Below are 57671 nucleotides of genomic sequence, written 5' to 3'. Positions count from 1 at the left end.
GTCTCGACCTGAGTACCGGACGGAGCCTGGTTCGGTGCAGGCTGCGCCGGGTCCGGCCCTCACGGTGCCGGCCTCCTGCTCATCATACCATGGCCCGGACGGGGCTGCCGGTCGGTGGCCCTCTCAGCCCGCCAGTCCCGGCACGCCGCCGGCGCCTCTGGCCAGGCGCACGGCGCGCTTGACCGCTTCGGCCACCGCCTCCACGGCGGCGGTGCCGAGGGAGAGCAGGTGGGACGGGGCCTCGCCGAGGGACAGCGCGAACACAGTGTCACCGTCGTAGAGGGTGTGCACAGGGGAGATCACGCGGGCCAGCCCGTCGTGGGCCACCCGCGCCAGCCAGTTCGTGGCCTCCTTCGACAGGCGCGCGGTGGTGGCAACGACGGCCAGCGTCGTATGCTCGCCGATCCCTCTTCCCGGGGGGAGTTCCATCTGCTGCAGGGTCTTCGCCGTGTCCACGAAACCTGCTCCTCCGGGATCGCGCGCGCCCGCCAGGATCCGGCCGGTGCGGTCGTCCACCACGTCGCCGAAGGCGTTGACCACGACCAGGGCGCCCACGACCGCCCCGCCCGACACCGCCACGCTCCACGTGCCCACCCCGCCTTTCATCGCCCACTCCACGCCGAACACCTTGCCCACCGTGGCGCCGGTTCCGGCCCCCACGCTGCCCTCTTCCACGACGGTGGAAGCCCGCCAGCAGGCCTCGTAGGCCATCTGCGGGGTGGGCCGGGCCCGTCGGTCGCCGATGCGGAGGTCGAAGAGAACGGCGGCGGGAACGATGGGGACGCGCGGCGCCCCCTCCACGCCGGTGTCGAACCCCACGTCTCGCTCCTCCAGGTAGCGCATCACGCCCTCGGCCGCCCCCAGGCCGAAGGCGCTGCCGCCAGTCAACAGGACGGCGTGGACCCGCTGCACCAGATTCATCGGGCGAAGGAGATCGGTTTCGCGCGTTCCCGGCGCAGAGCCGCGGACGTCCACGCCGCCCACGGCACCGGCTTCGGCCAGGACCACGGTGCACCCGGTCAGCGCGGCCTGGTCCGTGGCGTGCCCGACCGCAATCCCGGGGACGTCGGTGATCGCCGGCATCGTCTCACCTCATTCCTCGTCACGGATGGCAACATCGCCGGCGACGATTCGCCGTACGCCGGCAGGGGTCCGCACGATGAGCGCACCGTCTCCGTCGACATCCTCGGCCACCCCCTCCACCGCCTCGGTCCCGGCGATGCGGATACGGCGGCCGAGGGTAACACAACGCGCCCGCCACGGGGCCAGGATCCGGCGGGGGTCGGCGTAGGCGAGGTCCACGCTGCGCTCCACGTGCCACAGCACGGCCTGCACCAGCGGCGGCAGGGGGACGCCCAGGGCCGCGGCCCCGGGCGGCAGATCCGCCGCCGGTGGAGCGGCATTGATCCCGATGCCGGCGACGGCATGGTCTGGGCCCGCCTCGAGCAGGACACCTCCCACCTTACCCTCTTCGGTGACCAGGTCGTTGGGCCACTTCAGCTTCACGGCGATCCCGGAGGCCTCCTCCGCGCCCGCCGCCGCGCCGAGGGCCACGGCCAGCGCCAGCAGGGGCCAGCGTGCCGGCGGCAGCTCCGGGCGCAGTACGACGGAGAGGTACAGACCGCCGGGCGGGGAGGCCCAGGACCGCCCCAGCCGACCGCGGCCCCGCGTCTGCGTCAGCGCCAGAACGGCGGTGCCCTCCGCCGCGCCGTCTTCCGCCAGCCTGCGGGCGAGGTCATTGGTCGAAGGCGCGCTCTCGTAGATGTGCAGCGGTCGACCGAACCGGGCGGTGGGCAGGTCCGGGGCCAGCCGGCGCAGGTCGGCGGCGGTCATGCCCGCTCGCTCAGGGGGAACAGCGTGGGAAGCGCGGACCGCATCGCCATCACGAGCGCGTCCAGGTTGTGCAGGTCGAGGCGGTCGGCGTCGACGGTCAGCACCGGGCACAGCGTGAAGCGCCCGGTCCACTCCCGGTACCGCTCGTCCAGCTGAGCCAGGTACTCGGGACGGATGCCCTGTTCGTAGTCCCGCCCCCGCCGGCGGATCCGCTCCAGCAGCGTGGGGATGGAGGCCTTCAGGTAGATGATCAGGTCGGGCGGGCGGAGGAGCCCCACCATCGTGGTGAACAGCTCGTAGTAGGTGCGGTAGTCGCGCTCGTCCATCAGGCCCTGCAGGTAGAGGTTGCGCGCGAAGATCTCGGCATCCTCGTAGATCGTGCGATCCTGGATCACCGACCCCGGGGCCTCCAGGATCTGACGGTGGTGCTGGAAGCGCTTGCTCAGGAAGAACACCTGGAGTGGAAAGCTCCAGCGGGGCATCTCCCGGTAGAAGTCGGGCAGGTAGGGATTCTCTTCCACGATCTCGTAGTACGGGCGCCATCCCAGCTTCTCGCTGAGCAGCGTGGTGATCGTGGACTTCCCCGAGCCGATGTTGCCGCTCACAGCCACGAACCACTTCATGGAGGCGTCCTCTCCACCGCGTACCGGGCGATCTCTTGCAGGGCCTCCTCGGCGAAGATGTTCACCTGGTCGGTGTCCACCCGCAGCAGCGCCGTGTCGCCAACCTCGGCGAAGAACCGCTCGTACTCCTGGCACAATCGGTCGAGATAGGCCGGCGGAATGGCCCGCTCGAAGGAGCGGTCGCGCTGCAGGATCCGCTGCCGGAGCGTCTCGAGGCTGGCCGTGAGATAGATCACCAGGTCCGGCGGCACCGTCGTCGGCGCCAGGAGGGCGTAGAGCTGTTCGTAGAGGTCCAGTTCGTGTTCCTCCAGGTTCATCCGGGCGAAGAGGCGGTCCTTGGCGAAGAGGTAGTCGCTGACCACGGAGCGGCCGGCCTCACGCCAGGCCCGGATCGACTCCTGCTGCCGGTAGCGGCTGAGCAAAAAGAAGAGCTGCGTCTGAAAGGCGTAGCCCCGGATGTCCCCGTAGAAGTGGCGCAGGAAGGGATTGTCCTCCACGACCTCCAGCACCTCCGCGGCGTCGAGCCGGCCGGCCAGCCGCCGGACCAGCGTGGTCTTTCCCACGCCGATGGGCCCTTCCACCGCGATGTAGACGCCCGGCGGACGCCTCTCCTCCAGCAGCGGCCGCTGCCGGGTCTGGGGCGGGCGATACTGCAGACCTGAAACCATCACGGGATCCGGATCGCGTCCTGATCCGCCACCGCGTCCAGGAAGTCGCGCAACGGGCGGCCGTCGGGGAGCGTCGCCTCCGGGGCGATCTCCAGCAACGGCCGCAGAACGAAGGCCCGCTCCGTCATCCGCGGATGGGGAAGGATGAGCGACGGCGTGGCCCGGGTCACCCCCTCGTACAGGAGGAGATCGATGTCGATGGGACGCGGCCCCCAGCGCTCGGTGCGCACCCGGCCCAGCGAGCGCTCGATGCGCTGGCAGAGCTCCAGCAGCTCCTCCGGAGACAGCGCCGTGTCCACTTCCACGACGAGGTTGAGGAAGCGCGGCTGCCGGGTGTGTCCCACCGGCGCCGTATCGTAGAAGGCGGAGCGCCGGAGGACCGTCACCCCTCCCGCCTCCAGGGTGCGCAGCGCCTTGGCGATCGCCTCCCTGCGGTCTCCCAGATTGGCGCCCAGGGAGAGGAAGGCCCGACCGCTCATCGCCGGCGGGTAATCTCCACCGCGGAGAATGCCACCGGGCCGGCCAGTCTGACCGAAGGCTTGCGCAGCCGGACCGTGACCGCCTCCACACGGTCCAGGGCCAGGAGGCGTTCGGCGATCTCCTCGGCGAGGGTCTCCAGCAGCTGTCGCGGCGGCCCTTCCAGGACGGCCTTCGCCGCCTCATAGGCCCGGCGATAGTCCACCGTCTGGGCCGGATCGTCGGACCGGCCGGCGGCGCGCAGGTCCACCGCCATCTCGACGTCCACCAGGAACTCCTGCCCGCGCCGGCGCTCCTCGGGGAGGACGCCATGGTAGGCGAAGAACCGCATCCCGGCCAGCGTGATCCGATCCGTCATCGCCGCTCACGCAGCGCCCCGCAGACCTCGTCGCGCAGGCGCGCCGCCTCCCGGCCCAGGGCCTCCGCGTCGGCCTGGAGCCCCGCCGCCAGGGTCGCGTCCTTGATGGCGGCGGCGTTGATCCGGACGTTGTGGAGCGCCCCGTGCACGGCCGCGTAGGCCAGCAGGGCACCCACGGCCACGTCGCTCACCGCGTTGGGGTTGCCGGTGCGGGCCAGGTCGGGCAACAACCGAAACACCCGCATCGTCTCCTCCATGACCCGCAGAGGTACCTCCGCCGCCCGCGGCAGCGCGGCCTGCACGGCGGCCTGGCGGGCCTGCTTCTGCTCCTCGGTGGCGCGCGGCAGACGCAGCGCCCGCATCACCGCCTCGAAGGCCTCGGCATCCTGCGCGGTCAGATCGAGCAGGACATCGCGCGCCCGATCGGCGGTCTGGGCGGTGCGGAGGAAGGCGTCATCGTCCCCGCCCTTCCCCGCGGAGAGACGGGCCACCATGGCCCCCAGCGCGGCGGCCAGCGCCCCGGCCAGGGCCGCGGCCGCTCCGCCTCCCGGCGTGGGGTCGGCCGACGCCAGGCGCTCCAGGAACGCCCCGATCGTCATCTCCCGCATCACGTCACCACCCGGCCGCGCTTGATCACGGCGTAGACCGGATTCGTCCCGAAGGCCATGGCCAGCTCCCGGTAGTCGGTGAGGTCGAGGATGACGGCGTCGGCGGCCTTGCCCACCTCGAGACTCCCCACCTCTTCCGCCATCCTGATGGCGTGGGCGGCGTTGATGGTGGCGGCCACGATCGCCTCGGCGGGGTCCAGCTTCATCCCCACGCAGGCCAGGGCGATGACCGCGGGCATGGACCAGGTGGGGCTGGTGCCGGGGTTGAAGTCCGTGGCCAGCGCCACCGCCACGCCCAGCTCGATCATCCGTCTGGCCCGGGCGTAGGGCAGCCCCAGGAAGAACGCCGTTCCCGGCAACAGCACCGCCATCGTCCCCGTCGCGGCCATCGCGGACAGGCCGTCGTCCGAGGCGTAGAGCAGATGGTCGGCGGAGACCGCCCCCACCGACGCGGCGAGGGAGGCCCCGCCCAGATCCGACAGCTCGTCGGCATGGATCTTCAGGTCCAGCCCGGCGTCGGCCCCGGCCAGCAGGATGGCGCGGGCCTGCGCGGGCGCGAAGGCCCCCCGCTCGCAGAAAACGTCGCAGAAGTCGGCAAGGTCCTCGTCGACGACGGCGGGGATCATCTCCTCGATCACGAGGTACACGTACCCGTCGGGATCGGTCCGATACTCCGGCGGCACGGCATGGGCCCCCAGGAAGGTCGGGATGACGTCCACCTCGTGGAAGGCGGTCACCCGGTGGATCGCCCGCAGGATCTTCAGCTCGTCGTCCACGCTCAGCCCGTAGCCGCTCTTCGCCTCCACCGTCGTCGTCCCCAGGCGCAGCATCCGATCCAGCCGGCCCCGGGCCAGCGCCACCAGGTCGTCCTCGGAGGCCTGCCGCGTGGCCCGCATCGTGGCGAGGATGCCTCCGCCCTGCTCGACGATCTCCTGGTAACTGGCTCCGCGCAGACGCAGGACGAACTCATCGGCGCGGGAGCCGGCAAAGATCAGGTGCGTGTGGGGATCGACCCACCCGGGCAGGACGACCCGCCCCCCGGCGTCAATCCGCCGGCCCTCCGGGGTCAGCGCCACCTCGTCGAGGACGCGGGCCACCGGTCCGACGGAGACGATCTCCCCCTCACAGGCGGCGAGGGCGCCGTCCCGCACGAGACCCAGGTCGCGCAGCGTCGCCCCGGTGCGGGGCCATCCGTTGGGGCCGGCCAGGGTGAGCAGCTGCCCGGCGTTGACGATGAGGAGGTCGGCCGGCAGTTTCACTCCATCAGCTTGGCTTCCAGGATCTGCGCCCGGTCGAACCCGCGCAGGCGAAGGTAGTGACGGGCGACGTCGGCGACCGCATCGAGCGGGATGAGTCCGACGACCTCGCTCTCCAGGATGTCGGCGCCGTAGCGCGACGCCTCCACGCGCACCAGTTCGAAGGCCCGGTGGACGGGTGTCGTCGTGTGGTCGAGGAGATTCATGGACACCTGCGCCTGGCCGGACGCGGCCCGGACTCCCATGGCCTGCACGTTCACCAGCCCGCCGCTGCTCTCACGGACGGCCCGGGCGATCCGGCGGGCCACCTCGACGTCGGTGGTGGTCAGGTTGATGTTGTAGGCGATGAGGGGCCGGCGGGCTCCGACCACGGTCACCCCCGCGGTGGGGTGGGGTACCGGCTCCCCGACATCGGGCGCCCAGAGGGGGTCGGCGAGCTTCTCTTTCAGGCCCTCGTACTCCCCTTTGCGGATCTCCGGCAACCGCTTCCGCTCCGGCCGCAGGGCGGCCTCGGCGTAGAAGTAGACGGGAAGGCGCAGGCGCTCCCAGATCTCTCGGCCCAGCGCCCGCGCCGCGGCCACACACTCCTCCATGGAGACACCGGCGATCGGCACCAGCGGAATCACATCCACCGCCCCGATACGGGGATGCTCGCCCTGGTGCCGGTTCATGTCGATGAGCTCGACGGCGCGGGCCGCGGCGGCCAGCGCCGCGGCCCGCACCGCCTCCAGGTCGCCGACGAAGGAGAGCACACAGCGGTTGTGGCTGGGGTCGGCCTGGACGTCCAGCAGCCGCACCCCCGCCGTATCGCGGACCGCCCCGGCCAGCGCCTGGACGATCTCCTCCCGCCGGCCCTCGCTGAAATTCGGCACGCACTCCACGATCCGCGCCACGACCCACCTCGTCCCGACCGTTGCTTGTTCTTCGCTGCGCAGGGCTTCTCCTCGACAGGAGGGCGCCGGACGGGCACAGAAGGAGCGATGCCGTGTCCCCGATGCGATCGCCGGGCCGCCCGTCGAGCCAGGAGCGGGACGACCGGCTGAGCCGCTTCCTTGCGCTCATCCTCCGCCACAAGCCCGAGAGCGTGGGGATCACGCTCGATGCCGCAGGATTCGTCGAACTCGAGATGCTGGCCGCCGCGATCGCCGGTCAACCCGGGTGGGCCTGGGTCACCGCCGAAGCCATCCGCCGGCTGGCCGGGCGAGACGTCCGCCGCTACGAACTGGTCGAAGGACGCATCCGGGCCCGCTACGGGCACACCGTCCCCATCGAGACGCCGGGGACTCCCGTGGTACCGCCCGAGTGGCTGTACCACGGCGCGCCGGCGGCGCTGCTCGACCACCTGCGCACGGTGGGGCTGCATCCTCAGGACCGCCAGTTCGTGCACCTCTCGGCGACGCGGCAGGAGGCGCTGGTGGTCGCCCGCCGGCACAGCGCCGACGCCGTGGTCATCACGGTGCTGGCGCGCCGGGCCGCCGAGGCCGGCGTCACCTTCTACCAGGCCGGCCCCTCCCTCTACCTGACCCGCAGCGTGCCGCCGGAGTTCCTCCGTCTTCCCAACCCCGAGGAGAGCGCATAGACTGGTCTCATGCTGGCTGAGGCCCTGGTCGCCGACGTCCTGGCCCGCGCGCGGAGAGGCGGCGCCTCCTTCGCCGAACTCTACGTGGAGCGGTGGAAACGCCGCGCGCTGCGGGTGCTCAACGGCGAGGTCAAGGAGGCGACCAGCGGCCGCGAGTACGGCGCCGGCCTGCGTCTCTTCTACGGCACCGAGGTGGCCTACGCCTACACGAACGACCTCACGCCTCAGGGGCTGCATGATGCCGTGGAGTATCTTGTTCGGGCCAAGGGTACCGCCGGTCGGGTGGACCACCGCGGGGCCGGCGGGGTGGACTTCCGCAGGGCCGCGGCCGCGGGACTGCACCTGCCGCAGGTGCCGCATGACGACCAGCCCAGACGGTACCGTCTGGATCGGCTGCGCGAGGCCGACGCGGGGGCACGGGTGGCCCCGGAGATCGTCCAGGTCGAGGGCACCCTGCAGGAGTGGGAGCAGGATGTCCTGGTGGCCAACTCCGACGGCACCTGGACGGAAGACCATCGGGTCCGCACCCGCCTCTCCGTCACGGCCATCGCGCAGGATGGCCGGACCGTCCAGACGGGGGTGGCCTGGGAAGGGTTGAGCGTCGGGCTCGAGCTCTTCGACCACCATCCGCCCCGGGAGGTGGGACGACGTGCAGGGACGCAGGCCCTGACCAATCTGCGGGCGCACCCGGCGCCGGCCGGAACGATGCCGGTGGTCCTGGGCAACGGCTTCGGCGGCGTGATCTTCCACGAAGCCGTGGGGCACCTGCTGGAGACCACCTCCGTGGCCAAGAAGGCCTCGGTCCTTTCGGAGATGATCGGAGAGCAGGTGGCCAGCCCGGTCGTGACCTATGTCGACGACGGCACGATCCCCCACGGCTGGGGCAGCAGCGAGTTCGACGACGAGGGCGCCCCGACACAGCGGACGGTCCTGATCGAGCGCGGCGTGCTGAAGAGCTACATGGTGGACCGCTGGGGGTCGTTGCTCACCGGGTACGCCCCAACCGGGTCGGGGCGCCGCCAGGACTACACCTTCGCCCCCACCTCCCGGATGCGGAACACCTTCATCACCGCGGGCGACACGCCGCTGGAGGCGTTGTTCCGGCAGGTGGACGACGGGCTCTACGCCAGGGCCTTTCGCGGCGGTCAGGTGAGGCCCGGCTCCGGAGAGTACAACTTCGGCGTGCAGGAGGCGTATCGGATCCGCCGCGGACAGATCGCGGAGCCTGTGCGGGGCGCCATGCTGGTCGGGAAGGGTCCGGAGACACTGCGGCGGATCGTCGCCGTCTCCACGGATCTGCGGACCGGATCGGGGATGTGCGGCAGCCTCTCCGGGTCCATCCCCGCGGAGGTCGGGCAACCCCATGTGCTGGTCTCGGAGCTCGTGGTCGGAGGCGAGAGCACGTGACGCCGGAAGAGGCCCGCCGCTACGTCCTGGCCAGAGCCCGGGAACGCGGCGTGGCCGCGGAGGTGCTGGCTGAGCTCGGCCGGGAGCTCACCGCCCGCGCCCACCAGCGACGGCTGGAGCAGCTCACCCAGGCGGTGCGGGGCGGAGTCGGCGTGCGTGTCGTGGTCGCCGGCCGGACCGGATACGCCTACAGCGAGGAACTCACGCCCGAGGCCCTGGACTGGATGCTGCAGGAGGCCATCGACAACGCCGGCCTGCAGTCCGAGACGGGCGGGTTCCTCCCTGCTGGCCGGGCCACCCCGCACAGGAACCTGGTCGGCCAGGCCCTGCAGGGGTCGCTGGAGGCCAAGATCCAGATGGCGATCGGCCTGGAGAGCACGATCCGCGAGGACGCCCGGGTGAAGCAGGTCCTCTACGCCTCCTACGCCGAGCGAGAGTGGGAGGTCGCCGTCGCCTCGACGGAGGGCGCGGAGGGATCGTACCGGCGCGGCGTCGCCGGGCTGATTGCCTCCCTGGTGATGCAGGACGGCGCCAGCCGCAAGCAGGGGTTCGACGACGAGTGGGCCACGGGCGTCGCCGCGCTGGAGCCGGGCCGGACGGCCCTGGAGATGACGGAGCGCACCGGCCGGTTGCTCGGGGCGAAACCGCTGCCCACGGGGAAGTACCGGGCGTATCTGGAGCCGAAGGCCGCGGCGGCGCTGCTGGCCGCCTTCAGCCCGATGTGGAACGGCAAGCAGGTCGCGGAGGGCAAGAGCCCGCTGGCCGGACGGCTCGGCGAAGCGATCGCTTCGCCCCTGCTGACCCTGATCGACGATCCCCTGCTGCCGGACGGACTGGCCAGCCGCCCCGTGGATGCGGAGGGCACCCCGGCGCAGAAAACGGTGCTGGTCCAGAGCGGCGTGCTCACCTCCTACCTGACGAACTCGGAGACGGCCCGGACGCTCGGGCTGCAGAACACCGGCCACGCCTGGCGCACCTACCGCGGCATCCTGGGGGTGGCCCCGAGCAACCTGTACGTCGCACCGGGTCAGGGCGTGACCCTCGCCGACGGCGTTATCGTGTCCGAGGTGATGGGGGTGCACGCCGGCACGAATCCGATCACCGGCGAATTCTCCGTTCAGGCGCTCGGGCTGCGGGTGGAGGACGGTGCGATCGCCTATCCGGTCGAGAACTTCGCGATCGCCGGAAGCTTCCTCGCGCTCATGCGCCAGATCACCGCCCTGGGGTCGGAGCTGAAGTGGGAGTACGCCGGACGGATCGCCTACGGCGTGCCCATGATCGAGGTATCGGAGCTGACCTTCGCCGGGGCCTGACCGCATTCGCGGCCTGATGGACGAAAGGAGCGCGGGACCTCTTCGCTGCCGGCGTGGCCCCTGCTAATCTCGCGGACGGTCATCGGGCCGGCGCGCTCCACCGCGACTGCCGGATGACGTCCAGCACCCGCTGGACTGCGAGCCCGTCGGCGAAGGTGGCGGCCGGGGCGAGCGGCGAGTGGTCCAGGATCGCCGCAATCAGGTGGTCCGCAAACCGCACGAAGGACAGACCCCACAGTGACGGGTAGTCCATCCCGGGCGGGGCCGTCAGCGTCTCGGGCTCGGTGAGTTCCCGCCACTCCCCGCCTTTCCGCGCCCCCCACAGCCGCTCCTGGCCGTCCAGCCGCAGGCTCCCCTCGTCGCCCCACAGCTCAATGCGCGGACCCTCGGCATGCGCGGCCACGACGCTGAGCAGCACCGTGGCCACCGCGCCCGAGGCAAAGTGCAGGGCAAAGGTGGTGAAGTCTTCGGAGGTCACCGGGCGCGTGCCCCCGGGAACCGGACGCTCGCGGATGAAGGTCTCCGTCACCCCGGACACGCCGGTGATCTCGCCGAGATAGAACCGCAACAGGTCGATCTGATGCGAGGCCTGGGCGCCCAGCAGGCCTCCTCCCTGCGAGGCGTCCGCCCACCAGGTCCAGGGCCGGGCGGGATCGGCCCGGCCGCCGCTGACCACCGTGATCAACGCGTGGCGCGGCCGGCCCAGGAACCCGTCATCGATGAGCGTTTTGATCTTCCGGCGGTTGGGGTTGAAGCGCAGTTCGTGATCGATGGCGTGGATGATGCCGGCACGCTCCGCATGGGCCAGCATCTCCACCGCCTCCGCGGTGTTCATGGCCATCGGTTTCTCGCAGAGGACATGCCGGCCGCGGTCCATGGCGGCCAGCGACATGGGATAGTGCCAGACCGGCTGGGGGGTGACACTGACGAGATCGAGGTCCGCCTCGATCAGCTCCTCCCACCGGTCGAAGGCGTAGGGGATGTCGAACCGTCGGGCCACTGCGGCAGCCTTGCCCGGCGTGGCGCTGGCCACGGCGACGACCGCGGCCCGCGGATGCGCCCGGAAGGCCGGGATCTGGACCTGGCTGCCGAACCCCGTGCCGATGACGCCGATGCGCAGGCGGGTCATACGGCGGGGAACTCGTCAATCCGGGAGAAGTGAATGACCGTCACCGTGTCCTCCGCGGAAATCTTCCGGCCGTAGATCTTGGCCAGGAAGTCCACCAGCTCGTCGTGGCTGCGCAGCGACGGATTGTCCCGCTGGATCTCCCGCGGAGTCACCGAGTGCAGCGGTTTCACCTCGATGCGGTCGATCACCGCGGCGGCAATCTTCTTCCGCGTGCCGAACCGCTGGCCCACGGTGAGCCAGACAATCTGCCCTTCCTGGTACTTGTCCCGCTTGTCGCCCAGCCGAATCGTCGCGGACTTGCGCCCGTCGCGCAGCTGCTCGGCGAACACGGATGAATAGAAGTTGAGTGCGAACACCTCACGCCTCCCGTTATCGCCCGGCAGGGAACAATCAGAAAAAATTCGACACGGGAGCCGGTTTCCTGTCGCCTTCGAGGGTTAGTCCCCCAGCATGGGGATCCGCAGCCCGTGCCGCCGGGCGGCGGCGATGGCCTCCGGATAACCGGCGTCGGCATGCCGCATCACGCCGGACCCGGGATCAGTGGTCAGCACCCGCTCCAGCTTCTGCGCCCCCAGGGGGGTGCCGTCGGCGATGACCACCTGGCCGGCGTGGATGGAGTATCCGATGCCCACCCCGCCGCCGTGATGGACGGCCACCCAGGTGGCTCCGGCGCTGGTATTGAGGAGGGCGTTGAGGATCGGCCAGTCGGCCACGGCGTCGGAGCTGTCGCGCATGCCCTCGGTCTCGCGGTAGGGCGAGGCCACGGAGCCGCTGTCCAGGTGGTCCCGGCCGATGACGATGGGCGCCTGCAGCGCGCCCGACCGGACCAGATCGTTGAAGGCCAGTCCCGCCCGCGCCCGTTCGCCATACCCGAGCCAGCAGATCCGCGCCGGGAGCCCCTGGAACGGAACGCGCTGCTCCGCCAGCCGGATCCAGCGCGCCAGCGGTTCGTCCTGCGGGAAGAGCTCCAGGACGGCCTGATCCGTGCGGAGGATGTCCTTCGGGTCGCCGGAGAGCGCCACCCAGCGAAAGGGGCCCTTCCCCTCGCAGAACAACGGCCGGATGTACGCCTGCACGAACCCCGGGTAGGCGAAGGCGTCGGCGAAGCCCGCGGCTTTGGCCTGCCCGCGCAGGTTGTTTCCGTAGTCGAACACGACGCTCCCCCGGCGGCTCATCTGGACCATCGCCTCGCAGTGACGGACCATGGAGGCCCGGGAGCGGCGCACGTACTCCTCGGGATGATCGCGCCGCAGCTGCGGGGCCTCTTCCGCCGTCACCCCTTCCGGGATGTAGCCGCCGAGCGGATCGTGGGCCGAGGTCTGGTCGGTCACCACGTCAAATCGCACGCCGCGACGGACCAGTTCGGGGAACACCTCCGCAGCGTTCCCGAGCAGCCCGACAGACAGCGGGGTTCCGCTGCGGCGTGCTTCTGTGATCTGCCGCAACGCTTCGTCCAGGTTGTCGGTTGCATGATCCAGCCATCCCGCGGCCAGCCTGCGGTGGATCCGGGCCGGATCGACCTCCACGACCAGGGCGACGCCCTCGTTCATCGTCACGGCCATGGGCTGCGCCCCGCCCATCCCGCCCAATCCCGCCGTGAGCACGGTGCGCCCCCGAAGGCTGCCCCCGAAATGCCGGCGGGCCACCGCGGCAAAGGTCTCGTAGGTACCCTGGAGGATGCCCTGGGTGCCGATGTAGATCCACGACCCTGCGGTCATCTGACCGTACATCATCAGGCCCAAGGCCTCCAGCTCCCAGAACGTCTCCCAGGTGGCCCAGGCCGGCACCAGCATGGTGTTGCTGATCAGCACCCGCGGCGCCCACTCGTGGGTGCGGAAGATGCCCACCGGTTTGCCCGACTGCACCAGCAGCGTCTCGTCCCCGGCGAGTTCCTGCAGGCTGCGGACGATGGCGTCGAAGGCCGCCCAGTTGCGGGCGGCCCGCCCTGTCCCCCCGTAGACGATGAGCTCCTCCGGCTTCTCGGCCACCTCGGGGTCGAGGGTGTTCAGCAGCATCCGCAGCGCCGCCTCCTGGGGCCAGCCGCGACAGCTCAGGGCCGTCCCCCGGGGGGCGCGGAGGCGGCGGGGAGGACCGGCCAGGGTCATGCCAGCTCTCCGATCACGGCCTCGACACTGCGCCGCACCGTCCCCTCGGCCACGAGCCGCCGCACCGCCGCCAGGTCGGGGGCCAGGACGCGGTCGCCGGCCAGGGTCGGGACGAGCGCCCGCAGGGCCGCGCGGGCCGCCCCCGTGCCGGGGGCCGGGCGCAACGGGGCGCGCAGGTCCAGGGCCTGGGCGGCGCAGAGCAACTCAATGCCCAGCACCTGCTGGGCGTGACCGACCACGGCCCGCGCCTTGCGCGCGGCGATCGCCCCCATGCTGACGTGGTCTTCCTGGTTGGCCGAGGTCGGAATACTGTCCACGCTGGAGGGATGGCTCAGCACTTTGTTCTCCGAGACCAAGGCCGCGGCGGTGTACTGGGCCAGCATCAGCCCGGAGTGCAGCCCGCCGTCGCGGGTCAGGAAGGCGGGGAGGCCGCTGAGATGGGGATTGACCAGCCGCTCGATCCGCCGCTCGGCGATGCCGGCCAGGGCGCTGGCCGCGATGGCCAGCAGATCGAGGGCCAGGGCCACGGGCTGGCCGTGGAAGTTGCCGCCCGAGATCACGCGTTGGGCGGCGGCGAAGACCAGCGGGTTGTCCGTGGCCGAGTTGATCTCGATCTCCACCACCTGCGCGGCGTAGGTCATGGCGTCCCGGCAGGCGCCGTGTACCTGGGGCATGCAGCGCAGGGCGTAGGCGTCCTGCGCCTTGGCCCGGGCCGGGGCGGACGCCAGCACCTCGCTGCCTTCCAGCAGCCGGCGGAGATTGCCGGCGCTGGCCTGCTGGCCCGGATGCGGGCGCAGGGCATGGATCAGGGGGTCGAAGGCCTCCACCTGGGCGCCCAGCGCCTCGGCCGTCATGGCGCCGGCGATGTCGGCGCAGACCGCCAGCTCCAGGGCGTCGTGCACGGCCAGGGCTCCGCAGGCGGTCATGAGCTGCGTGCCGTTGATCAAGGCCATGCCTTCCTTGGGGGCGAGGGTCACCGGCTCGAGCCCGGCGGCCTGCAGCGCCCGGGCCGCCGGCACCACGCCGCCTTCGGAACGGATCTCGCCTTCCCCGATCAGGGCCAGGGCCAGGTGGGCCAGCGGGGCGAGGTCGCCGCTGGCGCCCACCGAGCCCTGGGCCGGAATGACGGGGTGCAGCCCGCGGTTCAGCAGTGCCAGGAGCAACGCCACCGGCTGCTCCCGCACCCCCGAATAGCCCTGCGCCAGGGCGTGCGCCCGCAGGAGCATCATCGCCCGGACGACCTCATCGGGAAGGGGCTCCCCGACCCCCGCGCTGTGGCTGCGGATGATGTTGACCTGCAACTGCGCCGACTGCGCCGGCGAGATCCGCACCCCGGCCAGTTCCCCGACACCGGTGGTGATGCCGTAGACGGTGTGCCCCTCCTCGACCAGCCGTTCCACGAGGGCCCGCGAAGCCGCCATGCGCTCCCGAGCGAGAGCAGAGAGGGCCACCTGTGCCCTCTCCCTCGCGACGGCCACGACGTCGGCGATCGTCAGGGGTTCGCCGACCGTAATCGTCCCCACGGATCCGCCTACTTCAGGCTCTCGTGAAAGGAGGCGCTCACCTTTTGCTGGCCGCGCTTGCCGACCACCGTGGCCAGGGTAATATCGCCGTAGACGATCTGCGAGGTCACGGTGTGGATCTGGCTGAGCTGGCCGATGATGGCCTGCCAGGCCAGCAACCCCTCGGTCTCCAGGTTCTGCCGGGCCTCCCGCTTGTCGTCGGGTTCAATGAGCACGACGGCGGTGTTCTCCTCAACCTTGTCTCCGGCCTTGACCAGGATCCGAACCAGCCGTCCGCTCACCTCCGCCTTCGCCGCCGGTACCTCCTGGCCGTCTTCGCGCCGCACGTAGACCAGAGTCTCCCCCGCGCTCACCCGCATCCCGGTCCGCAGGAGGTCCAGCCCGCGTGCCGCCACGGTGCCGGCCACAGTCGCCCGGACCGCCGGCGGGTAGGTGGCGGACTCGAAGGTCACCTCCACCGTACCGGCCTTCTCGTCCACCTTGACCGTCTTCACGGTGCCGGGGCCGATGATGTTCTCCACGAGGTTCTTCGCCACGACGTCGGTCGGAGGCGGCCGCCGGCTGGCCTCCTGGCCCCGCTGCCAGAGGAGATCCCAGACCAGCACTCCCCCCGTCGCCACCGCCACCACGGCCACGTAGACGAGGATGGGCACCAGGCTGAGCCCGGTCTTCCGCTGGATCCTATCCGTCCGCGCCACCGTGCACCTCCCGAGATCCTGCCATCACCCGTCCGCGACCGTGATCCCCTCTGAGGTCGTGATCACCCCGCGGTAGAGGAACGAGATCTGGCGGATGGCCGCCTGCAGGTCAAAGGGCGTGATCGCCGACACCGCATCCACCGGCAGGATGACCCCGTAGCCGCGCAGCGCCGCGCTGCCGGCGGTGTGCAGCACGCAGATGTTGGCCACCGTCCCGCAGACGATGACCCGGGCGATCTTCTTCAGCCGCAGTTCGTGATCCAGGCTCGTCCCGAAAAAGCCGTCGTAGCGCAGCTTCTCGATCACCCGCTCCCCCGGCTGGGGAGCCAGCTCGTCGATGATCCGCCACCCCCAGGAGCCGCGGAGGACGTGCTGTCCCCAGATGGGGAACTCGATATCCCCCGGCTCGTGGGTATCCTGGGTGTAGAAGACCGCCAACCCCCGGGCCCGGGCCAGGGCCAGCAGGCGCTGAATTGCAGGAACGGTCTGCTGGGCGGAGGCCACGACCAGCGCGCCGCCCGGCTTGACGAAGTCGTTCTGCATGTCCACGACGATCAGGGCCGTGCTCGCCGCGGGCACGACGACGCGCGGCTCGATGGGAACCTCCGGTGCCTCGACGAGAGCCATCTTCCCTTCAATTCTACGACGACCGGATCAGCGGGCGCAGCAGGGGCACGAGGATGCTGATCACCACCACGTCGATCACGATCTCCAGGAGCAATCCGACGGAGAACACCGTCGCGGTGACCTGGTTGGCCGGCAGGAGGCGGAGGATGACGAAGGCCAGGATGTTCAGGGCGTGTCCGACGATGATCGTCAGCGCGGCGAGGACCACCGGCGCTCCCCGCGCCCATCCGGCCGCGGCCCCCATGATGGTGTGGGGAATGATCGCGGCCCGCTCGAAGGGATTGCCGGCAGGGCTGATGGCGTTCAGCAGCGTCCCGACGAGCCCCACCAGCGCTCCCGGAACGGGACCGAGCAGGATCCCGGCCACCACGACCACCACCATATTCAGGGCGATGATCGCCCCCGGCACCATCGGGTTCGGGATGAAGCGCACCACCTGGCCGAGCACCACGTACAGGGCGGCGAGCAGCGCGATGTGGGCGATCTGGCGTGGGGACATCCCCGCCTCCTCCGCGGACAACCGGACGCGGGGGTGATTTCGCGCCCTGCGGGGACGGTCCTTCTTCTGGCCTGAGGGCACAAGCCCGATCCGGAGGACGCCTGGCGACCCGCTCCTCCCGACGCCGGCGCCCGGAGGACGCTACGAGGCTTCCGGCTTGGGCTTGAGGGTGGGGAGGGGCTTCTCCACCGGTTTCTCGGCCTTCAGGGCGGGCTGCCCGGGCGCGGGCTGCGGCTGGACCGCGACCGCGGGGGCCTCCAGCGCCTCGCCGGCCAGCACGCGTTCCAGCTCCTCTCCCTCGAGGCTCTCCCGCTCCAGCAGCGCTCTGGCCACGCGCTCCAGGCGATCGCGGTGTTCGGTGATCAGGGTGCGGGCACGGTCGTAGCACTCGTCGATGATGCGGCGCACCTCTTTATCGATCTCGTACGCGATCTCCTCGCTGTAGTTGCGCGTTTCGACCAGATCGCGGCCGAGGAAGACCGGGCCGTGGCGCTTGCCCAGGGACAGGGGGCCGAGCTTCTCACTCATCCCGAACTCGGTGACCATGCGCCGGGCCAGGTCGGTGGCCTGCTCGAAGTCGTTCTGCGCGCCGGTGGTCACCTCGCCGAAGACCAGCTCCTCGGCCACCCGGCCGCCCAGGGCCGCGGTGATCCGATCCAGCAACTCCCCACGCGTGTAGGTGTACTTGTCCTCCGGCGGGGCGGAGATGACGTAGCCCAGGGCCATCCCCCGCGGCAGGATGGTGACCTTGTGGGGCGGATCGGCGTTCGGCAGCAGCTTGCCCAGCAACGCGTGCCCGCCCTCGTGGTAGGCGGCGATCTCGCGTTCCCGCGGACTCAGGATGCGGCTGCGCCGCTGCGGACCGGCAATCACGCGCTCGATCGCCTCGTCCATCTCCGCCATGGTGATCTTCTTCTTGTTGCGGCGCGCGGCCAGCAGCGCCGCCTCGTTCACCAGGTTGGCCAGGTCGGCGCCGGAGAATCCCGGCGTGTGCTTGGCCAGGACCTCCAGGCTCACGTCGTCGCCGAGCGGCTTCCCGCGCACATGCACCTCGAGAATGGCCCGCCGCCCCTTGCTGTCGGGGTTGTCCACGACCACCCGGCGGTCGAAGCGGCCCGGCCGCAGGAGGGCCGGATCCAGGATGTCGGGACGGTTCGTGGCGGCGATGACGATGATGCCGGCGTTGGGGTCGAACCCGTCCATCTCCACCAGGAGCTGGTTCAACGTCTGCTCCCGTTCGTCGTGCCCGCCCCCCAGCCCCGCCCCACGCTGGCGGCCCACGGCGTCGATCTCGTCGATGAAGACCAGGCAGGGCGCGCTCTTCTTGGCCTGCTCGAAGAGGTCGCGGACCCGGGAGGCCCCCACCCCTACGAACATCTCCACGAACTCGGAGCCGGAGATGGAGAAGAAGGGCACACCGGCCTCGCCGGCCACGGCCTTGGCCAGCAGCGTTTTGCCGCTGCCCGGCGGACCGACCAGCAGGACGCCGCGCGGGATCTTCGCCCCCAGGGCCTGGAACTTCTTGGGGTGCTTGAGGAACTCGATGACCTCCTGCAGCTCTTCCTTGGCTTCGTCCACCCCGGCCACGTCATCGAAGGTGACCTTGGGACGGTTCTCCGTGTGCAATCGGGCCCGGCTCTTCCCGAAGGACATCGCCTGGTTGCTGCCCGACTGGGCCTGACGCAGCATGAGCAGCCAGAGCCCGATGAGCAGGAAGAAGGGCAGCATGGTGGACAGGAGGTTGGGCCACAGGGCGTTGCGGCTCTTCGGCTCCACCTTGATCGTGACGCCCTTGCTCTGCAGGAGGGAGAGGTACGAGGTGTCGTTGGGCGGGACAAAGGTCCGGAAGGGCTGCCCGTCGCGCAGCTTGCCGGTGACCGTGTCGTCGCCGATGGTCACGTCGGCGATGCGGTCCGCCTGGGCGTAGTTCAGGAACTGGCTGTAGGAGATCTCCTCGCGGGGCGTCTTCGACCGGTACAGGGGGAGGAAGAAGTAGACGACGACGGCCAGGATGATCGCCCAGACCACCAGGTTGCGCAGATACCGATTGACCACCGGACAGCCCCCTGCCTCTCAATTGGCCATACGATACGATGAATCCCTGGTCAAATCAAGCCGGCCGCGCCTGCAGGCGGACGACCGTGGTGGTCCGCTCCGTCACCGGATGGCACGCCGAGGTGCGGTATCCGACCACCCACAGGATGTGGTCGTGCCCGTCGACCACCAGCGCCACGCGCCGTCGTCGCCAGCGCGGCACCTTCGCGTCCACAAAGAGGTCCTGCACCTTCTTTTCCCCTCCCAGACCGGGCAGGACAATCCGGTCGCCGTCCCGCCAGGCCCTGATCCGCAGCGGCAGGGCCAGAGAGGCGGCATCGAAGACCGCCTCCACCCCGGCCTGCGGACCGTCGCCCGCCGGGGCGAGGGTGGCGCTGACGATCACCCCGAACTCCTCGGCCCTCACCTCGCCCGGCACCGGGAGCAGGTACGCCTCCGCAGGACGCGGCCGCTCGGCGGGGGCCACCTCAATCGTACCGTATCCGACGCGCACCACGACGCCGGCGGCGGACGTCTCGCTGCCCACCGCCCCCTGCTCCGCGCGCCGCAATCCCTCTGCAACAACGCGGAAGGGCGGCGGGGCTGTTCCAGACACCTCCGCCAGGGCGGCCGCCAGGACCCGCCGGCGCAGGGGTGCCGGGAGCGCCCGGAACGCCTCCCGGGGGAGCCGAACCGTGCGCTCTTCCCACCTTCGCAGGTACCCGTAGTGCACGGCGGCCAGTCGGTGCATCGCGATGTCGGTCCGGCGGGCCGCTTCGCCGACGTCCCAGAGCAGCGCCGCCGCATCCGGACAGGCGCGCAGCAACTCCGGCAGGACGACGTGCCGGATCCGGTTGCGTGGAATCCGCAGGTCGCGGTTGGTCGGATCCTCGCGCCAGGGAAGGTCACGAGCGCGCAGGAAGGCGACGATCTCTTCGCGGCTCACCTCACGCAGGGGCCGCACCACCGTGGCGGCGCCCAGCGGCCGGGTGGGGGGAATTCCCGCCAGCGCCTCCCAGCGGGCGCCCTGGACGAGCCGCATCAGGATCGTCTCAATCTGATCGTCCCGCGTGTGCGCGGTGGCCACGACTCGGGCGCCGACGGCGCGGGCCACGTCCGCGAGAAACGCATACCGCAGGGCCCGGCCGGCGTCCTCGACGGACCGGCGCTGGCGGAGGGCGAAGGCGCGGACGTCGGCCCCGCCCACCGTGACCGGAACCGCCAGGGAGACCGCCGCCTCACGGACGAAGGCCGCATCCTGCGCGCTGTCCGGCCGGAGGCCGTGATCCAGATGGGCCACGTGGAGGCGCAGGCGCCAGGCCTCCCGCAGGGAGAGGAACAGGTGCAGCAGCGCCATCGAGTCGGCCCCTCCGGAGACCGCCAGGACGACGGTGTCGCCGGGGGAGACCATGGCGTGGGCTTCGATTGTTCGCACCACCCGTTCCAGCATGCCGGTCCCGCTCCACCCGGAAGACGGGTCGGCGGCAGGCCCGGGCCTGCCGCCGACAACACTGGTGGCGGCGGGGAGAGTCGAACTCCCGACTCCGCGGGTATGAGCCGCGTGCTCTGACCAACTGAGCTACGCCGCCACGCCGGGTCCATTATACCGGATGGCGGGCGTCTTCGGCTGCCGGCGCTACCGCGGCGTGATGGTGATGCCGATGGGAGGCAGCGCGACCGAGGCCCGCCCGCCGACCTGACCGAGAAAGATCGCCACCACCTCGTAGCTGCCGGCGTCCACCCGTCGCCCCTGCAGGTCGCGCTGGTCCCAGGTTTCGCGGAAGGTCATCGTCTCTCCCGGACGCAGCTGGGCGGTCTCAATCGCCTGGGCGAAGGCTTTGTCGTGGGACCAGCGCCAGACTTCGTCGCCCCGGGCGCGGCGGACGACAAACTCGAAGCGCTGGGCGCTCATGAACGTCACCACCTGCGCCGTGCTGCCGGCGTTGCGCACGGTCAGGCGGATCTCCACCGCCTCTCCCGGAGCGAAAGCGGACTTGGGGACCGACGCGCCGAACACCAGCGCGCCTTCCGTCCGTTCCACGGCGGCGGGGGCGGCGCCCACGCTCGCCGCCATCAGTCCCACCAGCAGCAGGGCCAGGATGGTGGACATAATCCTTCCCAGAATACGCAGGAGACGGAGGATGCGGTTCCCCGGCCGGAGATCACTTGATGCCCACCTTCGGCATCTCGTAGCGAATCTTGCCGGCGGCAATCTCCTCCAGGGCGGCCGTCACCGGATTTCGCGTATCGAGGTCCACGACGGACAGCGCCCCTTCCTTGATCTGTCTCGCCCGTTTGGCGGCGATGATGACCAGGGCGTATTTGTTGTCCACACGCTCCAGCAGGGCCTCAAGCGGAGGCTTGATCACGTGCCACTCACCTCAACTCCAGCTAGGGGAACCCCTACAGGGGCAACTTCTTATATTAACAACCGTCCCTAATGTGTCAAGGTTAGGGCCGCCGTGGCGTCGCGACCCGGCCCTCCGCTGCGGCAGGCATCGTCCGTCTGTGCTATCGTAGGGGCCGTGCCGGCCGCGCTGCGCCTCCACGCCTTCGGGCTGATCGCCTTCGGCGCGTTGACCTCGATCCTGATGATCACCCCCGTCCTGCCGCTCGACCTGGACCGTCGGGGCCTCGCCCCGTTTCACATCGGCGGCGTGGTGGGAGCGATGTCGCTCGTCCTCGTGGTCTCCGAACTGCTGGCCCCGGCCGCCACCTCCCGGATCGGACGCCGCGCCGCGGCGGCGATCGCCCTGGCCGGGAGCGCCCTGGCCCTGGCCTGGTTCCCCCAGGTGGTGTCGCTGGGAGGTCTGTACCTGAACCGCATGCTCTTCGGGGCGCTGCGCGGGATGCTGTGGCCGGTGCTGTTCGCGGAGGTCGCCGATCTCGGTCCTCCCGAACGCCGCGCCGGCGCCTTCGCCGTGTTCTGGCTGTATTTCGGCGTCGGTCAGCTGGTCGGGCCGGCCCTGGGCGGGTGGCTGGCCGACCGCTTCTCCCTGGCCACCCCCTTCTACGGCGCGGCCATCCTCGCCGCGCTCACGATCCCGGCCACCGCCGCCATCCGACCCCGGTGCGACGACGCCGCCGCGGGGAACCCGGTGGCCGCCCTGCAGGAGCTCCTGCGCCGATCGCCCGCCGTGCTGCGGAACTGGACGCTGACCGTCTGCAACACCGCGGCCTTCAGCGTCTACACCACCTTCCTCCCGCTGCACGCGGCGTCCCGCGGGTTGAGCGCCGACGCCATCGGGTTGATCTACACCGGCGCGGCGGTCGCCTTCATCGCCGCGCAGGAAGGGCTGCGCCGCACCGCCCGCCGCCGGACCGCGGAGCGGTTGATCGTCCCGGCCTTCCTCGCCCGCGGGATCGGCGCCGCCCTCACCCCGTTCCTCCCCTCCTTCTGGTCCCTGCTTCTGGTCGGCGCGGCCGCCGGGGGGATGGGCGCCGCCGTGCCCACCGCGCTCAGCACCCGCATCGCCGGCCAGGCCCCATCGGGACTGCTGGTGGCGGCCATGGGCGGCTTCAACGCGGCGGCCGATCTGGGCTTCTTCCTCGGCCCTGCCGCCGGCGGGGCGCTGGCGGGATGGGGCCTGACCTGGGCTTTTCTGCTGGTCCTCCCGGTAACGGCGCTGGCGCTTTGCCTGCTGCTAACCGATCAGTCGGTCCGCGACCATGGCCGCAAAGAGGAGAGCCAGATAGACCACGGAGTACCCGAACAGGCGGACCGCTGAGCGCCGGCTCCGCTCGCGCCACAGCTGCACGGCGAGTGCCACGAACACCGCGCCCAGCAAGAGCGCGGAGGCGCCGTACACCCAGCCCATCGCGCCGAAGGGTTGCAGGAGCAACGTCGCCGCGACCAGCAGGACGGTGTAGAACACGATCTGCCGTCGCGTGGTCTCCTCTCCCGCCACCACGGGAAGCATGGGCACGCCGGCCCGCGCGTAGTCCTCGCGCCGGTGCAGGGCCAGGGCCCAGAAGTGCGGGGGCGTCCACAGGAAGACGATCAGGAACAGCAGGACGGCGGGCAGGTCGATCCGACCGGTGGCCGCGGCCCATCCCACCAGCGGCGGCATCGCGCCGGCAGCGCCGCCGATGACGATGTTCTGGGGAGTCGAGCGTTTCAGCCAGAGGGTGTAGACGACGACGTAGATCCCCAGGGCCAGCAGGGCCAGGAAGGCGCTGACCAGATTGACCAGCACGGCCAGTTCCACGAACGCCGCCGCCCCCAGCAGGATGGCGAAGGCCAGCGCGTAGGGCGTGCCGACCTGTCCGGAAGGGATGGGCCGCCGGCGCGTGCGGGACATCACCGCGTCGATATCGCGCTCCAGGACCTGATTGATGGCGTTCGCCGCCCCCGCCGACGCCGCGCCGCCGAGCATCGTGAACAGGATCACCCACGGCGAGACCCGGCCCGGGGCGGCGATCAGCATCGAGGCCAGGGCGGTGACCAGCAGGAGCACGAGGATGCGGGGCTTGGTCAGCGCGACGTAGGAGAGGATGCGGTGACTCAAGGGGCGGCCGGTCGGGGAGGGCCCGACTCCGGCGGCCGCCTCGCGGCGTGGGGGCACCTCGCGGGAGGAGAGGGCCGCCAGGACCACCAGCGTGGCGAAGAGCGCCGCGGCCGTGGCCAGATGCGCGGTGGTCGCCCCCGCGGCCAGCCGGTATTCGACGCTCATCGCGCCGAGGAGCACCTGGAGCACCAGCAGCCCGACCGCAATCGCCGAGGTCGCCTGCAGGTCCGCGCGTCCCGGTTCGGTGCGGTACGCCGAGGCGGCCGTGAGCACGATGAGTGCGCCCACGACGGCGGCGGCCAGCCGGTGGGTCATCTGGACGGCCGTCGCTCCGGCGCCGCCCGGCCAGATGCGCCCGTAGCACAGCGGCCAGTCCGGGCAGGCGATTCCTGCGGCGCTGGCGGTGACGTATCCGCCGATCAACACGAGGCCGAAGGTGGCCAGCACGGTGACCAACGCCTGCACCCGGAAGGCCGAGCGGCGCACAGGGGCTTCGGGGAGCCAGGCGAAGGTCGTCAGCGCCACCAGGGTGGCGAGAAAGACCATCGCCGTGCCCAGATGGGCCAGGACCAGCCAGCGGTAGAGTTGGCTCTGCACCGTGAGCCCGCCGAGGAGGATCTGCACGCCGACCAGCAGCAGCGCCGCCAGCGCCGGGCCGCGCTGCCACCGCCGTCGCCAGGCCGCCACGGCCAGGGCGAGGGTCAGGACACCTACCAGCGAGGCCACCAGCCGGTGGATGTATTCGATGATCACGGGACCCTGGAGCGGCGGGATCAGCCGTCCGTGGCACAGCGGCCAGTCCGGACAGGCCAGCCCGGCTCCGGCGGCGCGGACGAGCCCGCCTACCACCACCAGCACGTAGGTGGCGAGGGTCGTGACGGTGGCCAGCGTAGCGAACCGTTTCATAACCGGCAGGCGAAGATGTGCGCAGGAGGCGCACGGCCATAGGTTCGACGCCCCGGGAGGACGTCCCTCGGGCCCGCCGGAGGCCGCCGCAGGTGCCAGGAGGAGCGAGGATGCAGGGCGTTGCGCGATCCCGGCGACTCAGCGCCGCGCCGGAGGGCCGTCGCTCAGCGGGAGGTGCAGGGTCAGCTGCGCGCCTCGTCCCGGAACGGAGCTCAGGACGAGCCGGCCGCCCAGGGACGCGGCCCACTGGCGCATGATGGCCAGGCCGAGACGCCGCCGACCGTCCGACGCGGCCTCCACGGTCATCGGATCAAACCCGCAGCCGTCGTCCCGGACGCGGAGGAGCATCGAGCCGTGCTCCAGGACCAGGTCGATCTCGATGCTCCGGGGTCGCCCGTGACGGACCGCGTTCTCCAGCGCCTCCCGCAGGACGATCACCGTCGCCGCCGTCACCCTCCGGTCGACGCGGCTGCGACCCTGCGTCCGCAGGCGGACGTCGACGGAGGGGTGCGCTGCGGCGAAGGCCTGTACGCGCCGGCGGACCTCCGGCAAGAGGTGGCTCGGCAGCGCCGCAGAGGCCGCCATGGTGCGGGTGGCCTCCTCCAGGGCGTGGAGCATCTCCCGCAGTCGGACGACCTCGTTAAGGGAGGTGGGCCGCGCCTCCCGTACGGCCGCTTCGCAGACCTGGGACTGCGCGATCGCGGCGCCGATGGTGTTGAGCAGGTGGGCGTGAAGTTGGTGGGCCCAGAAGGCGCGTTCCTCGCGAAGGGTCGACACCGACGGATTCCGTAGGGTGTCCCCGGATCCCCCGCGGCCGCTCTTGGACAGGAGGGCGTGTCCTAAGAGCACCGGACCGACGTGTGTTCCGTGCCGGAGGGATCCGGGATTGTGCACCGTGTGGAGGCACGGTACCATCCGGAACTCTCACCGTCGTCACACCCCGGTGGAGGGCGGGCGCATTCAATAGGCGGCCTCGAACAGCGCGGCGATGTCGGCGGCGGTCGTCGTGCGCGGATTGACGAGGACGTTGCCGCTCTTCATGGCGTCCTCGGTCATCTTCGGGATGGCCTCGCGGGTCACGCCCAGATCACGCAGGCGCTCGGGAATCTGCACGTCGCGCGCCAGGCGGCGCACGGCCTCCACCGCGGCCTCCGACGCCTCGCGGGGAGACAGTCCCTCCACGCGCTCGCCCAGCGCCGCGGCCACCTGGGGGTAGGTGTCGTGGCAGGCCACCAGGTTCCAGGCCATCACGGTGGGCAGGAGCACCGCGTTGGCTACCCCGTGGGGCACGTCGAAGTGCGCCCCCAGGGGATGGGACATGGCGTGCACGTTGCCCAGCCTGGTGCGCGTGAAGGCCATCGCCGCCATCGTGCTGGCCAGCAGCATCTCGGTCCGCGCCCGGAGATCGGTCCCGTTGCTGAAGGCCGTGCGCAGGGATCGCCCGATGAGCCGGATCGCTTCCAGGGCCAGGGCGGAGGCGATGGGATTGTGGACGGTGTTGCTGTAGGACTCGATGGCGTGGGTGAGCGCGTCCATCCCCGTGGCCGCGGTGAGCGCGGGCGGCATGGAGACGGTCAGCGTCGGATCGCACAGCGCCACCTGGGGCACGGTGTGGAGGCTGCCGATGGTCATCTTGAACTTCCGCGCGCGGTCGGTGATGACGGAGAAGATCGTCACCTCGCTGCCGGTCCCGGCCGTGGTCGGGACGGCCACGCACGGGACGCCGGGGCCGGGGATCTTCCCGAGGCCTTCGTAGTCCTGGACCGCGCCGCCGTGGGCGACCAGGGCGGCCACCACCTTGGCCACATCCATCGCGCTGCCCCCGCCCACGCCGACCACGAACGCGCCGCGGGTGCGCCGGAACAGGTCGGCGGCGGCATGGACGGTCTCCACGCTGGGGTTGGGCTCGACGTGCGGGTACGGTTCGGCGGTGATGCCGGCGCCGTCCAGAAGCTGAAGGACGCGGTCGAGAATCCCCGCCCGGGCGATGCCGGGATCGGACACCACGACGGCGCGCCCACCGAATCCGGCCACCGCCTCGGGCAGCTTCGCCAGCACCCCCGGGCCGAAGGTCACCTGGGCCGGAGCGGCAAAGGTGAAGGTGTCGTGCCAGTCCGTCATCGGGCCCCCCTCTTCCGCTGGTCCTCGCTCTGCGCCGCCTTCAACCTGGCGATGTACAGGCGCGCGGCCGCTTCCATCGACTCGGCGCCCTCCGTCGGCGCCGGCTCCACCAGCCTCCAGCGGTCGGCCTCCTCATAGAACCGGTCGGCCTCCGCCTCCTGGGAGGAAGGCGGCGGGCGCAGCCGGGCCAGCAAAAGCGCCCCCGCGCTGCGCAGGGAGTCCCCGATCGCCGGGATGCGCCGCCAGGTGATCTCGGCGAGGAACAGAGCCGCCGCGGCGGCGGCGGTGTACGGCCAGGCGTCCGCCGCCTCCCGCGGAGAGCGGGTTGGGGCCACCGCCGCCCTGGGGTCGGAGAGCAGCCGGCCCCCGGTGGCCTCCGCGAGATGGGCCAGCACGGTCCGGTTCGCGACGAGGTCGCGCAGTTCGGGCGCATAGGGCACCACAAATCCCGTCGTCGTCCGCCGGACGCCCGAGGCGTGGCGGGCAACGACGGAGACGACATAGGCGCCGGCGCGCGCGGCGGGGATCCGCCCTTCGTAGCGCCCGGGCGCGGCCTGCACCAGCGTCAGGGTCTGCACCGCGCCCTCGGGGCCGGCCACGCGGGCCTCCACCTGCAGCCCGTCCACCGGCAGGCCCGCGGCGGTGAACGCGTCCACCGTGATCGCGGCCGTCCCACCCGCCGGGGCCCGCTGCCCCGAGGCGTCGACCTGCTCCACCGACACCTGAAGCCCGTCGCCGTCCTCGCGCGCCGCCCAGCGGACCAGCCGCGACCAGAACCGGGCCAGCCCGGGCCAGGCGATCCACTCCGCGGCCCAGCGGCCCGAGGCGTCTGCCGTGAAGGCCGCGGCGCGTCCCAGCCCGTACTGCCACGTGGCCAGGATGGGATCGTCCGCCGGGGAGACGAGATGCAGCGTCCCGGCCGGTTTGGGCGAGGTGGCGACGTAGCCGCGCAGCGGCCGCAGCGCCAGATCGTCGATAAGGCCGCGGTGGACCACCTCGGGGATGAACCGTTCTTCCACCAGGTAGGACCGGGAGGCGAGCAGCGCCTCCGCGGTGAGAATCTGCGGGATGGTGTAGAGGTCCTTGGCCAGATAGTACCGTCCCCCGCCCCACCGGGCGACGCTGCGCATGAGGGGCTCGTCGGCATCACCGCCGACGGCCACCGCCGAGGTGGTGATCTTGTCCCGGCTCATGCGGGTGATCAGACCCTGGAAGTCGCCGGGGTCGGTCTGGCCGTCCGAGATGACGATGACGTGCCGGACCTTCGCCGCCGAGGTGCGCAGGTAGTCGTAGGCCAGGCGCAGGGCGGGGTACATATTGGTGCCGCCGCCGGCCTGGATCCGCGCCACCTGCTCCATTACCTGCTCCCGGTGCCGGGCCTCGGTCGGCGGGGCCAGCCAGCGCGGCTCCTGATCGAAGGAGATCACGCCGATGACGTCGCGCTCGCCGAGCAGATCCACCACCGACTGGGCGGTCTCCTTGGCCAGTTCCACCTTGGCAATCTGCGTCCCGAAGGCGCCCATGCTGCCCGAGGTGTCCAGCACGAGGACGATGGCCATCGACGGAATGGCCAGGCGGTGCCGCACGTCCATCGTGACCGGCAGAACGTCCTCCAGCGGCGTCCCTGCGTACCCCCCGACGCCGAAGCTGTGGGGCCCCCCGACCGCGATCAGCCCGCCGCCCAGGTGGCCGACGAAATCCCGCAGCGAGGCCATCTGGGCCGCGGACAGCCACAGCGCGCTCACGTCGTCGAGCACCACGGCGGCGATCCCGCTGTAGCCATGTAGCGACGCGGGCAGCGATTCCGGCGCGGTGCTCCGGACGCGCATCCCCTGCGCCTCCAGCACCCGGGAGAGCACCCCGGGCGCGGTGCCGGCGTACCAGACCACCGGCGCTCCGCGCACCGTCACCAGCGCCTCCGCCCGGTTGTTCCCGGCCACCTCGTCCGGCGCCGCGAGGAGCGTGGCCGTGTACCGCAGCACGCCTTCTGCGGCGGCGACACGGGAGAGGGTCGTCGTGGTGCGGCCGGGGGCCACCCTGATGCGCCGCTCGGCGATGAGGCGATCGTCCTCCTTGATCTGCAGCGTCACCTGCGCCTCCGCCGTGGCCACGATGGGCACGCGCACCAGGAACCGCTCGCCCGCCCGCACCTCGGCAGGAGCGAGCACCTCCTCCACGAGCACGTCCCGTCCGGAGCCCGACTGCAGCGGCAGCACCGAGACTTCCACCCCCTGGCTGCGGGCCAGGGCCAGCGCCTGCTCCAGATCCCCCCGATTGGCATTGCCGTCGGTGGCGACGACAATGCGGCGGCCGCCGGAGGACGGCAGGGCGCTCAACGCGGTGCGGATGGCCTGGGCGATGTCGGTGGCCTCGGCGGCCGGATGGGAGGTCACGGCCAGCAGAGGGTCGGCGGTTGGAGCCTCCTCCAGCAGCGCGGTGGCGCCGAAGGTCACCAGCCCGATCCGATCGCCGGGACGCCGGTGACGCGCCGCCTCCCTGGCGAAGTCGATGGCCATCTGGCGCGACGCCGCCGAGATGCTCGCCGAAAGGTCGAGCGCGAAAATGACATACTCGCCGCCGCCCAGCCCGCCGAGGTTGGGTCCGGCCAGGCTCACCGCCAGCGCGGCGACCACCGCAAGACGCAGCACGAGACCGCCCCGAGGGACGATGCGGCGGCGGGCCAGCACGAGGATGGCCGGCACGAGCAGCAGCAGCAGGAAGGCCCGCGGGTACAGGAAGATCAGCTCAGCCATGGGTCTTCCGCGGGTGGAGCAGGCGCGGAGCCTGCCCCCAGGCCCCGGCCTTCGGAAGGGTGCGCAGCCACAGGAGCCATTCGCTACAGACAACGATCAGCGCGAGGAGGAGGACCGCCCGCCACGCCTCCCGCGACTGGCCGCTGCCGCCGGCGCGGTCCTCGGACCCGCTGCTCCTCGGGGCCAGCGGAGCAATCGCCACCTCCTCCGCAGCGGGGTTCACCACCACGCGCCGGTCGCGGTCGCCGATCCGCACCGTGTAGAGTCCGACGTGTTCGACGGTGGGCAGCACGACCCGACCGCCCGAGGCGGCCACCCGCCTGACCTCACCGTCGGGACCGGTCACCACGGCCTCGGCGACGGAACCGGAGGGGATGGTGACGGTGTCTCCCGCCTGCACCATCGGCTCGGCGCCGCCGAGCCAGCTCAGGGCGTTGCTGAGGAAGATCGGGAAGCCCACGCGCAGCGGCAGGTCGGACTGCTCGAGGGAGAAGGCGGTGACCAGCGCGCGCACGCCGTCACCTTCGTAGGCCCAGATGAGCGGCGTTGTCCCCTCGGCCAGGACCTCGCCTCCCCGCGGCTCCAGGCGCAGCGCCTCGCCGATCGTGACGTCTGTGAGGTCCACGTAGCGCATCACCGGGTGCCGGCCGGTCCAGCGCAGCACCGGACCGACGCGCACCCTCCCGGTGACGCCCAGGGGGAGGTTGGAGGCCACGGTCCCGAGCAGCAGGTAGTTTCCCGGCGGCAGGTCCACCGGCGGCGTGCGGTTCAGGATCACGACGTCGGCGACGGCCAGAGCCTCGGGGGTGATGCGCTGGGGCGGAAGGACCCGTACGGGAATGGCCGCGAGCGCCTCGGCCAACACGCGATCCGGCGCCCCGGCGACGATGACCCGCGGCGGCGGCGTCCCGACGACGGCATGGGCGACGTTGTCCACGGCCAGGTCTTCGTCCACGGCGAGTTCGATCCGCGCGACCCCGGCTCCCGAGAGGGACACCGCCGCCGACGCGGTGGCCTGCGGTCCCACCGTCACCGTCCGCGCCGGGAGGCGGCGGCCGTCGAGGGTGACCAGGATCGGCACCTGCGCCGCGGTCTCCCCGGCGTTGTGCACCTGCACGACGACCGCGGAGGCCTGCGCCTCCCGCTCCACGTTCACGGCGACGATCCCCACGTTCCGTGCGGCGCGCCCGACCGTGTGGTAGGTGACTCCGGGCAGCGCCGCGCCCGCGCGGTCGGTAAAGACCTCGACGCGGGGCCGGAGGCCGCCCACCCGCTGGCCGAGGGCCAGGGTGATGGCCTGGTCCAACCGCCCGGGCCCGTCGGTCGGCCGCAACCGGTCCAGCGCCCCGCGGGTCAGGAGCGGGTCGGCGAAGGGCACCACGATCGACGGTCGGGCGCCGGCGGCGATGAGCATGACCTGGCCGCGGGCGGCAGCGGCGGCCCGGCGCGCCCGCTCCACGGCCACGGCGAAGCGGGACGGCGATTCGTCGGTGGCCTGCATGCTCGCCGAGGTGTCGACGATGATGACGATCGGGATCTCCCCCGCTCCGGGCAGCGCCAGGCGCGGGCGGGCCAGAGCGGCCACGACGAGGGTGACGGCCACCAGCTGCAGCAACAGGAGCAGGCTCCGCTCGATCCGTCGGGCCGGCCGCCGGGCGGCGAGGTCGCGGCGGGCGCGCTGCCAGAGGATGAGCGTGCTCACCGGCACCTCCTGCCGCCGGGGCCGCAGCATGTACAGCAGGACGAGGAAGGGCAGCGCCAGCAGTCCCCAGAGGGCCTGCGGCGCGTCGAAGGTCACGCCAGCAGCCCCCCCATCCGCAGATAGCGCAGGACCAGGTCCTCGAAGGGAATCGTCGTGGAGGCGCGCAGGTAGTCGATCTGGTGGCGAAGGCAGAAGCGCTCGATCCCGGCGAAGTAGGCGTCGCGCGCCCGGGCATAGGCCTCGAGGGCCGTCCCGTCCACGCTGACCTCCGCGGCGGCCTGGGATTCCACGTCCACCAGCCGCACCTCACCCCGCACCGCCGGGCTCACCTCGTCGTCGCTGATGAGGTGCACGACGAAGGGCTCGAAGCGGTGATAGCGCGCCAGTTTCAACCCCTCCTCGTAGCCGCCCGGAAACCAGAGGTCGCTGATCAGAATGAGCAGGCCGCGGCGCTTCGTCCGGTACACGTACCGCCGCATGGTCGTGGTCAGGTCGGAGACGCCTTCGGGGCTGATCCGGCTGAGGAACTCGAAGAGCTGCAGGGTGTGGCCGCGGCCTCGGTGGAGGGGCAGCATCTGGCGCGGCCCGTCGCTGAACACCACCGCGCCGACGCGGTCGAGGTTGCGCAATCCCACGTAGCCGATGGCGGCGGCCAGCCGGACGGCGTACTCCAGCTTGCCCGGGAGCCCCCACCCCATGGAGCGGCTGCCGTCGACGAAGAGGTGGACGTTGATGTCCTCCTCCTCGCTGAACAACTTGATGAACAACCGGTCCAGTCGCGAGTAGATGTTCCAGTCCACGTACCGGAAATCGTCGCCGATCTGGTAGCTGCGGTAGTCGGCAAACTCCACGCCCCGCCCCTGCCGCGGGCTCCGCCGCTCGCCGCGCAGCAGTCCCCGCGTGGCGCGCCGGCTGCGCAGGCTGAGGCCGTCCAGCCGCCGCAGCAACGAGGGGTCGAGCAGCGCCGATCCCGTCATCTCCTCGCCTCTTCCAGTTCCGGCGTTTCGTCCAGCACGTTCCGGATCACCGCGTCGGGATCCACGCCTTCGGCTTCGCCCTCAAAGTTCAGGATGATCCGGTGGCGCAGGCTGGGCAAAGCCAGCGCCTGCAGGTCGCCCAGGCTGACGTTGACGCGGCCCGCCACCAGGGCTCGGACCTTGGCCGACAGGATGAGCGCCTGGACCCCGCGCGGGCTGGCGCCGTAGCGCACGAAGCGCCGGGCCATGGTCGCCGCATGGGGATCCTCCGGGTGGGTGGCGCGGACCAGCCGCGCGGCGTAGGCCTTGACGTGGGAGGCGACCTCGACCTCCCGCGCCAGACGGAGCATCTGTCTGACGGTCTCCTTGTCGGCGACCGTCCGGGCCTGGGGTTGCTCCGCCGTCGTCGTCCGATCGATGATCTCCACCAGGTCTCCCGCCGTGGGGAACTCGGCCTTGACCTTGAACAGGAAGCGGTCCAGCTGCGCCTCGGGCAGCGGGTAGGTCCCTTCCATCTCGATCGGATTCTGCGTGGCCAGCACGAAAAAGGGTTCGTCCAGCGCGTAGGAGGTCCCGGCGACGGTCACGGCGTGCTCCTGCATCGCCTCCAGCAGGGCGGACTGGGTCTTGGGGGTGGCCCGGTTGATCTCGTCGGCCAGCAGGACGTGGGTGAAGATCGGGCCCCGCTGGAACTCGAAGTAGCGCCGCCCTTCGGCGTCCTGCATCACGACATTGGTCCCGATGATGTCCGCCGGCATCAGGTCGGGGGTGAACTGGATGCGGGAAAAGGACAGTTCCACGGCCCGGGCCAGCGTCTTCACCAGGAGCGTCTTGCCCAGGCCGGGAACGCCCTCCAACAGCACGTGTCCGCCGGCCAGGAAGGCGATCAGGAGGTGATCGATCAGCGTTTCGTGTCCGACGATCACCCTGCGCACCTCGGCGCGGATGCGCTCAAAGGTGGTGGCGAACTCTTCCGGGGTCATCTCCGGTCACCTCAATCCGGCCAGCCGCTCAAAGTATCTGCGCACCAGAGCCCGATAGCGCCCCGGGGTGTGGGCCGACCTCATCGCCTGGTCGGCGGCGGCCACGATCGCCGGCGAGACCGACCGGATCCCGACCCGCGAGGATCCCGGACGCCCGGCGCCCAGCACCTCCGCGGATCGGACCGCCCCCTCCCCCTGCGCGCCCCGCAGACGGTCGGGGATGCGCTGCGCCTCCAGCCGGGGGCTCGGCGCTCCCATCTTCTCTGCGATGCGGCCGCGGCCCGGCGTCGTTCCCTCATGGGGTCCTTCGGGTGCGGACGCCTCCGCCTTCGGATCCCCCACGAGCGGCCGGTCGCCGGAGCTCTGCGCGCCTTCCGGCGGCTGCGACGGGTCGTCGGCAACCTCGTGGGCAGGAGTCCGGCCGCCCGAAGCGATACGCTCCCCGGCACGCTCGAGCTGCTGCCTGGCGCGCTCCAGTCCTTCGGCGTCCGCCAGCATCGACTGCAGCCCCTCGAGCTGGCGAAGCGCTTCGGCGAGCGACTCGCCGGCGCCGTGAGCGTCGCCCTGCTGGAGTTGCTCGCGCGCGCGCTCGAGACGACTGCGGACTTCAGCCGGCTGCGTGCCCTCCCCGTCCTGCGTCATCTCCCCCAACCGCTGCAGGGCGTCGGGCGAGACGGTCTCGGAATGCTGCCGCAGGCGGCTGGTCAGCTCCCGCAACTGGCGGATCTGCCGTTCCAGAGCCTGGCGGTACAGCCGGTCATCGGCTCCACCATCTTCCCGCGGCCCGGGGCGGGGCCTGTCCAGGCGGCGGGTCAGTTCGCGACGGGTCTCCTCGATCTGTCGGGAGAGTTCCGCAATTCGCGCCAGCGCCTCGGTCCGGTCCAGCCGCTCCTGCTGCAGCCGCAGGCCGAGATCCCGGAGCTGCGGCGCGGCGCGGCGGGTGTGCGGCATCCGTTGAGCGCGCGTGCGCGACTCCAGGGCCCGGGCGAACCGCTCCAGACGCCCGCCTTCCTGGCGGATCACTTCCTGGGTGCGGCGGGCGGGCGTCCCCGGCAGGGTGACCCCGCCAAGCAGGGCGGGCCAGAGGACGATCACCGCCAGCAGGACGGCCAGGACGGAGAGACTCCGCGGCGGTCGCCAGGGCAGGACGGCGCGCAGATCCACCCCCTCGGCCGCGGCCGCGGCGTCGGCCAGCAACCGGTTGCCCAGCGTTCCACGCCGGGTCCGGAGGCTCACCTCCAGCGCCGTGCTCAACCGCTCCTCCAGTCCGGCGCGGAGATCCAGCAGCCTCGCCGCCGCGAGAGGGCCGACCGGATGGACCAGCCTCAACAGCGCGCTGACCAGCACGATGGTCACGACGGCGGCGCCTGCGGCCACCGTCGGCGGCACGGGATCGACCGATACGACCAGGGCGACCGCCGCCGCCGCGACGCTCGTCCCCAGGACGGCGCAACCGGCCAGGAGCCCGCCCTGGAGCGCGCGGTGCCAGCTCAACCGACGCCCGGCGGCTCCGACGATGTGGTGCAGGGCGTCCGGGGCCATGGTGATATCATCATACCCCTGTCGCCGCGGGGGCGGAACGCGCGCCGACGCCGTCCTCACCGGCCGTAGGCCCGACGGATCCGGCGCACCTGGCGGGCGATGGCCGCGCCGGCCGCGAGGGAGAGCAGCGTGTACCCCGCCGCGGCCGTCACCACGTCCCACCGCAGCCCCTCCCGGGCGGCGGCGACGACCATCCGCACCGGGCTCAGCAGGTGCCAGGGCGGGGGCAGAGCCGCGGCCCCCACGATCACGGCCAGCAACATGAACCAGTGCACGAAACTGCGGGCGAAGTCGGAGTCGAAGACGGCTCCCGTGAGCGCGGCCAGTCCACCCAGGGCGGCGGCCATGGGGATGGTGACGATCGCAGCGCGGGCGGCGGCGGCCAGCGGCTCCCCCCGGATCCCGGCAACGATGACCGTGAAGGGGGTCGCCAGCAGGAGCAGGAATGCGGCGAACACCGCTGAGGTCAGGACCTTGCCCCGGCCCACCACCTCGGGTGGAAATGGGGAGGCGGCGAGGTCGAGGACGGACTTCTCTCCCTCGATGGCGATCTCACCGCATGCCGCGGCCGTGGTCAGGTACACCGCGACCACCGTCGTCGCGACCAGGAACGCCAGGAGCAGACCTTCCTGACGCAGGTCGTCGAGACGGCCGAGATCCGGAGGGAGCGACAGCAACGCCAGGACGGCCAGGAGGGACAGGTACACTGTCACCAGTGTCACCGCGTTTCCCCGGCTCAGCCGCAGGCGCAGGTCGTTGCGGGCGACCGCATTCACCTTCCTCATGCCCTCCGTCCTACGGCAGCGTCACCGGCAGCAGGAGGAGGCGGCTCGATTCCCCCATTCCGCCGCCCGGCAGACGCAGTGCGGTCCGATCGTCGACGTGCCGCCCGACGAGCCACAGCTCCTCAGGCCGTTGGGCCAGGTGGGCCAGGAGAACCTCGACGGCGCGCGAGGCGAGATCGGTGCCGAGCACGCCGGGTCGGTCCCACGTCGTCCACCCCGCAGGGTCCAGGGGCATCCGCCGGGGCACAGGACCTGATCCGAGACGATAGATCTGGCGGCCTCTGGCCAGCAGTCCGTCCACCGGCGGCGGGCTGTCGCCGGAGAAAAGGAGCTGCGGCGCAGCGGCGCTGTCGACCACCGCGGCGTACAGATCGATCTCGATGATCTGGCGGACTTCCAGCGCCACACTCCCTCTTCGCGCGCCGCCCGTCACGGTGCGGGCGCTCTCGTCGAGGACGATCCACCCGTCCTCGAGCAGCCGGACGGCCGCCCCGGCGGGAAGATGGGCCGTCACGCTGCCGCCGTACGGGGCGATGAGGGAGACGACGGTCGTCACGCGGGCCCGCCGCGCCTCCGGCAGGACCTCCACCACGGACACCTGGGCGATGGAACGCGCCGCCTCGCGCGCCCCCGAGGCCACGGCATACAGAGCGGTGGCGAAGACCCCGACGACCGCCGGCACGAGGATCCACCCGCCGCGCAGGCCGCTCCACCGACGGAGGACCAGCCGCATGGCGGCGAGGTAGGCGACCGACAGACCCGCCAGGGCGACCTGGGTGCTGCCCGGCAGGGGACGGGTGCGGGGCAGCTCGTCGATCAGCGCCGGGGGGACCGCCGCCGTCGGCCCGGGCGTCGCCAGCAGCGACTGCCAGAGGCCCACCCGTCCCGGCCAGGCTCGGGCGGCCGGGGAGAAGGGATCGAAGGCCCAGAGTTCCACAAGGCCCAGGCCGAAGCGGCGACGCACCGCGAGCGGGAAATCCTCTTCGCCGGTCCGCTCGGTGGGCACCTCTGGGCTGAGGCGCAGGAGCGGGAAAGGAAACCCGGGCAGGTGTGCCGGGGGCCCGACGCGGGCGGGCAGCAGCGCCGCCAGCCACGGCTCTGCGGGGAGTCCGTCCCGGGGCACGACCAGCAGTCGACCGCCCTGCGCCACCCACCCCACGAGCGCCTCCTGTTGCGCCGGCAGCAGGGTCGAAGCGAGGAGCGCATCCAGGACGACGAGATCGGCGGCGTCGTAGAACTGCCAGCGCGAGGGCATCGTCGCCTCGACCAGGTAGGCCGCCCGCCGGCGGCTCCCGGAGGCCAGGAACTCCAGCCCGGCGCGTTCGGGCGTCAGCGCGGCGACGATCCCTTCCGCCACGCGCCCGGAACCCACGCGGATCTCCTGCCGGGCGATCTCGTCGCCGTCGCGGCGCAGCCGCACCGTGATGGGGCGCCGAGGGTCGGTCACCGTCACCTCAAAGGTGATCTGCTGTCGCGCGCCCGGTGCGAGCCGGATCGCGCGGCGATGGGTGACGCGGCCTCCGCCCGCCTGCGGGACCGTGACCTCGAGCAGGCCGAGGCCCTCGGACGCCGCGGTGAGGTCGATGCGCAGCGGCGCGAACTTCCCCGGCACCACCCATCCGCCGAGACCAACCTCCGCGCTCCACTCGACCGACGGGGCGGCCTGAGCCGACAGCGCCCCGCAAAACACAAGGGACATGGCGATCAGGCCATGTCCCCACCGCTTCGCGGATGCGGCCATCGGCGCTCAGGGGCCCTTCGACGCCGCCTCCGTGCCTTTGGGACCTTCCTTTGCCCCGCCCGTCTCCGGCGTCCTTCCCTGCGCCGCGTCTCCCTCGCGCGCCGCGGGCTTCCGATAGTCGGTGCTGTGGAACCCCGATCCCTTGAAGATCAGCCCCACCGAGGTGAAGATCCGCCGGGCCGGACCTCCGCAGACCGGACAGGGACCGGAAGATCCGCCGACCTCGTGGTAGACGTCGAAGACGTGATTACAGACTGTGCACCGATACTCATATAGCGGCATTTCAGCCTCTTATTATGAAAGGGCCGAGCGGCTTGTCAAGCCAGCGGAAGCGGGCGTCAGCGCCGCTCCAGGGCGGCCATCCAGATCGGACCCTGGAAGGTGCCGGAGTTGGTGCCGAACAACAGCCGCCGGCCGTCGGGCGCCCAGGAGGTGGACAGCGCGATGCTGGGATCGGAGAACTCCAGGGCGTAGGACGACACCTCCAGTCGTCCTGAGCCGTCGGCATCCGCGATCCAGATCTCGGCATGCGCCTCATCGAGCAGTCGGCCGAAGGCCAGCTTGTCGCCCTGCGGCGACCAGCTCAGGCCGCTGTAGCGACCGGATTCGGGCGTGAGCAGGACGCGCCCCGTGCCGTCCGGACGGGTGATCACCACCTGCCCCCGACCGTGCTCGGCCGAGGGGCCGGCGACATAGGCGATGGCCCGTCCGGTCGGTGACAGTCGCAGCTCCATCGCCCCGCCGGGCACCGGGAGGCGGCGGCGATCGGGATAGGAGACGCGCACGCGCCAGACTTCGGTCAGGACGTCGCTGTCTGCGGACGACAGCCCATATAAAAGGTAGAGGCTGTCCGGGAACCACTGCAGGTGGCGCATGACGCCTCCCGGCGGCGCGCGGTGCACGAAACGCTGCAACCCGCCGTCGGGGCTGACCAGCCACAGCTCATAGACGGCCGCGCTCCCTCCGTCGCGGCGCAGCACCACGCCCAGCCGGTCGCCGCCCGGCGACCAGGCCGCTCCCGTGGCGAACCCCGGGAGGGCGAGACGGCGGCGGTGCGATCCATCGGCGCGGACCACCCAGGTCGCGCCCTGCTCGATCACAGCCAGCAGGTCGAGGGGGCGGGACCAGACGACGGTGGTGATCACGCCGCCGGGACCGATGCGCCGGGGCCGGCCGTCGGGCGCGGCTACGAACAGCCCCTGGGCGCCCCCGAAGGCGAACCGTCTCCCGTCGGGGCTCCAGGCGGCGGGGCTGAGCGCCGGTTCTTCGATGATCCTGCGGACCAGGGCCACGCGCAGCTGGCGTGTGCTCTCCGGGCCGGGAGCCCGGCGCACCTGACACCCCGCGACGGTGACGGCGGCGATCACCGCCGCCAGCAGAAATGCCGGCAGTCGAATCAACTAGACGACGGGGTACTTCCCTTCCGCCAGCTCGCGCGTCAGCGCGTTGATCCTGCCCAGCTCGCGTTCCATGATCTCGGCCACCTTGCGCCTGGCCACCGCCTCGCGCGCGCGCTTCTCCAGAATGATCTGGGCGGCGGCGACCTTGGGGCGGTCGATGGGCGCGCCGATCTGGCTGAGCATCCAGACGTAGACCTCGCGGATGCCGCGCACCTCGCTGTAGATCTTCGCCGCCACCTGGTGGGTGAGGATGGTGTAGATCTTGCCCACGTGCGACACCGGATTCTTGCCGGCCGCCGCTTCGGTCCCCATGGGGCGGTTGAGGGCGATCACGCCGTTCACCTTGTTGCCGCGTCCGATCTGCCCGCTGTCGCCGCTCTCCGCCGAGGTGCCGGTGACCGAAAGATACATCCCCCCCAGGCCCCGTCCCGGCGCGTCCAGGGTGTTCAGATGGAGGTCGACGCGCTCCAGGGTACGGACCTCGCCGCGGATGAACTCCTCCACCGCCTCCTGCATCTGCCGCTTGCGGCGGAAGTAGGTCTCCTCCGAGTCGATGAAGCGGTCCACGAAAGCCACGGCGGCCGTGAGGTCGAGGGCGGCGCCGCGCCGGAATCCCATCACCTTGATGTCCTCGCCCGCCTCGGGGAACATCTCCTTGAACCGCGGGGAGTTCATGTAGTTCTCCGTCTGGAGGACCAGCCGCTCGGTCTCGGTCAGCGGCGCATACCCTACGGCGGCGGAGGTATCGTTGGCCCCGGGCGTCGACCGGCTGAAGATGTCCACGAGCTCGGGGGAGCCGGGCTTGATCTGCACGTCGTAGCGTACGTGCTCCTCGGGATCCACAAAGCGCAGGTGGTCGCGGATCCAGCGCTTGGCCGTGCCGACGGCAATCTCGGCCACGGGCAGGGTCTTCCCGTTCAGCTCGTAGGTGGCCCGGTCGCCGAAGATCAGGCGCATGGGCTCCACGATGCGGCCGCCGCCCAGCCGGATCTCGGCGGTGCCGGCGACGAGGAAGGCCTTGTCGATGTTGTGGTGGAGGACGACGCCGCACTGGCGCAGGTATTCGCGGCTCAGCTCGATGCTGACCTGCTCCATGATCGCGTCGCAGATGGAATCGGGATGCCCGACGCCCTTGCGTTCGACGATCTCCACCTCGTGCTCGTAGACGGGTTTGCCGCCCAGCACTTCCACCGTGATCTGCACCTGCGGACCTCCTTCTCTTCCCGACGCGGCAGACATCCCTTCGACCTCACCACCACTCCCGCCTGCTGCGGCGGCGCCGGGCGAAGACCCAGACCAGCACAAACCCGGAGGCGAATCCGCCGATGTGCGCCCACCAGGCCACCCCCGCCGTCTCCGCGCCCAGGGTGGCCACGCCCTGGACAAACTGCAGGAGGAACCACAGCGGCAGGAAGAGCACGGCGGGCACGGCCACGACCCGCAGGAAGTACCCGAAGGGGACCAGCGAGATGATCCGGGCGCGGGGAAAGAGCGCCAGGTAGGCCCCCAGCACGCCGGCGATGGCCCCGCTGGCGCCGATCAACGGCACGGCGGAGGCCGGAGCGGTGAGGATGTGGGCCCAGACCGCGGCCATCCCCGTGAGCAGGTAGAAGATCAGGAACCGGCCGTGGCCCATCAGGTCTTCCACATTGTCCCCGAAGATCCACAGGTAGAGCATGTTCCCCAGCAGATGGGCCCAGCCGCCGTGGAGGAACATGGAGGTCAAGAGCGTCGGGTACGCGGCCGGGGCGCCGGCGGCCGCCCCGGTGATCCGGGCCGGGACCGCGCCGTAGGCCAGGACGAAGCGCTCGACGGCGGCGTCCGAGCCCAGGCCGAGCATGAAGAGGAACACCAGGACGTTGGCCAGGATGATCAGGTAGGTGACGATCGGCCGCGAGGAGGATGGATTCTCGTCGCGCAGCGGGATCATGCCGCCGCGTTGCCGTCTTCCCAGCGCACTTCTTCGACGCCCTCCACGTCTCCCAGCGCCACTAGGATCTCGTCCCGGCTGACGCGCGGGGGGATGCGGGCGGCCAGGGCCAGGACCACTTTGTTGTCCATCCGGGCGGAGAGGTCCACGTGCTCGATGTTCACGCCGTAGGCGCCCAGCACCGTGCCGATCCGGCCCAGCTGCCCCGGCCGGTCGGTCATCACCATAACCACGTGGCCGAGACCGCGCCGCGGGATCCGCGCTTCGAAGACCTTGAGGAAGGTGAGGACCCCCAGGACGATGGCCGTGGCCGCAATGGCGCCGAAGTAGTAGCCGACGCCGACCGCCGTTCCGATCGCGGCCACGGTCCACAGGCTGGCCGCGGTGGTGAGACCCACCACGCTGGCCTGGGTCCGCCAGATCGTCCCGGCCCCCAGGAACCCGATGCCGACCACGATGTTGCTGGCCACGCGCGCGGGGTCCGCCCCTGTGCCGAAGAACCCCACCGCGGAGATCAGGGTGAACAGCGCCGCCCCCACGCACACGAGGATGTGGGTGCGGAACCCCGCCGGCTTGTCCGCGCTCTCCCGCTGCCAGCCGACGACCCCGCCCAGGACGACGGCCAGCAGCAGGCGCACCGCCGCCTCCCACGCCGGGGTCATCCCGCCCCCGCCTTCTCCCGTGCCACCTGCTCCACCTGCTCCATCAGGGCGTCCACCAGCTCCTCCTCGGGCAGGCTGGCGATGATCTTGCCGGCCTTGAACAGCAACCCCCTGCCCCGGCCGCAGGCGATCCCCAGGTCGGCCATGCGCGCCTCCCCCGGACCGTTCACCGCGCAGCCCATCACGGCCACCTTCACCGGCGCCCGCACCTGCGCCAGCCGGCGCTCGACCTCCTGGGCGATGGCGATGATGTCCACCTCGGCCCGGCCGCAGGACGGGCAGGCCACCAGCTGGACCCCGCGGGTGCGCAGGCCAAGGCTCTTCAGGATCTCGAAGCCGACCCTGACCTCTTCTACCGGATCGGCGGCGAGCGAGACGCGGATCGTGTCGCCGATCCCGCGCGCCAGGATGGCGCCGATCCCCGCCGCCGACTTGATGCCTCCGGCCCAGGCCGTCCCCGCCTCGGTGATGCCCACGTGCAGGGGGTAGTCCACCTGCTCGGCGATCATCGTGTAGGCCTCCACGGCCATCGGCACCTCCGACGCCTTCACCGAGATGACGATGTCGTGGAACTCCAGATCCTCCAGGACCCGGACGTCCTCCAGCGCGCTCTCCACGAGGGCGGCGGCGCACGGCGCCCCGAACTTGCGCAGCGTGGCCTTGCTGAGGGAGCCGATGTTGGCGCCGATGCGGATCGGGACGCCGCGCTCCTTCGCCGCCTGGGCCACCAGGCGGGTGCGGCTGCGGCTCCCGATGTTCCCGGGGTTGAGGCGCAGCTTGTCCACCCCGGCCTCCAGCGCCCGCAGCGCCAGACGGTGGTCGAAGTGGATGTCGGCGACGATCGGGAGGGGGCTGCGCGGCCTGATCGCCCCCAGGGCCTCCGCCGCCTCCGCGTCGGGGACCGCCAGCCGGACGATCTCGCAGCCCTCCGCGGCGAGCTGGTAGATCTGCACCAGGGTGCCATCGATGTCCCGGGTGTCGGTGGTGGTCATGGACTGCACCGAGACCGGCGCGCCGCCGCCGATCTCGACGCGTCCGACCCGGACCCGCCGGGTGCGCGCGCGGTGGGGCACGGTGGCCGCGGTGGAGGTGGTGATCGTCATCGCCGGACGGTCAGAGTCTCCCGATATCGCGTACGGTCAATGTTAGCAGCAGCAGGAGGAGCAGCGCAAACCCCACCAGGTGGATGTATCCTTCGCGCCGGGGATCGACCGGCCGGCGACGCACGGCCTCCACGAGGAGGAACAGCAGCCGCCCGCCGTCGAGGGCCGGGAACGGCAGCAGGTTGAAGATGCCGATCATGATGGAGAGCGCGGCGGCGGTGTAGACAAAGATCTCCGCCCCGGCCGCTCCCGCTTCGCCGAGGAACCGCACCGCCCCCACCGGACCGGCCAGTTGATCGAAGACCCCGCGGCCCTGCCGCACCAGCCCGACCAGCGTGGTGAAGATCACGTCCACGGTTTCCCCTACGGTGCCCGCGGCCCAGGCCAGGGCCCGCAGGGGTCCCATATGTTCGCGAATCGCCTCCGGCCGAAATCCGATGAGGCCGATCCGCTGGTCGGGGTCGAGCCGGGAGCGCACGGTCACCTCGAAGCGCCGCCCGTCGCGCTCCACGGTGAGGTGCAGCTCCTGGTTCGGGCGGGCGTGGATGGTGTCGATGACCTCCTGCCCGCTGTCCATCGGCTCGCCGTCGATGGCGACGATGGCGTCGCCCGGTCGGAGGCCGACCTGTTCGGCCGGCCAGCCCGGCATCAGCTGTCCGATCCGATTGCTCACCCCGGTGGGGACGCCGACGATGAGGGCGGTGCTCATCAGCAGCAGCAGGGCCAGGAGGAGGTTCATGGCCGGGCCGGCCACCACCACCGTCATCCGCTGCCAGACCGACATGCTGCGGAAGCTCCCCGCGCCTCCGGCCTCGTCCAGATCCTCCCCCGCCATCCGGACATAGCCGCCGAAGGGGAGCGCGTTGATGGCGTAGGTGGTCTCGCCCCGCCTGAACCCGACCACCCGCGGGCCGAAGCCGATGGCAAAAGCGTAGACGGTGATCCCCACGCGCTTGGCCATCAGGAAGTGCCCCAGTTCGTGCACCAGGATCATGATGCTGAAGGCGATGACGGCGGCGACGATGTTGGGCATCTGCTATCCCAGCGCCGCCAGGGCCCGGCCGCGCGCCCAGGCGTCGGCGGCCACGATCTCTTCCAGCGTCGGATCGGGGACGGGATGGTGGGCGGCCATCGTCTCGGCGACGGCCCGGGCGATTCCGGTGAAGGGCACGCCGCCGGCCAGAAAGCGCTCCACCGCCACCTCGTTGGCCGCGTTCAACACGGCGGGCATCGTGCCTCCCCTGCGCAGTGCGTCGTAGGCCAGTCCCAGGCAAGGATATCTCGCCGGGTCCGGGCGTTCAAACGTCAGTTGCAGGCCGTCCCATTCCATCGCCGGCAGCGCGGGCAGGGGGCGGCGCATGGGCGCGGTCAGGGCGTGGGCGATCACCAGGCGCATATCGGGCGGCGCCAGCTGCGCCTTCACGCTCCCGTCCACGAACTCGACCAGGGAGTGCACCACGCTCTGCGGGTGGATGACGACGTCGATCTGCTCCGCGGCCAGCCCGAACAGCCAGTGCGCCTCGATCACCTCCAGGCCCTTGTTCATCAGCGTGGCGCTGTCCACGGTGATCTTGGCTCCCATCCTCCAGGTCGGATGCGCCAGCGCCTCCTGCGGGGTGGCGTCCCGGAGGGTCTCCAGGGGTCGGCGGAGGAACGGTCCGCCCGATCCCGTCAACAGGATTCGCCGCACGGCCGAGGGGTCTTCCCCCCGCAGGCACTGGGCCACGGCGGCATGCTCGCTGTCCACCGGCAGCACCCGGCGGCCCCGTTCCCGCGCCTCGCGCATCACCAGGGCCCCTCCCGCCACCAGCGCCTCCTTGGTGGCCAGAGCCAGATCGCAGCCCGCCCGCAACGCCGCCAGCGCGGGCGCCAGACCGGCCACGCCGACGACCGCGACCAGGACCACGTCGGCCTCCACCGCGGTGGTCAGGCGCGTCAGGGCGTCGGGTCCGGAGTAGACGGCCGTCTCCCCGACCAGACCTGCCCGCAGCACGGCGGCCGCAGTCTCCTCAACCAGCGCCACCGCCTGGGGTCGATAGCGGCGGGCCTGGGCCAGGAGCCCCTCCGCATCGCGCCGCGCGCCGAGGGCGACCACCCGGATCTCTCCGGCCAGGGCGTCCACCACCTCCAGCGCCTGACGCCCGATACTCCCGGTCGAGCCGAGAATGGCCAGCCGCGTCACCGCGGCATCCCCCACAGCCGGGCGAGGAGATACGCCGCCGGCGCGGCGACGAAGACGCCGTCGAACCGGTCGAGGATGCCGCCGTGACCGGGAAGGAGACTGCCCGCGTCCTTTACGCCCGCCTTCCTCTTCATGGCCGATTCGGCGAGGTCGCCGATCTGGGAGGCCAGCGCGATCAACGCGCCCACCACGGCGGCGCGGCCGGGAGGCATCGCCCACCACCCCGCCGTCAGGAATCCGGCGAGCGCCCCGGCGGCCAGGCCGGCCGCCGCGCCCTCCCAGCTCTTTCCGGGGCTGATCGCCGGGGCGAGCCTGTGCCGTCCGGCGCCTACCCCGATGAAGTAGGCGGCGGTATCGGTGGCCCACACCACGAGAAAGAACGACAGCACGGACGCCGCGGGAAACTCCGAGCGCCACCGTGCCAGCACCGCCGTCGGCACGGCGAGATACCATCCGCCCAGCCCGGCGTGCCAGGCGGCCCGGAACGCTTCCGTCCGCCGGGCCGGCGGGAGCGACTGCAGACGTCCCCGCCGGAAGGAGGGGACTGTGTCGGCGACGAGAGCGGCCGCCCACACCGCCAGCACCCCGCTGGCGACGGCCGAAGACACCCGGAGCAGGAGCGCGAAGAGAACGGCCAGCACGACGAGCGAAGCGGCCCGGTGGCCCTTCCCCAGGCGGTGCAGCCGGACGAACTCGTGCCATCCGAGCAGGGCGACGAGCACGACCATCCCCGTCCACCACCGGCCGCCCAGCCACAGGGCGATGACGACCACCGGGATGCCGGCCGCGGCGGTGAGGATCCGCATGCGGAGGGAGGCGCGCCGGAAACGGTCGGAGAGGGTTTCGTCCACATCAGACCCCTTCCACGCCGCCGAAGCGGCGCCGGCGGCGCTGGTAGGCGGCGACGGCGTCCTCCAGGTGGCGGCGGTCAAAGTCCGGCCAGTGGACGTCGGTGAAGTACAGTTCCGTGTAGGCGATCTGCCAGAGCAGGAAGTTGCTCAGCCGCTGCTCCCCTCCGGTGCGGATGAGCAGGTCGGGATCGGGCAGCCCGGCGGTGGTCAGGTACCGGCCGAAGACCTCTTCGGTGATCTCCCCGGGGGCCAGCTCGCCTGAGGCCACGAGCGCGCTGAGCCGGCGGGCGGCGCTCACAATCTCGGCCCGGCCGCCGTAGCTGTAGGCGACGTTCAGGACGAAGGCCTGGTGCGCCCGGGTGAGCGCGACCACCTGCTCCACATCGCGGCGCACCGACGGCTCGAGCCTGCTGAGGTCCCCGCTGACGCGGAGCTGGACCCCGCCCTGGACGAGCTCGTCGGCTTCCTCCCGGACCGTCCGCGCCAGCAGCTGCATCAGGGCTTCGACCTCGTCGGAGGGACGACGCCAGTTCTCGGTGGAAAAGGCAAACAGGGACAGCACGCGCACCCCCAGATCGCGGCAGGCGCGGAAAGTCCGGCGGGCCGCTTCCACGCCGGCCCGGTGGCCCTCCGCCCGCGGCAGGGCCCGGGAGGCGGCCCAGCGGCCGTTGCCGTCCATGATGATCGCGATGTGGGCGGGGACGCGGGTCGGGTCCAGCACCGGGGCCGCTACCCGCGGGGAACGTACCGTTCCCGGGTGACCACCAGGTCCACGGCGGAGCCGTCCTGCCGGACCCGGACGACGCGGTAGCGGCCGGTCAGCTCCACCGGACGGGGAGGCCGAGTTTCCGCCACGGAGCGCACGGTCAGGCCCCGCTCCGCCAGGCGGGTCCGCGCGTCGTCCAGCTCGAGACCGACCACCTCGGAGGCGGACATCACACTTCCATGATCTCCCGGTCCTTGGCCGCCAGCAGGGCGTCGATATCCGCGATGGCCTTGTCGGTGAGTTTCTGCAACTCTTCCATCGCGCGTCGGCTGTCGTCTTCGGAGATCTCGCCCGCCTCCTCCAGCTCTTCGATCATCTCCTTGGCCTCGCGGCGGATGTTGCGCACCGCGACGCGGCCCTCCTCGGCGTGGCGATGGGCGACCTTCACCAGCTCCCGGCGGCGCTCCTCGGTGAGGGGCGGGATGGGCACGCGCACGTGGGTGCCGTCGGAGGACGGGACCAGGCCCAGCTCGCTCTTCAGGATCGCCCGCTCCACCTCCTTGACGAACTTCTTGTCCCAGGGCGTGATGACCAGGAGGCGGGGCTCGGGCACGGTCACCGTGGCCAGCTGGGTGATCGGCGTGGGGACGCCATAGTAGTCGATGCGGATCTGCTCCAGCAATGCCGGGCTGGCCCGGCCTGTGCGGATGCTGGCGAACTCGTGGCGCGTGGCCTCGATCGCTTTCTGAAAGCGGCTCTTGGCGTCGGCGATGATCTCCTGGATCACGGCCGCCCTCCGGCCGAACTCGTGACCAGCGTCCCCACCTCTTCGCCCAGCACCGCCCGCCGGATGTTGCCCTGCTCCGCCACGTCGAAGACCACGATGTCCATGTTGTTGTCCTTGCACAGGGCCACCGCCGTGGCGTCCATCACCTTGAGGTCCTTGTTCAGGACATCCATGTAGCCCAGCCGGCGGAACATGACGGCGTCGGGATGGCGGCGGGGATCCTTGTCGTAGACGCCGCCCACGCCCTTCTTGGCCATGAGCAGCGCGTCGGCCTCGATCTCGATGGCGCGCAGGGCGGCGGCGGTGTCCGTGGTGAAATACGGGCTGCCGGTCCCCCCGGCGAAGATCACGACGCGCCCCTTTTCCAGATGGCGGATGGCGCGGCGGCGGATGAAGGGCTCGGCAATCTGGTGCATCTCGATGGCGGTCTGCACCCGCGTCGTGAGCCCTTCCTTTTCCATGATGTCCTGCAGGGCCAGGGCGTTGATCACCGTGGCCAGCATGCCCATGTGGTGCGCCGTCACCTGGTCCACGCCGACCCGGGCGCTGACGTCGCTGCCGCGGATGATGTTCCCCCCGCCGACCACGATCGCCACCTGTACACCGGAGGCGGTGACGGAGCGGACTTCGCGGGCCACGAGGTGGAGGACCTGAGGGTCGAGGCCCGAGGGACCGTCACCGGCCAGGGCCTCGCCGCTGAGCTTCAGCAGAATGCGTCTGTACTTGGGTGTCGGATTCCCGGAGGAAATTGGTCCCGCCTCCTTCCTCCGGCCGATTCTACTCCCCGATCTTGAACCGAGCGAACCGCCGGATCTGAATATTCTCACCGAGGCGTGCGACGGCCTCCGTGACGAGGTCCCGGACCGTCTTGCCCGTGTCGCGGATGAACGGCTGCTCCAGGAGGACCTCCTCCTGGAACCACTGGTTCAGCCGGCTCTCCACCGCCGCCGGGGGGGTCCCGCCCAGCTCCGCGGCGATGAGGCGACGCTGCTCGGCGATGACGTCCGGGGGCACCTCTTCACGACTCACGTAGCGCGGGGCACTGGCCGCCACCTGCATGGCCAGGTCGCGGCACAGGCGCCGGAACTCCTCCGTCCGCGCGACGAAGTCGGTTTCGCAGTTCACCTCGACCATGGCCCCGACTTTTCCGCCGGTGTGGATGTAGGCTTCGACCAGACCCTCCAGGGCCGTGCGGCCGGCCTTCTTCTGGGCCGTGAGGAGCCCCTTGGCCCGCAGGATCTCCGCCGCCCGGTCCAGGTCGCCCTCGGCCTGTTGGAGGGCGGTGCGGCAGTCCACGATCCCCGCCCCCGTGCGGGCGCGGAGTTCCCTGATCTGCGCGGTGCTGATCTCGACGGTCCGGCGCTCCATTTACCGCTCCACTTCCTCCAGGTCGGCCTCCGGGATCGCCTCGGCAAACTCGTCGATCCCCTGCATCTCTTCCACCACCAGCTCCTCTTCCTCGGCGGCGGCCGGCGCCTCGGCGGGCGCCGGGGCGCCCTCCACCACCTCCCGCTTGCGGCGTTCTTCCAGCCCCTCCAGGGCGGCGTTGGCCACGCGGCTGGTGATCAGCCGCACGGCCCGGATCGCATCGTCGTTGCCCGGGATGGGATAGTCCACCTCGTCGGGGTCGCAGTTGGTGTCGACGATGGCCACCACGGGGATGCCGAGCTTGCGGGCCTCCAAGACGGCAATGTGCTCCTTGCGCGTGTCCACCACGTAGACCGCGCCGGGCAGCGTGGTCATCGTCTTGATCCCGCCCAGGTACTTCTCCAGGCGCGCCAGCTCCTCGAGCATCCGGGCCTGTTCGCGCTTGGGCAGGACGTCCATCAACCCGCGATCGCGGATGTCCTCGATCTCGCGCAACCGCTCCACCCGCTTGCGGATCGTCTGGAAGTTGGTGAGCATGCCGCCCAGCCAGCGCTGGGCCACGTAGGGCTGGCCGGCCCGCGTGGCCTCCTCCCGGATGGCATCCTGGGCCTGCTTTTTGGTGCCCACGAACAGGCAGGCGCGCCCCTGGGCCACGGTCTCCCGCACGAAGCGGTAGGCCTCTTCGATCAACGGCACGCTCTTCTGCAGGTCGATGATGTGGATGCCGTTGCGCTCGGTGAAGATGAAGGGGGCCATCTTGGGGTTCCACCGGCGCGTCTGATGGCCGAAGTGGACCCCGGCCTCGAGCAACTGCTTCATCGTGACAACGGGCAAGGTCTGTCCTCCTCCCCGGTTCTCCCTCCGCCCTGCTCATCCCGGCCCCGGACCCTGACGGGCACCCCGGTGGCGGTCGCACGGCGTGCGTGATAGACGACTCGCCCCGCGGTTGCCGCGCGGGGCGTCCCTGTCGTCAAACAGCCCGACGTAGTATAGCACAAACGGTGCCGCCGTTCACCACGGCCCGGGCCGCGCCCACCGGCTCAGGCCCGCGGGTGGGCCCGGGCGTGGACGCGCTTCAGCCAGTCCCGCGAGACGTGGGTGTAGATCTGCGTTGTGGCCAGGTTGGCGTGGCCGAGCAACTCCTGGACGCTGCGCAGGTCGGCCCCGCCGTCCAGCAGGTGCGTGGCGAAGGTGTGGCGCAGGGCGTGGGGACTGATGCGGCGGCCGAGCGCGGCGGCCCGGATGTGGCGGTCGACGATCAGCCGCACCCCGCGGTCGGTCAGCGGGCCGCCCCGGGCGTTCAGGAAGAGCGTCCCGGGATCCCTGCCCCGGACCAGAGCCGGTCGGCCCGCCTCGAGGTAGCGCCGCAGCGCCTCCCGGGCGGCGGCGCCCATGAGGACGACGCGCTCGCGGCGGCCTTTGCCCACCACCCGCAGCTCATCGGAGGCGGCGGCGCCCGCCACCGGCAGGGCGACCAGTTCACCGACGCGGAGCCCCGTGGCGTACAGCACCTCCAGCAACGCCCGATCCCGCAGGCCGAGGGGGGTCTCGGGATCGGGGGCGCTCAACAGCGCGGCGATCTCGGCCGAACTGAGGAAGGACGGGAGGCGGCGCGTGCGCTTCGGTGCGGAGACCAGGGCGAAGGGGTTGCGGGAGACCTTCCCCTCCCGATAGAGGTACCGGAACAGCGTGCGCAGGGCGGAAAGCTGTCGGGCCACGGCGGTCCGGGCATAGCGGCGGTCGAGGTGAGCGACATACCGCCGCACCACCGGCGTGGTCACCCCGCCCCAGGCGGTCACCCCCAGCGACCGCACGAACCGGAGCAGCCGGATGACGTCGCGGCGGTAGGCGGCCAGGGTGTGGGGCGAGAGGCCGCGCTCGCCGTCCAGGGCCCGCAGGAAGGCCACCAGGTCCTCCTCCACGAGGACTACGGCTTCGCGTCGGCGGAAGATCCCTCCTCTGCGGCGAGGAGTCTAGGGCGAGGAGGCCGGCGTCGGCACCGGTTCTTCCGGCCGCTCCGTCGGCATCGCCTCACGGTGCCCGCAGGCCTTGTTGAGGCAGCGGAACTCCGGGCGGGCGCGCGCCTGGTGGACGGCCATCGGGCTCCCGCACACGGGACAGCGCCGGTCGGTGGGGCGGTCCCAGCTGGTGAAGGTGCAGGACGGATAGGTGCTGCAGCCGTAGAAGATGCGCCCGCGGCGGGAGCGGCGCTCGACGATCTCGCCCACCTTGCACTGGGGACAGGCCACCCCGATCCCCAACGGACGGGTGTACTTGCAGTCGGGAAACCCGCTGCAGGCGATGAACTCGCCGAACCGGCCGTGCTTGCGGACCAGGGGCCGCCCGCACTGGGGACAGGCCTCGCCGATCTCGACGACCGGTGTTTCCAGTTCCGGCATCGTCAGCTCGGCCTGGCGGAGGTCCTGCTCGAAGGGCCGGTAGAAGTGCTGGACGACCGTCTTCCAGTCCCGCGCGCCCTCCTCGATCTGGTCCAGCTCTTCTTCCAGCGTCGCCGTGAAGTCGTAATCCATCACGTCGCTGAAGTGCTCCACCAGCAGGTCGTTGACCAGGCGGCCCAGGTCGGTCGGGTACAGCCGCCGCTGCTGGCTGCGCACATAGCCGCGCCGCTTGATCGTCTCGATGGTCGGCGCATAGGTGCTGGGCCGGCCGATGCCGCGTTCCTCCAGGGCGCGCACCAGCGAGGCCTCCGTGTAGCGCGGCGGGGGCTGGGTAAAGTGCTGCTGGGGCTCGAGGCGCTCCAGGGCCAGGCGATCGCCAACGACCAGGTCCGGCAGCCAGCGGTCCAGGCCGTTCTCCCCATTCTCCGGGAGGTCGTGATACACGGCCAGGTAGCCGGGGAACTTCACCTTGGCTCCGGTGGCCCGAAACAGATAGGACCCCGCCGTGATGTCCACGGAGAGCGTGTCCATCACGGCGGAACTCATCTGGCTGGCCACGAAGCGTTCCCAGATCAGCTTGTAGACCTTGAACTGATCGCTGCGGAGGTAGGAGCGCACGGCCTCGGGGGTGCGCGGCACCGCCGTCGGCCGGATCGCCTCGTGGGCGTCCTGGGCGGCCTTGCGCGAGCGATAGACCCGGGGCGTCTCCGGCACGTAGGCGCTGCCGAACTGCCTGGCGATGAACGCGCGCGCCTCCCGCTGGGCGGACTCCGCGACGCGGACCGAGTCGGTGCGCATGTAGGTGATCAGTCCGACCGTCCCCTCCGGGCCGAGGTCCACACCCTCGTAGAGCTGCTGGGCCACGGCCATCGTCCGGCTGGCCGTGAATCCCAGCCGGCGGTTGGCCTCCTGCTGCAGCGTGCTGGTGGTGAACGGCGGCGCGGGATGCCGCAACTGGTCCTTGCGCCGGACCTCGCGCACCTGGAAGGGCGCGTCGCGCACCCCGGCGACGATCGCCTCCACCTCGTCCCTGGAGCGGATGACGGTGACTCCGTCCTCCGCCGGCGAGCCGAAGCGCTCGCCGTTGCGGCTGAACAGGCGGGCCACGAGGGGCTGCTTCCCCTTGCGCAGGTGGGCCAGCAGGCTCCAGTACTCCTGGGGGACGAAGCGCTCGATCTCCTTTTCCCGATCCACGATCAGGCGCACGGCCACCGACTGCACCCGTCCGGCGCTGAGCCCTCCGCGAATCTTGCGCCACAGCAGCGGGCTCAACTTGTAGCCCACCAGCCGGTCCAGGATGCGCCGGGCCTGCTGCGCGTTGACCAGGTTGAGGTCGATCTCCCGGGGATGGGCCAGGGCCCGGTGCACCGCCTCTTTCGTCACCTCGTGGAACTCGATGCGCTTGATCTCGGGGTTGACCGGACGCAGAACGTCGGAGAGGTGCCAGGAGATGGCCTCCCCCTCGCGATCGGGGTCGGTGGCCATGTAGACGGCGCTGGCCCCCCTGGCCGCCTCCTTCAGCTCCTTGAGGATGGCGCGCTTCCCCCGGATCACGATGTACTTGGGCTCGAAGCCGTTCGTCACATCGACGCCGAGCTGGCTGCGGGGCAGGTCCTTGACGTGCCCCATCGAGGCCACGACCTCGTACTTCCGGTCGAGCAGCTTCTTGAGCGTCCGCGCCTTCGTCGGCGATTCGACGACGACCAGCGCCCTGGCCTTAGCCACCGGACCTCCGTTGCGCTGCGACATCTGCCGCGAGTATCGCTACCCCGGCAGCGCCCTCACCAGACCTGGTGCGCCGCGGCGGCAGGATTATCCGCCTCTGCGACGTCGCGAATAGGCGCACCGGGAAAACCTACCCCTTACCTTAACATGAGGTGTCAAGAGAGCCGGCAGGCCGTGCCGTGCGGACGACCGCGGGCTTCAGGCGACGACTGCGGCGGGCGGCTGCCGCGGCCGTTAGCCGCCATCGCTTTCCCCATCTGCCTTCCGACTGAGAAAGAAAACCCTCCCCGCGTCCCTCGACCATCCCCAATCCTTCTGCGCATCAAAGGATCGAATCTTCCACAATGAGCTCCACAGCCGGCGGAGGACAGCGGGACGCGGCAGGCCAGGTCGGCTCCAGCGAGTTGTTAGGCCGATGCTCTGTGGGACCCCGAGAGACCAGAGCGAAACGTCTTGAATACAGGCGACCATCCCAGTTCTGAACGAATCCTTGCGTTCGAGCAGGCGAGCGAAGGCAGCGTGGTATCGCCTCCAGGTTCAGGGGGGAGACTGCCTTCCTGGGCGGCTATGTACCTAAACAAGTCCCGGTAGGTCACAGGCTGATCGTCAACAACGTTGAAGACGCTTCGTATAGGGGCAGACTCAGCGGACCGGACGATGGCGCGAGCCATATCGACCACGTGGATCAGAGAAATGAAAGCCGAGCCGTCCGCAGGCAGGCGCAATGTGACTTCGCGAGCTGCTTTGCGCCAGCCGTCGTCCGTGCCGGTACCTGGACCATAGAACAGGCCCCCTCGGAGTATGCACCAGTCCAACGGAGATGATCGAACCATCTCCTCCATGTCGGCGGCGGACTGGATGAAGGGAGCGGGACGAAGGACCGACGATTCGTTCGCAGGGACGTCGGTGCTCTCCCCGTAGAGAAGCGTTATGCTCTGCTGCACATACCTGGGAACGCCGTTCTGAAGGGATGCGTCCAGCAGGTTGCGAGTGCCCTCTCGTCGGATGCGATCATTGGCCGCCCAGGTTGCTCGGGATCCTTCGCGCGGGATCGCGGTGGCCAAGTGAAGGACTACATCCGTTGAGGAAGTGACTGGGAGCAGGGTGCCCGGGTCTAAGATGTCACCAAGGGCGGTCTCGACGCCAGCCTGTTCAAGATGCCTTGCTTGGGCCTCCGCTCGGACAAGTACCCGGACCGTGTGGCCGTTCTCTATGAGCATGGGAACTACGTTCCGGCCAAGGACTCCAGTTGCTCCGACCAACGCGACTCGCATTTGGACTCCTAACTCTGTTGTGCGTTGAGCGCCGGAAAGCGCGCGCATCGGCCGCTTCGGTGACCGCACGATGAACGCTCAGGACTGCGTGAGGGACAATACATTGCCGTCCGGATCCTTGAACCATGCGACCCGTGCTCCACTTGGGGAGGTCCAGACTCCCAAATCATCTTGTGACAGTGAAGGATAACGCTCGAAAGCAACACCACGGCCGCCGAGCGCTTGGACGGTAGATCGGATACCAGAGACGGCCCAGCCAAGGGCGGTATATGGCGCTGGCTTTACTTCTTGAACCTTTTGCACGCGCAGGGTTACCCCGTTTGCGTCGAAGACCAGCGCGAACGGCTCATCGGCCAGGAGGCGAAGGCCCAGCACCTGTTCGTAGAAGTTGCGAGCGCGCGCGGCATCGCCGGTTGCCGCGAAGGCGATGAACTTGGATGTAGTCAGCATGAGTCCTTCCTTCCTGCATGACCTGCTCTCGGCCGCCTGACGGCTTGCGCTTCACCTGCGCCGCGAAGCGCAGCGGAGCGGCGTCAGGTGGAAGCGCATGTTAGCCGCCGAAAATGGACTTCCTGGCTGCTTCGCTCAACACTCCGATTATGATTTCCTTCATAGCTGCATAAGATTCCTTCCCAACTTTAGCCATAATTTTCTTGAACCGCACAGCAGCAACTTCAGTTTGAGGAGTATCACGATAAAGGTCGTCAAGGCTTTGCTTTAGTTTCTCTCGTTCGGACGAAGATAGGTCGTCAAACTCATCGGCTAGTGCTTTTGCAGATTGAATCTTTCGCTCTGTCCAAGGATAAGGCTCACCGCAATTATGACAGAAGTTTGGCGGAGGAGGATCCTTGAAACCGATAGCTGCTACGCCTTCAACGTGGTATTCACCTTGAATAGGCTGGTTGCAGCGTGGACAGGTGGTAATGGTCTGTTCGCCACACTCAGGGCAAAACTTCTTGGTGAACTCTGGCGAGCTACGCGCACTACGCGTAATAGTGTGACCGTTCAAACAAATCTGTGCGACGTCATAATAACCCATGGCTCTCTCTCAAGTGAATACGGCGGCTAACTCGTGTTTACACAGACCAGTCTAACACCCCGCTCTTGTCAGCCGAACGATCTGGCGTTAACCTGCGTGCGAGCCGGCCGCACCATGGCTTGCGCGTAGCGCACCCCCGCGTGCCAGGCGAGCACGACAGGTTCAACGCCGTGTTAGACGGCGCGCGAATCAGAGACGCCAGGTCTCCGAAGCGCCTCACCCCTTGTGCCGCTGCAAGAACGGTAGCACGGCCCGGTTGAAGCCCTCCGGGTTTTCCTCGTGCATCAGGTGTGACGCCCCGGGAATCTCGACTCGCTCGACATTCGGCAGCAGGTGCTCGAGTCTGCGGGTAAGCGTGCGCCGCAGGACCGTGGGACTACGTTCGCCAGTAACGAGGAGCGTGGGTGTTTGGATTTGACGTACGTCGGAATCTCGAAGCGGTGGAAAGCCGGCGCCCAGAAGCTGGGCGGCGTCAGCGGTGTGGTTTTCCCGCATCTGCCGCTTGCGCTCTTCTGGCAAGCCATCGAACGCTCGGGAGCCCAACACCCCCGTCACAAAGATCCGCGTGCCGCGGTCCAACTCCCCCGCCCGATAGGCCCTCTCGGCAGGCCCGACGACCTGCGCTCCGAAGCGCATGATACTGATGGCATCCCTGGGACCGCGTAGGAACACGGCGAGCAATTCCCGGAGCTTCGGCGAGTTGCTGATGAAGAGAGGAAGCACTGGCGGCTCGCCCAAGACGAGCGTTCGCACCAGACCGGGCTCCTTAAGCGCGGCGAGCAGGCAGATAAAGGCGCCCCACGAGTTTCCAACTAGGTGCGCCGGGGCCAGATCGAGACTCTGGATCAGGCTGAGGAGATCGTCAACGTGCGGGCCCATCTGGTCGTCGTGGCCCGTGGGGATGTCCTCATTGGGGCGAGCGTAACGGCGGCTGTACGCGACGACGCGGTGCTCCTTGGCAAACGCATCGAGTTGCTGGAGCCAGGTGCGAAGGTCGCTGTAGCCGCCGTGCACGAACACGACGCTCGGTGCGCCAGCCCCCCGCTCTACATAGGCGAGGTTAACGCCGTTGGCCACTACGGTTCGAAGCCCTGGCACCGCAAAGGCAGTCATGAGATTCGGACGACCTCCACCGGAGCTGAGCGCGTGCCGTCTAACGGCCTCGAGCTAAGCTGCCCGGCAGCTCGGGCCACGCACCCCTCCACTCTACAGCAACCCCAAGGCCAGATAAGCTCCCACTTCCCGTACGCCAGCCGGGTCAGCTTCAGCGAGTGTTAGGCGCCGCCTACCCAGACTCCGAAGCTGTTCGTCTCGGACTGTCAAGCGAGATTACCAGATCCCTGAATTCCGAAAAGCCGATGACGGCGCACCTTGATTGTAACTTTCGCACACGGTTCGCAAACGACTGATCCTCGGTAACGAGGTAGTCCGCGTCGCGAGACGCGGTGGTTGCGATGAGGGCATCCTCGGTGCGCCCACCTGAAGGAGTGCGCACTTGGTCGACGGCAATACCGCTGTCGCTCCCGTCACCGTAGGTCGATGCACCGTACCTTGAGGTGCCGAACACAGCCCCGGCGGTCGGGACGATCTCCCGAGGTATCTGGGCGATCCTTGCTCTCTTCTCCTCGTCTGGTATAGCCGCCAGTTCACCTTCCTGCACGTGCGTGGAGAGGATGCGGAGAGCGCCGATCGAGGACAGGTGGGTGATGACAGCGGCCAAGCGCGGATCAGCATCAATGCGATCGTAGATGTTGGTGTCGAGGACAAGAGTTGTCATGTTTTTGGCCTCCTCGGGCAAGCAAGGAGCGGGGTCGCGGTTCGAGTGCGGTAGTAGGGGACGGCGCCTAACGCTCAGCATCAGCGGCGGCGCGCAGCGCCGCCCGCTGCATGCTGTTGTTAGACGGCCGGCGCGGCGCTTTCATCTGTCCGCAGGCTCCGCATCAACGACAGGGCCTGACTCAGGGTGGTGCTAGCTCCCCGCCGTGATACCTGGATTACCTCGTTGAGCCCCGTCGTGCTCGACAGATGGATCTGTTCGTAGGCGCAGATTGGGATCTCACGATTGTCCTTGAACCTACGATCGGGACCGCCCTTCTTGTTGACGTAACGCCACGTCTTCCCGACCACCGTCGCGTCCTGAGGCACAACCTCCTCTTCAACGAACTGGATCTCGGCGACATCAAGCGCGAGATCTGAGTAGTTGATGGCGCCGACTGCGGCCGAATCGAACACGAAAAGTCGATCCGGCATGAACGCAAGCACCTGCCGGCCGACTGGGACGAGCGGAACCTCGATGTTCGTCTTGACAAATGGCGGCGCACCGGTGCTCAAGGTAATCTGTTTGCGCTTCACAACCCCGCTAGCCCCCGCGTGGTACTTGCGATCTCGGACGTCCCCGCGGGCTTCGACGTGCCATGTCCGAGAGCAAGAACGCAATACGCCAAACGCATCGTGGAGCTGTGCGTATGCGGTTTCGACCTCCGGTTCGAGGTCGTAGAGGATAACGGTCGTCTTTCGGAGCTCATCTTTTATGAATACCAACCAGCAGACTCCGATGGCCAAGGCGCCGAACAGCACGACCAGCCAGACGGGCGCACTGCCGACAATCAACAGCAGCACCACCATGACGCACAGAACGGTCGCGCCCGGTAGGAGTCGGGCCTTCTTCCTCTTCTCGTTCATCTCCCGCAGCAGTTCCGCGCTCGAGGCATCAACCATCTGGTGGACTGAGCCGCTTTCCACATCCTGTAGGGGTCCCACCGTGCCAAGAGGCTCCCCGAGGTGCGCAGGCTCGCGAGGCAATAGCTGAGGTGTGTTCGGCCGGCCGGCTGCCCTTCCCTCGGGCACATTGAGGCTCTTGCGATAGTAGAGCCCTGCTCGGCCCATGTGGACATAGTTTCCGCGTGGTCCTGTGCCGAGCCGCAGGCCCTTGATCCCGACGGAAACGCCAAGGCCCGACTTTGACAGGTTGAATCGAAGCGGGCCAACTCTGAGCGCCTTCCTGATGTAGAAGCCCATGGTCATCTCCGCTCAATCCGGCCGTCTAACTCGTGTTTACACAGACCAGTCTAACACCCCGCTCTTGTCAGCCTAACGGCTGGCGTTAGCGGCGGACGGGGGATTTGGCGGAAAAATGCCAAAGGTAGAAAATGCTCGAAGGGGCTGAATCCCTTTGGGCGGGGCGAATGCCCCCGCCCGTCCGCTGCACGCGGTGTTAGCCCGCTTTTTTCATTTTTATTTCTTGTAATGTAACGCAACAACGCCCGAACGAAACGTTTTTGACCCAGCAAGATTTAATTTAAGGTTCTCAATCGATTGGAACAAGCGGGGACCTTTTCCCGCAATAATCGGGTGAACGACAAAGTGATACTCGTCGATGAGATTCCATTCTGCAACTTGTGATGCGATGTTCAGCCCGCCAATAAAAATACTTTTTCCTGGCTGTTGTTTTAACTTCATAATCTCTTCTCGGAGATTGGAGTGGAGGAGT

56 protein-coding genes and 1 tRNA gene are annotated in these 57671 nt (G+C 70.2%); 4 read left to right on the top strand and 53 right to left on the bottom strand.

All coding sequences use genetic code 11. The features are described from left to right. Positions 1 to 123: 123 nt before the first annotated feature. From QN141_10080 to ftcD, 9 genes are read right to left on the bottom strand one after another with little or no spacing between them, the layout of a single operon-like run. Positions 124 to 1083, bottom strand: coding sequence for a P1 family peptidase (locus tag QN141_10080; protein MDR7558823.1), 960 nt, complete (start codon positions 1081 to 1083; stop codon positions 124 to 126). Positions 1084 to 1092: 9 nt separating this feature from the next. Continuing rightward, the gene (locus QN141_10075; protein MDR7558822.1) at positions 1093 to 1833 is read right to left on the bottom strand and encodes a biotin--[acetyl-CoA-carboxylase] ligase; all 741 of its coding nucleotides are present in this window, start codon (positions 1831 to 1833) and stop codon (positions 1093 to 1095) included. Continuing rightward, positions 1830 to 2456, bottom strand: a complete 627-nt coding sequence (locus tag QN141_10070) for a deoxynucleoside kinase (GenBank protein MDR7558821.1) — start codon at positions 2454 to 2456, stop codon at positions 1830 to 1832. The genes QN141_10075 and QN141_10070 overlap by 4 nt, the downstream gene beginning before the upstream one ends. Next, on the bottom strand, positions 2453 to 3124 hold the full coding sequence (locus QN141_10065; GenBank protein MDR7558820.1) for a deoxynucleoside kinase: 672 nt from the start codon (positions 3122 to 3124) through the stop codon (positions 2453 to 2455). Before QN141_10065 ends, QN141_10070 begins: the two co-directional genes overlap by 4 nt. Then, complete coding sequence (folK, locus tag QN141_10060) at positions 3124 to 3603, bottom strand: 2-amino-4-hydroxy-6-hydroxymethyldihydropteridine diphosphokinase (protein MDR7558819.1); 480 nt, start codon at positions 3601 to 3603, stop codon at positions 3124 to 3126. The genes QN141_10065 and folK overlap by 1 nt, the downstream gene beginning before the upstream one ends. Then, positions 3600 to 3959, bottom strand: a complete 360-nt coding sequence (gene folB / locus QN141_10055) for a dihydroneopterin aldolase (protein ID MDR7558818.1) — start codon at positions 3957 to 3959, stop codon at positions 3600 to 3602. The genes folK and folB overlap by 4 nt, the downstream gene beginning before the upstream one ends. Continuing rightward, positions 3956 to 4567 (bottom strand): cyclodeaminase/cyclohydrolase family protein, encoded by a 612-nt coding sequence (locus QN141_10050; protein ID MDR7558817.1) that lies wholly within the window; start codon positions 4565 to 4567, stop codon positions 3956 to 3958. Before QN141_10050 ends, folB begins: the two co-directional genes overlap by 4 nt. Beyond that, on the bottom strand, positions 4567 to 5826 hold the full coding sequence (gene hutI, locus QN141_10045; GenBank protein ID MDR7558816.1) for an imidazolonepropionase: 1260 nt from the start codon (positions 5824 to 5826) through the stop codon (positions 4567 to 4569). Before hutI ends, QN141_10050 begins: the two co-directional genes overlap by 1 nt. Next, positions 5823 to 6716, bottom strand: a complete 894-nt coding sequence (gene ftcD / locus QN141_10040; GenBank protein MDR7558815.1) for a glutamate formimidoyltransferase — start codon at positions 6714 to 6716, stop codon at positions 5823 to 5825. The genes hutI and ftcD overlap by 4 nt, the downstream gene beginning before the upstream one ends. A gap of 101 nt (positions 6717 to 6817) precedes the next feature. Here ftcD and QN141_10035 point away from each other — a divergent pair, with 101 nt between their 5' ends. The 3 genes from QN141_10035 to QN141_10025 are packed head-to-tail and all read left to right on the top strand — an operon-like array spanning position 6818 to position 10122. After that, entirely contained in the window at positions 6818 to 7402 is a 585-nt protein-coding gene (locus QN141_10035) for an RNA 2'-phosphotransferase (GenBank protein MDR7558814.1), read from the top strand. Between the two features lie 9 nt (positions 7403 to 7411). Next, on the top strand, positions 7412 to 8809 hold the full coding sequence (locus tag QN141_10030; GenBank protein MDR7558813.1) for a TldD/PmbA family protein: 1398 nt from the start codon (positions 7412 to 7414) through the stop codon (positions 8807 to 8809). After that, on the top strand, positions 8806 to 10122 hold the full coding sequence (locus QN141_10025) for a metallopeptidase TldD-related protein (GenBank protein MDR7558812.1): 1317 nt from the start codon (positions 8806 to 8808) through the stop codon (positions 10120 to 10122). Before QN141_10030 ends, QN141_10025 begins: the two co-directional genes overlap by 4 nt. 79 nt (positions 10123 to 10201) lie before the next feature. Here the strand turns inward: QN141_10025 and QN141_10020 are convergent, their stop codons facing one another. From QN141_10020 to rpoZ, 12 genes are all read right to left on the bottom strand, one after another. Further along, positions 10202 to 11251 (bottom strand): Gfo/Idh/MocA family oxidoreductase, encoded by a 1050-nt coding sequence (locus QN141_10020; protein MDR7558811.1) that lies wholly within the window; start codon positions 11249 to 11251, stop codon positions 10202 to 10204. After that, positions 11248 to 11607, bottom strand: a complete 360-nt coding sequence (locus tag QN141_10015; protein ID MDR7558810.1) for an ASCH domain-containing protein — start codon at positions 11605 to 11607, stop codon at positions 11248 to 11250. The genes QN141_10020 and QN141_10015 overlap by 4 nt, the downstream gene beginning before the upstream one ends. A gap of 81 nt (positions 11608 to 11688) precedes the next feature. Beyond that, positions 11689 to 13356, bottom strand: a complete 1668-nt coding sequence (hutU, locus tag QN141_10010) for a urocanate hydratase (protein ID MDR7558809.1) — start codon at positions 13354 to 13356, stop codon at positions 11689 to 11691. Continuing rightward, complete coding sequence (gene hutH, locus QN141_10005) at positions 13353 to 14879, bottom strand: histidine ammonia-lyase (GenBank protein ID MDR7558808.1); 1527 nt, start codon at positions 14877 to 14879, stop codon at positions 13353 to 13355. Before hutH ends, hutU begins: the two co-directional genes overlap by 4 nt. A gap of 8 nt (positions 14880 to 14887) precedes the next feature. Then, positions 14888 to 15577, bottom strand: a complete 690-nt coding sequence (locus QN141_10000; protein ID MDR7558807.1) for a hypothetical protein — start codon at positions 15575 to 15577, stop codon at positions 14888 to 14890. Between the two features lie 24 nt (positions 15578 to 15601). Continuing rightward, positions 15602 to 16204: an isochorismatase family cysteine hydrolase gene (locus QN141_09995; GenBank protein MDR7558806.1), complete on the bottom strand. Its 603-nt coding sequence runs from the start codon at positions 16202 to 16204 to the stop codon at positions 15602 to 15604. 13 nt (positions 16205 to 16217) lie between these two features. Then, on the bottom strand, positions 16218 to 16703 hold the full coding sequence (locus QN141_09990; GenBank protein ID MDR7558805.1) for an ECF transporter S component: 486 nt from the start codon (positions 16701 to 16703) through the stop codon (positions 16218 to 16220). A gap of 141 nt (positions 16704 to 16844) precedes the next feature. Then, on the bottom strand, positions 16845 to 18758 hold the full coding sequence (gene ftsH / locus QN141_09985) for an ATP-dependent zinc metalloprotease FtsH (GenBank protein MDR7558804.1): 1914 nt from the start codon (positions 18756 to 18758) through the stop codon (positions 16845 to 16847). Positions 18759 to 18813: 55 nt separating this feature from the next. After that, positions 18814 to 20187 (bottom strand): tRNA lysidine(34) synthetase TilS, encoded by a 1374-nt coding sequence (gene tilS, locus QN141_09980; protein MDR7558803.1) that lies wholly within the window; start codon positions 20185 to 20187, stop codon positions 18814 to 18816. 62 nt (positions 20188 to 20249) lie between these two features. Continuing rightward, positions 20250 to 20326 (bottom strand) — tRNA-Met (locus QN141_09975). Positions 20327 to 20373: 47 nt separating this feature from the next. After that, a complete protein-coding gene (locus QN141_09970) occupies positions 20374 to 20847 on the bottom strand; it encodes a BsuPI-related putative proteinase inhibitor (protein ID MDR7558802.1) in 474 nt (157 codons plus the stop codon). A 52-nt stretch (positions 20848 to 20899) separates the two neighbouring features. After that, entirely contained in the window at positions 20900 to 21106 is a 207-nt protein-coding gene (gene rpoZ / locus QN141_09965) for a DNA-directed RNA polymerase subunit omega (protein MDR7558801.1), read from the bottom strand. A gap of 156 nt (positions 21107 to 21262) precedes the next feature. Here rpoZ and QN141_09960 point away from each other — a divergent pair, with 156 nt between their 5' ends. Continuing rightward, positions 21263 to 22465, top strand: a complete 1203-nt coding sequence (locus QN141_09960) for an MFS transporter (GenBank protein MDR7558800.1) — start codon at positions 21263 to 21265, stop codon at positions 22463 to 22465. Here the strand turns inward: QN141_09960 and QN141_09955 are convergent. The 32 genes from QN141_09955 to QN141_09800 all read right to left on the bottom strand — a co-directional run. Continuing rightward, the gene (locus QN141_09955) at positions 22382 to 24151 is read right to left on the bottom strand and encodes a heme o synthase (protein ID MDR7558799.1); all 1770 of its coding nucleotides are present in this window, start codon (positions 24149 to 24151) and stop codon (positions 22382 to 22384) included. The genes QN141_09960 and QN141_09955 overlap by 84 nt on opposite strands. Positions 24152 to 24289: 138 nt before the next feature. Further along, a complete protein-coding gene (locus tag QN141_09950; GenBank protein MDR7558798.1) occupies positions 24290 to 24928 on the bottom strand; it encodes an ATP-binding protein in 639 nt (212 codons plus the stop codon). Between the two features lie 183 nt (positions 24929 to 25111). Further along, positions 25112 to 26272 (bottom strand): iron-containing alcohol dehydrogenase, encoded by a 1161-nt coding sequence (locus tag QN141_09945; GenBank protein ID MDR7558797.1) that lies wholly within the window; start codon positions 26270 to 26272, stop codon positions 25112 to 25114. Next, on the bottom strand, positions 26269 to 29025 hold the full coding sequence (locus QN141_09940; protein MDR7558796.1) for a VWA domain-containing protein: 2757 nt from the start codon (positions 29023 to 29025) through the stop codon (positions 26269 to 26271). Before QN141_09940 ends, QN141_09945 begins: the two co-directional genes overlap by 4 nt. Beyond that, the gene (locus tag QN141_09935) at positions 29018 to 30823 is read right to left on the bottom strand and encodes a VWA domain-containing protein (GenBank protein ID MDR7558795.1); all 1806 of its coding nucleotides are present in this window, start codon (positions 30821 to 30823) and stop codon (positions 29018 to 29020) included. Before QN141_09935 ends, QN141_09940 begins: the two co-directional genes overlap by 8 nt. Continuing rightward, positions 30820 to 31704 (bottom strand): DUF58 domain-containing protein, encoded by an 885-nt coding sequence (locus tag QN141_09930; protein MDR7558794.1) that lies wholly within the window; start codon positions 31702 to 31704, stop codon positions 30820 to 30822. The genes QN141_09935 and QN141_09930 overlap by 4 nt, the downstream gene beginning before the upstream one ends. Next, on the bottom strand, positions 31701 to 32687 hold the full coding sequence (locus tag QN141_09925) for a MoxR family ATPase (protein MDR7558793.1): 987 nt from the start codon (positions 32685 to 32687) through the stop codon (positions 31701 to 31703). Before QN141_09925 ends, QN141_09930 begins: the two co-directional genes overlap by 4 nt. A 6-nt stretch (positions 32688 to 32693) precedes the next feature. Next, positions 32694 to 34229, bottom strand: coding sequence for a hypothetical protein (locus QN141_09920; GenBank protein MDR7558792.1), 1536 nt, complete (start codon positions 34227 to 34229; stop codon positions 32694 to 32696). A gap of 56 nt (positions 34230 to 34285) precedes the next feature. Beyond that, entirely contained in the window at positions 34286 to 35014 is a 729-nt protein-coding gene (locus QN141_09915) for a hypothetical protein (protein ID MDR7558791.1), read from the bottom strand. Between the two features lie 10 nt (positions 35015 to 35024). Continuing rightward, a complete protein-coding gene (locus QN141_09910; protein MDR7558790.1) occupies positions 35025 to 36755 on the bottom strand; it encodes a hypothetical protein in 1731 nt (576 codons plus the stop codon). Positions 36756 to 37093: 338 nt separating this feature from the next. Further along, positions 37094 to 38155: a hypothetical protein gene (locus QN141_09905; GenBank protein MDR7558789.1), complete on the bottom strand. Its 1062-nt coding sequence runs from the start codon at positions 38153 to 38155 to the stop codon at positions 37094 to 37096. Next, complete coding sequence (locus tag QN141_09900) at positions 38156 to 39358, bottom strand: methionine adenosyltransferase (GenBank protein ID MDR7558788.1); 1203 nt, start codon at positions 39356 to 39358, stop codon at positions 38156 to 38158. Positions 39359 to 39404: 46 nt separating this feature from the next. Beyond that, a complete protein-coding gene (locus QN141_09895) occupies positions 39405 to 40085 on the bottom strand; it encodes a rhomboid family intramembrane serine protease (protein ID MDR7558787.1) in 681 nt (226 codons plus the stop codon). Then, positions 40082 to 40747: an MgtC/SapB family protein gene (locus QN141_09890; GenBank protein MDR7558786.1), complete on the bottom strand. Its 666-nt coding sequence runs from the start codon at positions 40745 to 40747 to the stop codon at positions 40082 to 40084. Before QN141_09890 ends, QN141_09895 begins: the two co-directional genes overlap by 4 nt. Beyond that, the gene (ispG, locus tag QN141_09885; protein ID MDR7558785.1) at positions 40744 to 41850 is read right to left on the bottom strand and encodes a flavodoxin-dependent (E)-4-hydroxy-3-methylbut-2-enyl-diphosphate synthase; all 1107 of its coding nucleotides are present in this window, start codon (positions 41848 to 41850) and stop codon (positions 40744 to 40746) included. Before ispG ends, QN141_09890 begins: the two co-directional genes overlap by 4 nt. A 10-nt stretch (positions 41851 to 41860) precedes the next feature. Continuing rightward, a complete protein-coding gene (locus tag QN141_09880) occupies positions 41861 to 42883 on the bottom strand; it encodes a M50 family metallopeptidase (protein ID MDR7558784.1) in 1023 nt (340 codons plus the stop codon). Positions 42884 to 42886: 3 nt separating this feature from the next. Continuing rightward, complete coding sequence (gene dxr / locus QN141_09875; protein ID MDR7558783.1) at positions 42887 to 44032, bottom strand: 1-deoxy-D-xylulose-5-phosphate reductoisomerase; 1146 nt, start codon at positions 44030 to 44032, stop codon at positions 42887 to 42889. Continuing rightward, a complete protein-coding gene (locus tag QN141_09870; protein ID MDR7558782.1) occupies positions 44029 to 44883 on the bottom strand; it encodes a phosphatidate cytidylyltransferase in 855 nt (284 codons plus the stop codon). Before QN141_09870 ends, dxr begins: the two co-directional genes overlap by 4 nt. A 1-nt stretch (position 44884) precedes the next feature. After that, a complete protein-coding gene (locus tag QN141_09865; protein ID MDR7558781.1) occupies positions 44885 to 45604 on the bottom strand; it encodes an isoprenyl transferase in 720 nt (239 codons plus the stop codon). Positions 45605 to 45612: 8 nt separating this feature from the next. Beyond that, the gene (locus QN141_09860; protein ID MDR7558780.1) at positions 45613 to 45819 is read right to left on the bottom strand and encodes a hypothetical protein; all 207 of its coding nucleotides are present in this window, start codon (positions 45817 to 45819) and stop codon (positions 45613 to 45615) included. Next, a complete protein-coding gene (gene frr, locus QN141_09855; GenBank protein ID MDR7558779.1) occupies positions 45819 to 46376 on the bottom strand; it encodes a ribosome recycling factor in 558 nt (185 codons plus the stop codon). Before frr ends, QN141_09860 begins: the two co-directional genes overlap by 1 nt. Continuing rightward, positions 46373 to 47125, bottom strand: coding sequence for a UMP kinase (gene pyrH, locus QN141_09850; GenBank protein MDR7558778.1), 753 nt, complete (start codon positions 47123 to 47125; stop codon positions 46373 to 46375). The genes frr and pyrH overlap by 4 nt, the downstream gene beginning before the upstream one ends. A 28-nt stretch (positions 47126 to 47153) precedes the next feature. Beyond that, positions 47154 to 47744, bottom strand: coding sequence for a translation elongation factor Ts (locus QN141_09845; GenBank protein MDR7558777.1), 591 nt, complete (start codon positions 47742 to 47744; stop codon positions 47154 to 47156). Next, a complete protein-coding gene (gene rpsB / locus QN141_09840) occupies positions 47745 to 48578 on the bottom strand; it encodes a 30S ribosomal protein S2 (GenBank protein MDR7558776.1) in 834 nt (277 codons plus the stop codon). Positions 48579 to 48784: 206 nt separating this feature from the next. Next, a complete protein-coding gene (locus tag QN141_09835) occupies positions 48785 to 49651 on the bottom strand; it encodes a tyrosine recombinase (GenBank protein ID MDR7558775.1) in 867 nt (288 codons plus the stop codon). Between the two features lie 66 nt (positions 49652 to 49717). Next, positions 49718 to 51868 carry a type I DNA topoisomerase gene (gene topA, locus QN141_09830; protein ID MDR7558774.1) on the bottom strand — a complete coding sequence of 717 codons (2151 nt, stop codon included), beginning with the start codon at positions 51866 to 51868 and terminating at the stop codon, positions 49718 to 49720. Between the two features lie 1352 nt (positions 51869 to 53220). After that, on the bottom strand, positions 53221 to 53592 hold the full coding sequence (locus tag QN141_09825) for a VOC family protein (GenBank protein ID MDR7558773.1): 372 nt from the start codon (positions 53590 to 53592) through the stop codon (positions 53221 to 53223). Positions 53593 to 53692: 100 nt separating this feature from the next. Continuing rightward, the gene (locus QN141_09820) at positions 53693 to 54181 is read right to left on the bottom strand and encodes a DUF2321 domain-containing protein (GenBank protein ID MDR7558772.1); all 489 of its coding nucleotides are present in this window, start codon (positions 54179 to 54181) and stop codon (positions 53693 to 53695) included. A gap of 216 nt (positions 54182 to 54397) precedes the next feature. Then, positions 54398 to 55294 (bottom strand): alpha/beta hydrolase, encoded by an 897-nt coding sequence (locus QN141_09815; GenBank protein ID MDR7558771.1) that lies wholly within the window; start codon positions 55292 to 55294, stop codon positions 54398 to 54400. A gap of 172 nt (positions 55295 to 55466) precedes the next feature. Further along, on the bottom strand, positions 55467 to 55958 hold the full coding sequence (locus QN141_09810) for a hypothetical protein (protein MDR7558770.1): 492 nt from the start codon (positions 55956 to 55958) through the stop codon (positions 55467 to 55469). A 119-nt stretch (positions 55959 to 56077) separates the two neighbouring features. Then, complete coding sequence (locus tag QN141_09805) at positions 56078 to 57199, bottom strand: DUF4236 domain-containing protein (protein ID MDR7558769.1); 1122 nt, start codon at positions 57197 to 57199, stop codon at positions 56078 to 56080. Between the two features lie 216 nt (positions 57200 to 57415). Then, on the bottom strand, positions 57416 to 57671 hold a 256-nt coding region (locus tag QN141_09800; protein ID MDR7558768.1), incomplete at its 5' end, for a dihydrofolate reductase family protein.

It is taken from the genome of Armatimonadota bacterium (genome assembly GCA_031459765.1).
Classification (GTDB): domain Bacteria; phylum Sysuimicrobiota; class Sysuimicrobiia; order Sysuimicrobiales; family Kaftiobacteriaceae; genus Kaftiobacterium; species Kaftiobacterium secundum.
This window is presented reverse-complemented; position numbering and strand designations above follow the sequence as displayed.

What these genes read in the sequence shown, in the direction of transcription:
- QN141_09925 (MDR7558793.1), bottom strand. Translation starts at nt 32,687, where the DNA reads ATGACCCCGGAAGAGTTCGCCACCACCTTTGAGCGCATCCGCGCCGAG.
- QN141_09940 (MDR7558796.1), bottom strand. Translation starts at nt 29,025, where the DNA reads ATGGCTGAGCTGATCTTCCTGTACCCGCGGGCCTTCCTGCTGCTGCTG.
- QN141_09995 (MDR7558806.1), bottom strand. Translation starts at nt 16,204, where the DNA reads ATGGCTCTCGTCGAGGCACCGGAGGTTCCCATCGAGCCGCGCGTCGTC.
- QN141_10075 (MDR7558822.1), bottom strand. Translation starts at nt 1,833, where the DNA reads ATGACCGCCGCCGACCTGCGCCGGCTGGCCCCGGACCTGCCCACCGCC.
- QN141_10080 (MDR7558823.1), bottom strand. Translation starts at nt 1,083, where the DNA reads ATGCCGGCGATCACCGACGTCCCCGGGATTGCGGTCGGGCACGCCACG.
- tilS (MDR7558803.1), bottom strand. Translation starts at nt 20,187, where the DNA reads ATGCTGGAACGGGTGGTGCGAACAATCGAAGCCCACGCCATGGTCTCC.
- QN141_09970 (MDR7558802.1), bottom strand. Translation starts at nt 20,847, where the DNA reads ATGTCCACCATCCTGGCCCTGCTGCTGGTGGGACTGATGGCGGCGAGC.
- QN141_10065 (MDR7558820.1), bottom strand. Translation starts at nt 3,124, where the DNA reads ATGGTTTCAGGTCTGCAGTATCGCCCGCCCCAGACCCGGCAGCGGCCG.
- QN141_09920 (MDR7558792.1), bottom strand. Translation starts at nt 34,229, where the DNA reads ATGGCCCCGGACGCCCTGCACCACATCGTCGGAGCCGCCGGGCGTCGG.
- QN141_09805 (MDR7558769.1), bottom strand. Translation starts at nt 57,199, where the DNA reads ATGGGCTTCTACATCAGGAAGGCGCTCAGAGTTGGCCCGCTTCGATTC.
- QN141_09845 (MDR7558777.1), bottom strand. Translation starts at nt 47,744, where the DNA reads ATGGAGCGCCGGACCGTCGAGATCAGCACCGCGCAGATCAGGGAACTC.
- QN141_09825 (MDR7558773.1), bottom strand. Translation starts at nt 53,592, where the DNA reads ATGCTGACTACATCCAAGTTCATCGCCTTCGCGGCAACCGGCGATGCC.
- folB (MDR7558818.1), bottom strand. Translation starts at nt 3,959, where the DNA reads ATGACGGATCGGATCACGCTGGCCGGGATGCGGTTCTTCGCCTACCAT.
- QN141_09815 (MDR7558771.1), bottom strand. Translation starts at nt 55,294, where the DNA reads ATGACTGCCTTTGCGGTGCCAGGGCTTCGAACCGTAGTGGCCAACGGC.
- ispG (MDR7558785.1), bottom strand. Translation starts at nt 41,850, where the DNA reads ATGACGATCACCACCTCCACCGCGGCCACCGTGCCCCACCGCGCGCGC.
- QN141_10050 (MDR7558817.1), bottom strand. Translation starts at nt 4,567, where the DNA reads ATGCGGGAGATGACGATCGGGGCGTTCCTGGAGCGCCTGGCGTCGGCC.
- QN141_09880 (MDR7558784.1), bottom strand. Translation starts at nt 42,883, where the DNA reads ATGCCCAACATCGTCGCCGCCGTCATCGCCTTCAGCATCATGATCCTG.
- QN141_09910 (MDR7558790.1), bottom strand. Translation starts at nt 36,755, where the DNA reads ATGGCCGCATCCGCGAAGCGGTGGGGACATGGCCTGATCGCCATGTCC.
- QN141_09945 (MDR7558797.1), bottom strand. Translation starts at nt 26,272, where the DNA reads ATGACGGACTGGCACGACACCTTCACCTTTGCCGCTCCGGCCCAGGTG.
- QN141_09955 (MDR7558799.1), bottom strand. Translation starts at nt 24,151, where the DNA reads ATGAAACGGTTCGCTACGCTGGCCACCGTCACGACCCTCGCCACCTAC.
- QN141_10030 (MDR7558813.1), top strand. Translation starts at nt 7,412, where the DNA reads ATGCTGGCTGAGGCCCTGGTCGCCGACGTCCTGGCCCGCGCGCGGAGA.
- QN141_10035 (MDR7558814.1), top strand. Translation starts at nt 6,818, where the DNA reads ATGCGATCGCCGGGCCGCCCGTCGAGCCAGGAGCGGGACGACCGGCTG.
- QN141_09820 (MDR7558772.1), bottom strand. Translation starts at nt 54,181, where the DNA reads ATGGGTTATTATGACGTCGCACAGATTTGTTTGAACGGTCACACTATT.
- QN141_09890 (MDR7558786.1), bottom strand. Translation starts at nt 40,747, where the DNA reads ATGACCCCGGCGTGGGAGGCGGCGGTGCGCCTGCTGCTGGCCGTCGTC.
- folK (MDR7558819.1), bottom strand. Translation starts at nt 3,603, where the DNA reads ATGAGCGGTCGGGCCTTCCTCTCCCTGGGCGCCAATCTGGGAGACCGC.
- QN141_09895 (MDR7558787.1), bottom strand. Translation starts at nt 40,085, where the DNA reads ATGATCCCGCTGCGCGACGAGAATCCATCCTCCTCGCGGCCGATCGTC.
- hutU (MDR7558809.1), bottom strand. Translation starts at nt 13,356, where the DNA reads ATGACCCTGGCCGGTCCTCCCCGCCGCCTCCGCGCCCCCCGGGGGACG.
- QN141_10020 (MDR7558811.1), bottom strand. Translation starts at nt 11,251, where the DNA reads ATGACCCGCCTGCGCATCGGCGTCATCGGCACGGGGTTCGGCAGCCAG.
- QN141_09930 (MDR7558794.1), bottom strand. Translation starts at nt 31,704, where the DNA reads ATGACGGGATCGGCGCTGCTCGACCCCTCGTTGCTGCGGCGGCTGGAC.
- QN141_10070 (MDR7558821.1), bottom strand. Translation starts at nt 2,456, where the DNA reads ATGAAGTGGTTCGTGGCTGTGAGCGGCAACATCGGCTCGGGGAAGTCC.
- QN141_09810 (MDR7558770.1), bottom strand. Translation starts at nt 55,958, where the DNA reads ATGACAACTCTTGTCCTCGACACCAACATCTACGATCGCATTGATGCT.
- QN141_09860 (MDR7558780.1), bottom strand. Translation starts at nt 45,819, where the DNA reads ATGTCCGCCTCCGAGGTGGTCGGTCTCGAGCTGGACGACGCGCGGACC.
- QN141_09915 (MDR7558791.1), bottom strand. Translation starts at nt 35,014, where the DNA reads ATGAGGAAGGTGAATGCGGTCGCCCGCAACGACCTGCGCCTGCGGCTG.
- QN141_09990 (MDR7558805.1), bottom strand. Translation starts at nt 16,703, where the DNA reads ATGTCCCCACGCCAGATCGCCCACATCGCGCTGCTCGCCGCCCTGTAC.